The sequence below is a fragment of the Deltaproteobacteria bacterium genome, assembly GCA_020848745.1.
Lineage (GTDB): Bacteria > Desulfobacterota > Binatia > UTPRO1 > UTPRO1 > UTPRO1.
Genome location: JADLHM010000098.1, coordinates 1 through 57671, shown reverse-complemented (window position 1 = coordinate 57671; position 57671 = coordinate 1). Strand labels below are relative to the sequence as shown.

Below are 57671 nucleotides of genomic sequence, written 5' to 3'. Positions count from 1 at the left end.
GTTGTGGGCGACGTGCGCGCTCTGCATCAAATAGTTGCCGTTGCCGACGACCGTCGCGCTGCCGGGCCTCGTCCCCCGGTGCACCGTCACGTGCTCGCGGAACACGTTGTCGTCGCCGATCACGAGGAACGACTCCGCCCCGCCGAACGCCAGGTCCTGCGGCTCCCCGCCGAGCACCGCCCCGGGGTGCACGACGTTCCCGGCTCCGAGTCGCGTGCTGCCGCGCAATACGGCGTGGGCCATGAGCCGGCATCCCGGACCGACATGAACCGGGCCGTCGATCACGACGTAGGGACCGATCGACGCGGTCGGGTCGACCTGGGCCGCGGGATCGACGACGGCGGTCGCGTGGATCACGCGATGTCGCTCTCGTCGTCGTCGAGCACGTCGCTCCCGAGCACGGCTCCCGGGATGCGGTATTGCTCGGTCACCCAGCCGCCAAGGTCGGCCAGCTGGCACCGCTCGGAGCAGAAGGGGCGATGGGGATTATCCTCCCACCGCACCCCTGAACGACAGGTCGGACAGCGCGGCGCGTCCTCCATCGTGAGCCTCCCCCTCAGCGGTGCCGCCGCGCCGAACAACGGCGGAAAACGCGATCCCGGCGGAGCCGGGGCACGGTCAATACCCGCCGAGACTTCGCTTGCGCGCGCGCAGCCCGCGCCGACTGCCTTTGCTCTTGTTGGGGCGTCCACCGCCGCCCATGCCGACTTCGCTCGCGAAGGGATCACCGGCGGCAAAGATGTTCTGAGGAGCCGAGAACGCCGGACGCTGCGGCAGCGCGGTAGGGCGATAGCCGCCGGCGCCGCCACCGGCGGGACGCGACGGGCGGTCTTCCGCGCCGTTCACCCGCAACCGTCGTCCCCCGAGGTCGTAGCCGTCGAACTTCCGGATGGCGTCGGCTGCCTCCGTGTCTGATGCGAACTCGGCGAAGGCGAACCCGCGAGAGCGGCCGGTCTCGCGATCGGTTCCGATGTGAACGCGGGACACCTTGCCCGCTTGGGACAACAACGCCGAGAGCTCTTCCTGGGTGGTATCGAAGCTCAAATTGCCGACGAAAATTTTGTTCGAAATGTTCGACTCCTTCTGGTTGGGCGGTGATGGAACGCGGGAACCTCGGGGCTCGTATACCGGATGGGTCTTTCCTATGCCAAGCGGCTTTAGGAATCGCGGGACGGCTCGGCGGGCGCGGTCACGGCGGCCGTCGGCGTCCCTTCCGGACCGTCACCCGCGCGGCCCTCGTGCATCGTGCGGCGGCGACCACTCCCCCCGCGTCGCCGACGGCGCCTCGACCCGGTCCGCTGGACGTCGGCCGCGGGCCCCTCCGACCCGCCGGTGCTCGTGCCTCCCTCGTCGGTCGGCGCCAGTGCGGCGCCGGCCGGCGGCGGGTCGCCCGCATCACTGCCACGCTCGGGCGCACCGCCCGGACCCGGGCGTCGACCACGTCCCCCGCGGCGGCCGCCCCGCCGGCGCCGGCGCCTGTTCGGATCCGCCACGTCGGCGCCCGGTGCGACCGCCTCGGCCGGCATGAACGGCGGGATGGCCTCGATCCAGCTGCCGTTCGCCGCGGCCAGGATCTCCCCGGTCCGATCGACCGGGGACGGCGGCGGCGCGATGCCCTCCGGCTCGGCCGTGAGCGATGCCACGGTCGCTTCGGCAGCCACCGCCGCTTCCGACGTTGCGGGCGCCGATTCGCCCGCGCGCGTCGCGCTCCCGGCCGATTCCGGGGCGTGCTCGGAGAGCGGCGCGCCCGTGCTCGGCGCCGCGGTAACGGTCGGCGCCTCGGCCGCCGGCCGGACCGCTTCGGCGTCCTCGCCGCGCCGACTTCGACCGCCCCGACGCCGACGTCGCTGCGACGCCTCGTCCTCGCCCTCACGCAGCGGGAGCGCGGGGCCGCGGCCGTATCCCACGCCCGCCGCCGTGGGTCTGCGACCGCCCCCGCGCGCGCTCGCGGCGAGCCCATTCGGGGTGCGGTCCGCGGATGCCACTTCGCCCGGACGCAACACGGCGACCGGCGCGGTGACCTCGCGGATGCGGGTCTCGATCTCGCTCTGGTGCGGCATCAGTTTGTCGCTGATGACGATGTTGATGCGCGCCGAGTACCGCCGCTCGAGCGTCGCCAGGTCGTCGCGCTTCTGGTTGAGGAGGTACATGGCGACGTCGCGCGGAAGCGTGACGTTCATCTGGGCGACGTCGCCTTCGGCGACGCGGTGGTGGATCTTGCGCAGCGTCCCGAGCGCGGCGGATTCCGGCGTGCGGATCGAGCCGTGTCCCTCGCACATCGGACACGCGGTGTACGAACTCGCGACCGCCGCCGGGCGCAGGCGCTGGCGCGAGATCTCGAGCAGTCCGAGCTTGGAAATGCGGCCAACGTCGTGCCGCGCCTTCTCGGGCCGCATCGCCTCGCGGAGGGCCCGCTCGACGTCGACGATGTGGCTCTGCACCCGCATGTCGATGAAGTCGACGACGATGATGCCGCCGAGGTCGCGCAAGCGCAGCTGCCTCGCCACCTCGCGGGCCGCCTCCAGGTTGGTCTTGTGCGCGGTCTCTTCCTGAGTGGTCCCGCGCATGGAGCCGCCGGAGTTGACGTCGATGGCGGTCAGCGCCTCGGTACCGTCGATGACGATGGATCCGCCCGACTTGAGGGCGACCCGCCGCTTGTAGATCGACTCGATCTGCGCCTCGAGGCCGAAGCGCGAGAAAATGGGTTGATCGCCCTGGTAGAGGTGCAGCAAGTGCTCCTTCCCGGGCATGATGTTGTGCAGGAAGTCCTTTGCGCGTTCGTGGACGTCCTCGTTGTCGATGAAGACCTCGTCGATGTCCGGCGTGAAGTAGTCGCGGATGTTCCGCAGCACGAGGTCGTGCTCCCGGTAGATCAAGGCGGGGCCGCGCTTGGTCTCGGCGTTCTGCTTGATGCTCTCCCAGAGCCGCGCGAGGTAGGCGAGGTCGCGCTCGAGCTCCCGGTGCTCGTCGTCGAACCCGGCGGCGGTCCGGACGATGATGCCGCAGCCCGCCGGTGGGTGCAGGCTCTCGATCATTTCGCGGACGCGAACCCGTTCTTCCCCCTCGATCTTCCTCGAGATGCCGGCGTCCTCCGAGCCGGGCAACAGGACCAGGTACCGCCCGGGAAGCGAGTAGAACGTCGAAAGCGTCGGCGGCTTGTTGGTGAACTGCTCCTTGACGATCTGCACCAGGATCTCGTCCCCCGACTTGAGGACTTCCTTGATCCGGCGGCGGCCCTTCTCGCCCCGCTCCTGGCTCGCGCCCCCGTTCCGGCCGCCCGGCAGGTTGCGGAAGCAGATCTCGTCGAGGGGCAGAAATGCGTCGCGATCGGCGCCGATATCGACGAAGGCGGCCTCGATCGCCGGATGGATGCGCCGGACGACTCCCTTGTAGATGTTTCCCTTCAGGTGCTCCCGGCTGAAGGATTCGATCTCGAAGGATTCGAGCTGGCCGTCGTCAACGATCCCCACGCGGCTCTCTTCCGCGTGGGTGACGTTGATGAGCATGATCTTGGACATACTGGGCTGGAACCCCCTCCCCCCAACCGCTACCCGCGCGGTCCTATCACGCGCCCGCATCGGGCCGCCAACGAAACCGACGGCTTTCGACGCTCGCACGCATGCACGAAGCTACCCCGACAACGCCTCCTCGACGAAGTGGAGGCGGTCGTTCCCCCAGAACATCTCGTCGCCGACGAAGAACGTCGGGGCGCCGAAGACCCCGCGCCGGATCGCTTCGTCCGTGTTCGCCTTGAGCCCTTCCTTGATGGACGGCTCCTCCGCGCGCGCCACGAGCCGCGCGCCGTCGAGGCCGGCCGCGGTCGCGATCGATGCCAACGTCTCGCCATCTCCGATGTCTTGGTCGTTCGCCCAATATGCCTGCATCACCGCATGATGATACGCGGCGAACGTTCCCTCCTCCAGCGCCGCGACCGCGGTCCGAAGCGCGCGGATCGTGTTCACGGGGAACACGCTCGGCATGTGGAACGGCAGGCCATAGTGCCGGACCCACCGGCGGACGTCGTGGACCATGTACGCGGCCTTGGCGGGCACGGCGGCCGGCATGCTGTTGCCCGTTGCCTTGAAGACGAAGCCGAGGACCATCGGCTTGAAGACGATCTCGGCCTCGCGGCGCGCCGCCAGCGCTTCGATCTCCCGGTGCGCCAGGTAGCTGTACGTGCTGGCATAGTCGTAGAAGAACTCGACGCGGTTCATGGATCCCTCCTAGGTTCCGCGGGTGTCGCCATAGAGATCGACGTGAAGCCGTGGCGTATAGCGATACCCGCGCGCCTTGCACAGATCGGCGATCCACGGTGCCCGGCGCGCGATCGCGGAGCGCTCGACGCCGAGCGGCATGAGCAGCACGGACTCCGGCGCGACGGGCGGCAGGCGAGCCAGCAGATCGTCGATCTCGGCCAGGTCGCCAGGCGCGGCGACGACGAACTTCAGCTGACACGCGTAGCGCTCGAGCAGCCGCGCCAGCACGCCGGGGTCGAGGCGCTTGCGCGCGTGGTCGGCGCGAATCGCCTCGCCGCGGCTCGGACCCGGGTCGGAGTTCGAGAGCTTCGGCGAGATCGACATCAGGTCGCACGGCACCACTTGGTACACGGTGCCGGCGGTCTCGATGGTGACGTGGCGGCCCGCCGCGCGGAGCGCCCCCGTCAGCCGCGGCAGATTGGCCCACAGAAGCGGCTCGCCGCCGGTGACCACGACGTGCCGCGCCGTGGACGGCACCGCGGCCACGAGGTCGTCGATGGTTCGCCAATCCCCTTCGGGCTCCCACGACGTGTAGGGTGTGTCGCACCACTCGCAGCGCAGATTGCAGCCGGTCGTACGGATGAAGAAGGACGGCACGCCGACGAGGCCGCCTTCGCCCTGGATGGAATGGAAGGTCTCGGCGATGCGCAGGCGATCGCCCGACTCGGATGACACCACCGCCACGCTACCAAACGCTCCCTCGTGCCGGAAGGAGCACGGGCCCGCCTTGCATCCGGTATGTTGGTCTCCTAACCAGGCCATCCATGGGAAGACTGATGCCGGCGCAACGCCGCACGATCGAGGCCCCAAGTACGGGCTCGATCCCGAAGCGTGCGTGCGCGTGATGTTCAGCCTCCCGAACTGGGCGGCGATCAACAGCGAGGTCTACATGCACACGGTCGTGCCGAACCTCGTCCGGCTCGGCCTGATCACCGAGCGCACCGAGCCTCGCTACCGCAAGCTCGGCATCCTGTCCGACACGCGCACCGCGCCTCGCAGCGACCTGCCGCTCTCGGCCTGAAGCGCGCGGATGAATCGCGCGTCGCAGCCGGGAACCATCATGTGCAGAGCTTCCCTAGAACTCGACGACCACGTCGGGTGTGCCGTCGAGGCGCACACTATCGACGAAGCGGATCATCCGGTCGCTGAGCGACATGAGGAGCGAGCTCGTGCGCGCCCCGTGACCGAAGAAGCGGACGCCGCGCATGAACGTGCCGTCGGTGACGCCGCAGGCCGCGAAGATGATCTCCGGCCCGGGCGCCAGGTCGCGCTCGGTGAAGATGCGGCGCGGATCCGTGATCCCCATCGCCCGCATGCGCTCCTCCTGGCCTTCCTTCGTGGGCACCAGCCGGCCCTGCATGCCGCCGTTCAGGCACCGGATCGCGGCGGCCGCGAGTACGCCTTCGGGCGCGCCGCCGATGCCCATGACCGCGTGCACGTTCGTGCCGCGGACGGCGGCCGAGATGCCCGCCGAGAGGTCGCCGTCGGAAATGAGCCGGATGCGCGCGCCGGCGCTGCGAATCTCCTCGATGAGCTGTTCGTGGCGCGGTCGGTCGAGCACGATCACGACGAGGTCTTTCACCTGGCGGCCGAGCCGCTTGGCGATGACCTGGAGGTTCTCCTTGGGCGTCGCGTCGAGATGGACGGCGCCCTTGGCCGCCGGCCCCACGATGATCTTCTCCATGTAGCAGTCGGGTGCGTGCAGGAGGCCGCCTTTGTTGGCGGCCGCGAGCACGGCGATCGAGTTCGGCTCACCGGTCGCACAGAGGTTGGTGCCCTCGAGCGGATCGACGGCGATGTCGACCTCCGGCTCGTCCGGCATTTGCCGTCCGACCTTCTCGCCGATGAAGAGCATCGGCGCCTCGTCGCGCTCGCCCTCGCCGATGACGATCGTGCCGCGCATCGGCAGCGTGTCCATCGCCTTGCGCATCGCCTCGACGGCGACCTGGTCCGAGTATCGGCGCTGTCCCTGGCCCATCGTGCGGGCGCTGGCGATCCCCGCCTCTTCCACGACCCGCAGGAACTCGCGGGCCAAATCCTGCTCGATCGTCATGATGCCACCTCCGGATTCGAATGTTCGGGGTATCGCGTACGGCGCGCCGGCGCCAGGCGCGGAGACCGACAGTGTGTCACACGGAACGGCCGGCGCGGAAGCGGCAATGCGCCGCCGGGCTTACCGGCCATGGAAGGTCGGCGCGCGCTTCTCCATGAACGCCGTGACCGCTTCCCGGAGATCCTCGCTCGCCACGAACGCGGCATTCCACGTCGCCACGTAGGTGAGACCGTCCTCGATGCTCTTGTCGGCGCAGTACTCGAGCACGCGCTTGGTCCCGGTCACGGCGAGCGGCGAGTTGGCGGCGATCCGGGCCGCGAGCGCCCGGGCAGCCGCCAGGGCCGACGCCTGGTCCGGATGTACGTGGTTCACGAACCCGAGGGCGAGCGCACGTTCCGCACCGAAGTCGTCGCCGCTCATGGCGAGCTCCGCTACGTGCCCTTTGCCGACGATTCCCGGCAGGCGCTGCAACGTCCCCACGTCGGCGACCATCGCCATCCGCGTCTCGCGGATGCCGAACACGACGTCCGCGGCCGCGATGCGGATATCGCACGCCGTCAGGAGATCGATGCCGCCGCCGAGACACCAGCCGTGCGCCACCGCGATGACCGGCTTCTCGCAACGCGCCACCGTCGTCACCGTGCGTTGGATCCTCAAGATGAAGGCGAGGAGGCGCTTCCGCGCGCCCGCGCCCTGCCCGCCCTCGATGATTCCCCCGCTCATGCTCTTGAGGTCGAGCCCGACCGTGAAGTGCTCGCCGCGCGCCGCGATCACGACCGCGCGCACCGACTCGTCGGCGACGAGCTCGTCCATCACGCGCGGCAGCTCGTCCCAGAACGCCGGGCCCATGGCGTTGCGCTTGCTCGGATTGGACAACCAGAGCGTCGCGACATGCCCGTCGCGCTCGATCTCGAAGACTTCGTAGGTCATGCGGACCTCCGTGGAAGGGCGGTCGTTGATACGCCGCACCTCGGAACAGAGCAAGGCGACGCGACCGGCGGCCGATCCATGGACAGGGACCGGGACGACCGGTAGGGACGGGGCCGATGGTCATCGAGGGCATCGACACGGAGCGCGTCGGGGCCGCCGTCTTCGACCTCGGCGGCGTCTTCCTCGCGGGCGGCGTCGAGTCGGTGAGGGCATTCGGCGACCGGCACGGCCTGGCTCCGGACGCGTGGCGCGCCATCCGCGGCGATCTCTTCCACGACGACGGCGTCTGGTCCGCCGTCGAGCGCGGCCAGGCGACGTTCGCGGAGTTCGTCGCCCGTCTGCGGAAGCTCGCCCGCGAGCACGGACGCGACATCTCGGAGGACGACGCGCGGAACTTCATGGGGAACGCCGCCACGGCCCCGGCGCAGCGGCTGCGCGCCGACATCGTCGAGGCGGCGGCTCGTATCCGCACCCGCATGCCGACCGCGCTCCTCACGAACAACATCCCGGAGTGGCGAAGCGACTGGCGGTCGCTGCTCGACGTGGAGCGCCTGTTCGACGTCGTGGTCGACTCGTGCGAGGTCGGCATGCGCAAGCCCGAACCCGGCATCTACGAGCTCACGCGCGAGCGCCTCGGACTGCCGCACGAGGCGATCTTCTTCATCGACGATCTCGGCGCGAACCTGAAGTCGGCGCGCGCGCTCGGCTGGCAGACGCTCCGCTACGACGACACGCGGCGCGTGCTGACGGTGCTCGACGCGCTCGCTGCCCGCAGATCCGAGCGCCGGTAGCGATCCCCCGGCAAAGCGGGGGGACTTCTTTGCTGGTCTGGCGCCGGGTGCGGTCGAGGGTCGGCGAGCGCCGGCCGCCATCGAAGAACTGATCGCGACCGTTGTTCGGAATCCACCGGCGGCGCGCCTCCTCGAACGCGTGCTCGAAGCCCGTCTCGGCCCGAGCGCGACGTGACCGGACGCGACGCGCCTCCCGACGGCGCTACGCGGCCGCGCGCGCGCCCGCCGACCGCGCCGCCTCGACGAGGTTCCGCCGCAGGACCGCGGACGCGCAGAGCGCGCCGCCGAGGAGCGCGCCGGAGACGCCCGCCGTCGCGATGTCCGCGCCCGTCAGCATGAGGCCGCGGATCGGCGTCGCCGGCCGGAGGTACGGGTTCCGGAAGCGCGCCGGCGTGTGCTCGAGACCGTAGATCTCGCCGTGGCCGTGCGCGGTGAAGTTGCGGCTGCTGAGGGGCGTCGAGAGCTCGACCACCTCGACGGCGCCGCGGGTTTGCGGAACGTGCGTATGGAGCAGGTCCAGGAGTCGTCCGGCGATGCCCTGCTTGAAGGCCTCGTACTCGGCGCCGCGCTTCTGCCAACGCGTCCCCTCCCAGCGCCGGAACGCGTCGTATGGCAAGAACGTCAGGACGTCGATCGTCGACTTCCCCGGACAGCGCCGGTCGAAGTCGGGATCCTTGGCGGACGGGAACGAGACGTAGGCGTAGCGGATCGCGGTCGGGTCGGCGGCGAACGCGGCCGTCCGGTCGTGGTGCTCGTCGGGGTAGATCCAGAGGTTGGCACGCTCGAGGCCGAGCTCCTCCGTCGTGCCCTTCAGGCCGACATAGAGGCACGCGTGCGCGACCGACGGTTCCATGCCCGCGAGCGCCCTCGCGAGCCCGTGCTGCTCCGCGACCGAACGCGGCACGAGGCGACCGAAGGTATTGGGGACGCCGGCGTCGCTGATGACGAGCGGCGCCCGCAGCACAGCGCCGTCCGCCGCCATCCGCACGCCGACGGCGCGGCCGTGCTCGACGGCGATCTCGTCCACCTCGGCGTTCACCAGCAGCTCGCCGCCCGCTCCCCGGATCACCGGAGCGATCGTGGCCGCGATCCGCCCCGCGCCGCCCACCGGAAAGTAGCCGCCCCCGAAGTAGTGCTGGGTGACGAGCGCGTGGATCGCGAAGCTGCTGCGCGACGGCGGCAGGCCGTAGTCGCCGAACTGGCCGGTGAGCACGCCGATGAGCTTCTCGTTCGCCGTCAGCTCGCGCAGCACCTCGCGCGTCGTGCGGTCCGCGAGCCGGAAGAAGCGGCGGCGCGCCATCGGCTTCACGACCGCGCCGATCAGGCGGGGGAAGGCCTTCGTCGCGAAGAAGTCCTGGATCGCCGCGCAGGCCCGGTGCACGAGCGCGAAGTAGCGGTCGATCGCGCCGGTCTCGGACGGGAAGCGGCGCACGAGCTCGGCACGGAGCGCGGCCTCCCCCTTCGGATAGACGTAGGTCTCGTCGCCGATCCGCATGCGCTCGACGATCGGACCCATGTCAGCCCATTCGAGCTCGGCGTTCGTGACGTCGTCGAAGAGCGCGCGCATGAGGCCCCCGGGCGCGGTGTCGCCGATATAGTGGACCCCGACGTCCCACTCGAAGCCCGGACGACGGAAGACGTGGGTGTAGCCGCCGATCGCGTAGTGGCGCTCGAGCACGAGCACACGCCGCCGGCCGTGCTTCGCGAGGAACGCGGCGGTCGCGAGGCCGCCGATGCCGGAGCCGATGACGATGACGTCGTAGTCGCCGCGGAGCTCCGCTCGACGGTAGGGCTCGGCGATCTTGTGCTGGGACATGAGCATTCTCCTTTCCGTCCAGCCCTCCGGCTGGAGTGTACGTCGTATACTCCCAGGTCAAAAAACAGGCGTCACGACATCCGCGCCGGAGATCGTCACCCGCGCGCTTCCGCCCCGCCCGGCCATCCGTATGCGCCGAGGACCGCCCCGACCGACTTCAGATAGATCCGCACGAACTCGGCGCGCGCGAGCGGCAGCTTGCCGGCAAGGAACAGGCTCGCGAGTCCGTGCACGTGGGCCCAGACGGTGAGCGCGACCGCCTCGGGGTCGTCGCACCGGAGGATGCCGGCGGCGGCGCAGTCGCGGATGCGGTCGACGAGAAACCGGAACGTCGCCGCGTCGCCCCAGTGCTTCTCCGCCTTCTCATTCTTGTGTTCCGGCACGTGCTCCATGAACATGACGGCGTAGCTCCGGGGGTGCGCGAGAGCGAAGGCGAGGTACTGTTCCCCCGCCGCGAGTAGCCGCGCCCCGGGCGTCTCGGCGGCGAGCGAACGGTTCAGGTAGCTCAGAAACGTCGCGTGGCCCTCGGCGACGATCGCGTTCAACAGCTCGTCGCGGTTGCCGAAGTGCCGGTAGAGCGCCATCGGCGTGACTTTCATGCGCGCCGCGAGTCCGCGCATGGTGACGCCCTCGACCCCATGGGCGAGGAAGAGATCGCCGGCCTCGGCGAGAATGCGCTCACGGCGGAGCGGCCGCCCCATGTCTACGGCGTATACATACGGCCCGACGGCATGTCAAACGGCCCGCGATCTCCGACGCCGGCGCGTCTTCACTCGCTCGCCGACCCGATCGCAGCGAGGCGGGCGTGGCGCGCGCCCGCCGGAAGGGCGCCCGCGGTCTTCGGACGTGTCACCGCATCTTGGCGACGGCCCGGCCCGCCGCCTCGTACATCGAGACGGTGCGGTCGCAGTACTCGACGCCGTACTTCTTCAGGATCTTGAAGCCGTCGTCCTCCCAGGCGCCCGGAATGCGGAAGATCGCGATCGTGTCGGCGGGTCTCCGACCCGACTCGACGCAGCCCTTGATGACGCCGCGGGCGACGATGTCGACGCGCGTGTTCGAGACCACGTTCATCATGACGGCGATCTTCTTCACGCCAGGCTTCGAGAGGATGAGCTTGGTGAGGCCGCAGGCCTTCTTGACGCTCGGGTTGCCGCCGATCTCGCAATAGTTGGCGGGCTTGCCGCCGTGCTTGCGGATGGCGTCGAAGAGCGTGAGCGAACCGCCGCCGGCGCCGATCACGAGCCCGAGATCGCCGTCGAATTCTTTCACGTTGCCGGCGACGCCGCGGTGATCCGATGCATCGACCTCGGCGCCCGCGATCTCGAAGGGCGTCGGCGGGCGCGCCTCGCGCGTCTCCTCCTTGCCGATGCCGAGCTCGGCGAGGAGCTTCGCGTACTTGTCGCGCGCGTCGCCTTCCATGTCGATATGGCCGTCGAGCACGAGGAACTTGCCGTCCTCGGTCTTTCCGAGCGGGTTGATCTCGGCGAGCGTCAAGTCGTACTTCAGGAAGATCTCGATCAGGGTCGCGACGATCGGGGTCAACTTGTTGAGATCGTCCCCGGTGACGCCGGTCGCGGCGATCGCCTGCTTCGCGATGTAGGGGGAGAATGGCACGAGGGTCGAGAAGTGGGTGCGCGACACGTGCTCGGGGTGTTTCTCGGCGACCTCCTCGATGTCGATGCCGCCCATGTCGCTGAAGATGACGACGGGGAGCTTGCGGCGGCCGTCCCACGTGACGGCGGCGAAGTACTCCTTCTTGACGGGCGCGCACTCCTCGACGAGCACGCCGCGCGCCGACTGGCCGTTGATGACGAGCTCGAGGATCGCCTCGGCGTGCCGCGCGGCCTGCTCGGGGGTGTCGGCGAACTTCACGCCGCCCGCCTTCATGCGGCCGCCGGTCAGCACCTGCGACTTGAGCACGACCTTGCCGCCGATCTCGGCGGCGATGGTCTTGGCCTCAGCCGCGGTCTTGGCGACGCGGCCCTTCAAGAGCGGGGTGTTGTGCTTGGCGAAGAGGGCTTTGGCCTCGTACTCGTAGAAGCGCATCGCGCGGTCGTACAATCGGGGTTCCGGACCGTCAAGGCAGCGGCTGATTGCTCGCCCTCCGCCCTGGCAACGCGACCCTTCAGCTCATAATGACGCGGCGAGGAGGACGCATGGCGAAGTTCCCGACCGACGTCACCGAGTCCGTCGTCGTTCCCGCGTCGCTCGCGGACGCCTACGCATTCTTCTGGGACGTCGTCGGCTCGGCGCGCTGCATCCCCGGCCTCGACCGCTGCGACAAGACCGCCGACGACGTCTACCGGTTCGTCTTCGCGGAGCGCTCGACCGGCCCGGTCAGCATGTGCGTCGCCTACACCGCGCGCTACACCGGAAACGGCACCGACGAGATCCGCTTCGTCGGCACGGGCGCCGCCGGCGACAACACCGACGTCGAAGGCACCCTCCGCTTCGAGCCCGTTGACGCCTCCCACACACGGGTAACGCTCCGCCAACTACTCGCGCCGGACACGCCGGTGCCGCGTCTCCTCCAGGGCCTCATCAAGTCGTTCGTGCAGGGCGAGGCGGCGCAGGCCGTGAGCGCGTACCTCGCGAACGCGACCCGAGCGATCGGAAGCGCCCCGAGGTGATGGCACCGGAACGGCGACGCTTCCATGTGCGAAGATCACCTGGAGGACCTCCCCGATCCTCGCGGGACTTGGCCTGACGGCGTGTCCAAACTCGCGCTCTGCGGCAGATCAAAGCGGGCGCGTGTTCGTAGGATCTCACAGGCTCCGGTAGACGGCGCTCCGGTGCGGGGCGCGGATGACCTCCACGACGCGCGTCGCGCCGTCCACGATGACGGGCCGCTATTTCAGTGGCCAGCGCGCGGCGGCGACATCAGTTGAGCACGTGATCAAACGCTGCGCACTCGGCTCTGGGAGGCGAGCGAACGCCTCTGCCTGCCTCTGCGCGCGATTACCGCAGAGGCAGCCAGCCGCTAGTTTGCGGGAGACCGACGCTCGACCTCGGCACGCAACCCGACGAGCATGGTGGGCAAGGACCGCCTCAAGAGCATCGACTGGATTGCTCCCGGCAGCGGCCGTCCGATGTCGATCCACGCGCGGTAGCTAACGAGGGTTCTTGAATTGGCAGCCAATGGAGTTAGGCGAGGGCTAGGGAACCGCGCTCGCGCTAGGGGCGCCTAGCGCTCCGGCGGACGCCAGGTCACGGGCGGCACCCAGGCCGCGCGGCGCCGCACGAGCTCGGGCAGCACCCCCCGCGCCCAGCGCGAGAGCGCGACGGTCGCGAGCTCGTCGCTCCGGAACCAGCGGCCTTCGAGCACCTCGTCGCCGTCGGGGCGCAGCGTGCCGCCCGTCCGACGACACTCGTACGCCGTGATCACGTAGGCGACGACGTCGCCGTTCGCGTACGTGATGCGGAACTCCGGCCCGCCGAACGTCCCGAGACAACGCGTCGGCTCGACCAGGAGCCCGAGCTCCTCCCACACCTCGCGGACGACCGCGTCCTGCGGCGGCTCGTCGGGATCGACCGCGCCGCCCGGCGTCCCCCACACGTCGCCGTTCGCGTGCCGCGCGAGGAGCACGCGTCCGGCCTCGTCGAAGACGACCGCCGTGACCGACGGCATCAACACGAGCGCGCTGCCGATCCGCAACCGCAGGTTCTTCAGGTAATCCGAGATGGGCATCAGCCGGCAGCGTCGCCGTGGCGCGCGCCGGCCAGGAAGAGCCGCATCGGGAGGAGCTCACGAGTTACAGGATTCAGCATCAGGGTGAGGCCCTCGAGCGTCAGGGCGCCCAGCAGCGGGGTGACACCCTCCGGAGCGAACACGACCTTCGAGGTCGCCTCATTGTCGCCCACCGAGAAGGTCACCTCTCCGACGTCGTACGAAACATGCGTACCATCGGCCAGCGTGAAATCACGGCGAGACTGGCGCACGACACCGAGTTCGTCCAACACGCTCGCGGGAACGACGCTGAAACCGGCGCCGCTGTCGACCAAGAGCTCGATCTTTCGTTCGGCGAGATCCGGTCGCCGCGGATTGCTCACTCGCGCCTTCGTGAAGGTGATTCCCACCGCCGGCAGGGTACGCGGTCTCGTCTCGGCCATCGAGGGTACGAGTAGCGGGTCCGGCGTCGTTTCGCGATAGGCGCGGAGCCTTCACTCGCCGAAGAGGGCGCGCACCCGCCCGACGGCGCGCGCGGTCTCGTCGAGCGGCGGCGGCGGGGGCGCCGCGAAGGATCGGCCGAGCGGCAGCGCGCGATTCACGGCCACCAGCGCTGCGTGGAGCTTCCGCAGGTCGCGCGGGTAGCGCACCCAGCCGCGGGCGGGGAGCCGGGCCGCGAGCCGCGCGAGCGATCCTCCGAGCAGCTCCGGATGCTGCGTCGGAGCGAGCACGATCCGCCGGAAGAGATTCTTGACGTGCGACCTCGGCGAGCGACGCTGCGGGAGGTCGACGTACCACACGCGCTTTCCCGTGCTGCACGCCTCCGTCAACATCGACGCGCTGTCGCCGGTGACGACGAAGCCGTCGGCGAGCGCCAGGTACGCGAGATACGGATTCGGCCCGCCCGCGGCGCTCCACTGGTGGAGGTACGCCGGCACCGCGAGCGCGTCGACGAGCGTGCGCGCGGCGTCCTGCGGCGTCCGCCGGCTCGTGCTGACGAGCAACGAGCCGCCCTCGGCGCGCGCGAGCGCGTTCGCCTGCTCCGCGAGCCGCCGCGCCGCCGCGGCGTCGAACACGAACGGCTTCGCGCTCCCGCCGATCAGGAGCGCGAACCAGGGCCGCGGCAGGCGCGCGAAGCGCGGCGCCCATTCGGCGCCGGCGCGCGCCCACGCGTCGGGGTCGGGACGATGGAGCGGCAACGCGAGATGCAGCACGTTCGACCGCGCCGGTAAGCGATACTGCGGCGTGGTGATGACGAGGTCGAAGGCGTCGAGATCGGCGCGCGGCCGTCCGAGCTGTACGAGCCGCGTCGCGGACCCGGCCTGCCGACGGATGTCCCAGGTCACCCCGACGCTGCGCCGGCCGCAGCCGATCACGAGATCGGGCCACGGCGGCGCGAGCGGGCTCGAGTGTTCGCGGTCGAGCGGGAAGCGGTCGACGCGCGCCCCCGCGACGCGTTCCGCGAGCGACCGCCTCGCGATCCGCAGGTAGCGCAGCCGCTTCACCTCGGTCGGCCAGCCGAGCGCCGCGGCGAGCGAGAGCGCTTGCGCGTTGTCGCCCGGCTTGTCGCCGGTCAGCACCCAGATGCGGCGCTCGGCCGGCGCGATGCGCGGCTGGCTCACCACGACACGGCGGCGCGCTTGCGGCAGACGACGAGACAGGGCTGCAGCCAGATCTCGCCCGGGAGGTCGTCCGTCACCAGCGTCGGCTCGAGACCATGGCGCGGCAGCTCGTCGATGCGGCCGCGAAAGTGATCGCGCGCGAGGAGATAGTCGCGCCGCAGGCCGCGGTCGTTGCAGTCCCAGAACGGCTCCAGCATGAGCGTGTGACGTCCGGCCACCCTGGACATCTCGCCGAGCGCCCGGTCGCGGATCTCCTCCATCTGCTCGAGGGCGAGCGACGAATAGACGAGGTCGAAGGCGGCATCGGCGAACGGCAGCTCGGCGGCGCTGCCGCGCCGGAAGTCGACGCGCCGGTGCGCACTCGGGTCGGCGAGCGGCTCCGGCGCGAAGCGCCGCAGCACCGCGGGCAGTTCCGCCTCCTCCTGCACGGCGCGCGCGGTCGCGAAGCCGCCGTCGGTGAGCTCGACGCCCGCGAAGCGCGTCGCCGGGAAGCGGCAGGCCAGCGTGAGGAGGTTCAGGCCGTTGCCGCAGCCGACCTCGAGGACGCTCGCGGGCCGGAGCAGCGCCACCGCCCGCATCAGGACCAGCAGGCGGGCGCGGGCACCGGCGGCGCTCGTCGCGAACATGGCCGCGTCGCCGTATTGCCACGCGGCGCCCGCCCGGGGTCGCGGCTCCATCTCGTAGGGGGCGAGGCGCTTGCGGGCCCAGGCCTGGTCGTATTCGGACTCGATGCGGTCCTGGCCGCGGCGCTTGCCCCGTCCGAGCCACCCGAGCCAGCGGCGCCGCCGCAGCCGTCGCCGCGCCTTCGCGTGCTTGCGGACCACCTCCGCCGTCCAGCGCGGGTCGGTCGGCGCGAGGCGGCAGGCGATGAACGGATCCATCGCGGCGAGCAGCGCGGCGCGATCGAGGCCGAGGCCGGCGGCCTCGATCGCTGTGAAGTTCGGCGGCACGGCGCGGCGATGATGGCGAAGCTCCGGCACGGCCGCAACCGGGTCGTTCACGCTTGCGGACTCGCGGACGAGCCGTTAACGAGGCCGCATGTTCACCCCGCTGCGCATCGCCGCATCCTCGAGCGTCGACATCCTGAAGGCGCTCGCGCACCTGCCCGGCGCGGGCAAGAAGGGCAAGAAGCGGGTGAAGAACGCCTTCAACAGCGTCTACGCGCGCTGCGAGGAGGCGGGGCTCATCGCGCGCGTTCCGGACTATCTCGAGGACTACGGCCGCGAATATCCGGAGCTGCTCGCGCTCGAGGCGGCCTATCCCGACATCCGCGGCGAGTGCGAGCGCCTGCTCGCGTTCCGCTCGCGCATCACCGACATGTCGAAGCTCGGTGGCCAGTACACCGAACGCGGCATCCACACGATCCGGTGGAAGGCGTTCATGCTGAAGTCGGGCAGCTTCATCGAGGAGAACTGCGCCCTCGCGCCGAGGACGGCGGCGGTGCTTCGCCCGCTCGCCGACGTCTACAACGCGTTCTTCTCGATCCTCGAGCCGCGCCAGTACGTGACCCCGCACTGGGGGTACTACAAGGGCTTCGTCCGCTATCACCTCGGCGTGGTGATCCCGGGCGACAATGCCGGCCGCGAGTGCTGGCTGCGCGTCAACGTCGACCCGGCGGACAACGCGCTCCGCGACAAGTCGCTGATCGCGCGCACGCGGAAGTTCCACTGGCGGAACGGCCGCGGCGTGATCTTCGACGACACCAACCTCCACGACGCCGCGAACGAGAGCAACGAGGTGCGGGTCGTGCTCTGGCTCGACGTCGCGCGCAAGCTGCCACGCACCCTCGACCTCTACAACCGCGCGCTCCTGAAGGCGGTGTACTACGAACCGTCGGTGCGGAAGTTCCGCGAGAACGCGGTCGTACAACTGCCGGACGCGGCGCGCGCGTAACCGTAGGGCGCTGCGGCGGGCGCGTCGGCGGCTGCGGCGATCACGCGGCGGTGCGCATGGACGCGACGCCGGCGCGTCTCAGCCGCGCGCGACGTCGCGCCGCTCGGCGAGCGCGCCGCGCGCGAGCGCGATGCGTCCGTCGTCGACGTGATAGACGAGGTCCGCGACGTCGATCAGGTGGCCGTGGTGGCAGATCGCGACCAGGGTCACTGCACCGCGGAGCGCGCGCAGCGTCGCGCAGATCTCGCGCTCGGTCGCCGGATCGAGCGCGGTCGTCGCCTCGTCGAGCACGAGAAGGGCCGGCTTCCTCACGAGCGCCCGGGCGAGCGCGAGCCGCTGCCGCTGACCGCCCGAGAGCCGGAGCCCGCGCTCGCCGACGATCGTGTCGACGCCTTCGGGCAGCGCCGCGACGAACTCGCTCGCTCCCGCCGCGCGGAGCGCCTCGTGCACGTCGGCGAGCGGCACCGACGGATCGCCGAGCGTCACGTTCTGCGCGACGCTCTGGTGCAGCATGAGCGTCTCCTGCGGGACGTAGCCGATCTGCGTGCGCCAATCGCGCGCCGCGATCTCGCGCAAGGGCACACCGTCGACCCGCACCTCGCCCGCCTGCGGCTGCAGCAGTCCGACGATCAGATCGACGAGCGTCGTCTTGCCGGATCCCGACGGGCCGGTGATGACGGTGAGCGACCCCGCGGGGATCACCATGGCGGCGTCGCTGAGGACCGGCGCCACGTCGTGCGCGAACGACACGTGGTCGACGCGGATCTCGCGCGTAAAGCGTACCGGCTGCGTTCCCGTCCCCACCTCGACCGCGCCGCGCGCCTCGCGGATCAGATCGTCGAGCGCCCAGTACGCGCTCTCCTTCACGGCGAGGCGCTGCATGCTCTTCTGCACCTTGGCGAGATCGGCGATGATGCGGGCGCAGAGGAACACCAGGATCACCACGTCGGCGAACGGCATCGAGAGCGTCCCGAGCCCGACGTAGAGCGCGACCGCCAGGAAGAGCATCATGAGCGGATCCTGAAACGCTTCGAGGTAGGCGCGCGCCATCACCTCCCGCTCGAGCGCCTGGTTGAGCCGCCGCGTCTCCCCCTCCAGCACCGGAGCGATCAGCGGCTCGCGCGCCATCGCCTTCAGCGGCTTCACGGCCTGCAGCGTATCGGTGAGGCGAGCAAGGAGCTGGCGGATGCGCATGGTCTGCCGCCGTCCGGATTTCCGCGACGCCCGCACGAGGCGGTTCAGGAGCACCGTGATGACGGATCCGACGACGAGCGCGCCGAGCGTCGCCCGCCACGACACGAGGCAGGAGATGGCGGCGAAGACGAAGCACTGCGCGAGCAGCGCCCAGACGGTCGTGGCGTGCAGATACGCGTCGGCCGCCGCTTGCGCCTCCATCGCGACCGAGTTGGCGATCGCGCCGACCGGCTTGTGGACGAAGTAGGCCCAGCGCGTCCGCAGGAGGGCCTCGATGAGCTGCAGGCGCAGCGTGGTCGCGACGTGCGCGACCGCGTAGCCGACCTGCCGGTTCGCGAGCAGCACGAGCCCGGCCTTGAGCGCGATGCCGGCGAACACGATCGTGAAGAGCGTCGTCGTGGTCGGCGCGAGCCCGACGAAACCGAGCGCGGTGTCGAGCCCGCGCTCGAGCGCCGTATTGCTCGCGGCGGCGCTCGCCTGGTCGCGGGTCGCGACGCGGATCACGGGCAGCAGGCTCGAGATCCCGATGCCTTCGGCGAGCCCCGCGCAGACCAGGCAGCCGAGCGCGAGAAGCGTCCGCTGCGGATACCGGCGAACGATCAGCAGCAGCAGCTTCATCCGGAGGCGCTTGTATCAAGGGTCGGGCCGGAGTGGTAACCGCGTTTTGCGCTCTTGCTTGACCCTTGGCGGGGCGTGCCGTATGCCGCTCGTCGCGTGAAGCACGGTACGAGGGTGGCGGGACCGGTCCCGGAGGCGCTCGAGGCGCGGGAGCGCGAGCAACGGTCGTCGGCGCCCGTCGAGGTCCGGCCGGTTCGCTCGCGCCGGGACCTCCGCGATTTCGTGGAGCTGCCCTACGCCATCTACGCGGCCGACCCGGCATGGGTGCCGCCGCTCCGCACCGAGCAGCGCCACAATTTCTCGCCGAAGAGCGCCTTCTTCCAGCACGCGCAGGTGCAGCTCTTCGTCGCGTACCGCGGCGGCCGGCCGGTCGGCCGGATCACGGCGCAGGTCGATGCGCTCCGGATCGAACGCTACGACGACGCGACCGGCCACTTCGGCGCGCTCGAGGCGATCGACGATCACGCGGTGTTCGAGGCGCTCCTCGGCGCCGCCGAGGAGTGGCTGCGCGCGCAGGGCATGCGGCGCGTCCTCGGCCCCTTCAATCTCTCGATCAACGGCGACATCGGGACCCTGATCGACGGCTTCGAGCACCCGCCGGTCTTCCTGACCGGCCATGGACGTCCCTACTACGACGCGCGCGTACAGCGGCTCGGCTACCACAAGGCCAAGGACGTGGTGGCCTACACGCTCGACACCAACGGCACGCCGCCGCGCACGATGGTCGAGGCCGCGCGTCGCGCGCGCGAGGACGCCCGGGTGACGATCCGCCCGGTCGACAAGTCGCGCCTGCGCGCCGAGGCGGCCGTGATCAGCGAGATCTTCTGCGACGCGTGGGCGCACAACTGGAGCTTCGTGCCGTTCACGGAGGCCGAGTTCGCCGAGCTCGCGAGCGCGCTCAAGTACCTCGTGCCGCGCGACTTCGTGCAGTTCGCCGAGGTCGACGGGGAGATGGCGGCGATGCTCGTCATCGTGCCGAACCTGAACGAGCTGATCGGCGATCTCGACGGACGCCTCCTGCCCTTCGGTTGGGCGAAGCTCCTCTGGCGCATACGCACGCGGCCGACGTGCTCGGCGCGCGTGGCGCTCATGGGCGTCCGCCAGAAGTTCCAGTCGAGCTCGCTCGCGATGGCGCTCGTCTTCGGGCTGATCGAAGCCGTGCGGGTGTCGCCAGCCGTACGGGACATGCGGCACATCGAGATGGGCTGGGTCCTGGAGGACAACTTCCCCCTGCTCCGCGTGATGCGTCTCCTCGGCGGCCACCAGTACAAGACCTACCGCGTCTACGAGAAGCCGCTCCCCTGAACGCGTCCCCGACCCTCTTCACCGCCCTCGTGATGGCGGGTAGCCGCGGCGGCGCCGACCCGATCGCGAGCGCGACCGGGGTCGCGCACAAGGCGCTGGCGCCGGTGGCGGGAATCGCGATGCTCGACCGCGTGCTCGCGACGCTGCGCGCGAGCCGCTGGATCGGGCGCGTCGTGGTGTGCGGGCTCGATCCGGCGCTCGCCGGGCACGGCGGCGGAGCGGCCGTCGAGACCGTCCGCGGCGATCGCACCCCGAGCGCCAGCGCGGCCCTCGCCATCGAGCAGCTCGGCCTCACGCCGCCCGTACTGATCACGACGGCCGACCACCCCCTCCTCTCCGCGGCAACCCTCGACGCCTTCTGCGAACGCGCGACCGCGATCAATGCCGACGCCACCTTCGGGCTCGTGCCCGTCAGTCTCGTGCACGCGGCGTTCCCCGGCATCCGCCGTACGGCGTTCCGCTTCCACGACGGCGGATTCTGCGGGTGCAACCTCTACGCGCTCCTCACGACGAAAGGCTACGCGGCGCTCCGCGAGTGGACCCGGGTCGAGGCCGAGCGCAAGCGTCCGTGGCGCATGCTGCGCATCCTCGGCTGGGGCACGCTCGCCCGCTTCGCGCTGGGGAGGCTCTCCCTGGCCGACCTGACGGGGGTGGTGTTCGCGCGGACCGGGCTTTCCGTGCGGCCGGTCCTCCTGACCGACCCCGCGGCCGGCTTCGACATCGACACCCCCGCGCAACGCGTCGCCGCCGAAGCGTTCCTGCGATCCAAGGCGGGCTGACACGCGGGCGGCGCGTCCGGCGCTACACCGCCGCGGGCAGATCCCCGAGGAGGACGTCCTCCTCGGAGGGCGGCGCCGCGGCGCGACCGCGGTCGCGCGTGATGCGGGCGAAGAGATCGAGCTCCGGGTCGAAGATCCACCGCAGCAGAACGCGCGTCAGCGACCGGTGCGCGTGCAGCGGCTCGTAGAACTCGGGCGCGAGCGCCTTCAGCTTCGGCAGATGCACCCACGGCACGCGCATCAGGTCGTGGTGCTCGTTGTGGTAGCCGATGTTGAAGGACACCCGGTTCAGGATCCCGTAGTAGGAGTACGTCTCCTGGCCCGGCACGAAGGTATAGTGCTCCTGGATCCAGCGGGCGCCGAGCGGGTGGAGCCCGATGCCGGCGAACGTCGAGAGCAGCACGTACGCGAGCCCCGCGAAGCCGCACCACCGCCAGACCAGGTAGTCGGTCGCGGCGATCAGCACGACGTTCGCGAAGAGCCACGGATCGGCGAACCGGCCGCGGATGCGCAGCGGCCGGATGACCTCGACCCCGGCAAAGACGAGGAGCCAGAGCGCCTTCCGCAGCGGCGAGGTTCCGACGAGGCGCGCCTCCCAGCGGTAGGCGAGATCGGCGTCGTAGTCGTACTCGTCGAGACGCCAGTGGTGGAGCAGATGGTAGGTCCGGAACGACATCGCGCTCGGGAACCCCTGTCCGACGTTGCAGAGCAGGCCGATCAGCCGATTCGCCAGGGTGCCATGTAAGGTCAGGTTGTGGCTCGCGTCATGGATGAGCACGAAGAGCGCATGACTCGCGAAGGCACCCACCAGATACGCCGCCACGACGATCACGAGCCAATGGGCGTCGCGGAGCGCGTAGGCCATCAGCAGCTGACCGGCGACGACCGCCGCGGCGCAGAGCGCCGAGAGCGGGTACGGTCCGACGAGCTTCCGGACGTCGGGGTGGCGCTTGAGGATCTCCTTGGCGCGCTCGATGTGCGGGTTGGGGCCCGCGCTCACCGGGTAGTCGGCGCGCACCCGCTTCTACCGATCGCCGTCCGCGGCGAGCGCCTCGCGCGCCACCGCCGCCTCTTCCCGCACGACGGCGCCGGCATCCGCTCGCGTCCAGCGCGCGGCGGCGAGCGGCGTCTCGCCGAACGCGCTCACGAGCGCGCGGGCGCGCGGTACGTCCTGCAGATAGTCGATCTCCGCGAAGCGGGCGTCGCCGATGCCGACCGCCTGGACCTGGCCCCGCCCGGCGAGAAGATCGACGGCGGAAAGATACCAGCGCCGCGAGCCCTCCGGCTCGCTCAGGATCTCGTCGAGCGCCCGCGTGAAGAGCTCTGGACCGCGTCCCCGGTACAACGAGAACCCGATCGCCTCGCCGTGGCTCGCGTCCGCCGTGAGGTCTTTGCCGACGCGCGTGACCCGATTGCCGGCGCGCGAGACCTTCATGTCGTCGGCATCGTAGGTCGGTTTTTCCGCGATCGCCATGGCGACCGGAGTCTCGGTGCTCGCGAGCAGCCGTTCGACCACGGTTGCCTCGGCGAGGGTGTCGCCGTTCAGGAGCAGGAAATCCTCGCTCATTTCCGGGCTCGCGACGGCGCAGCTCACCAGATTGTCGGCCCGGTCGTAGAGCTCGTTGAAAAGCGTCCGGGCGTGCATGCCGGGCGGCGTGATCTGCGACAGCCGGCGCTCGACCTCGGCCGCGCCGAAGCCGGTGACCACGACCACATGGTGGATGCCGGCGCCGGCCAGCATCCGAAGCTGCCACTCCAGCACCGTGCGTCCGCCGATACGGATCAGACACTTGGGAAGATTCGTCGTCAGCGGCAGCAATCGCCGGCCCTGACCCGCGCTGAGAATGATCCCCTTCAATCCCCGTCCTTGAATCGACCCGTTGACCCGCCAGCGCCGAAGTCACCGCGCGGTGAGCGCAGTGCTACGGTCGTGTGACAGACAAACGCCCGAGCGTCAAACGAAGCGAACGGGTGCCTTTTCGATGACCGTCGGGCTCCGTCAGCGGAAAGCGCCGGCCCGATAGAGGCGCCAGGCTTCGGCGCCGAGCGCGAGCAGCGGGTGGCGCCGCTGCCGCCAATCGGAGGTGACGGCGACACCCGCATGGCGCTGGATCTTCCAGAGGACGTAGTCCACGCCCCCCTCGAAGATCATCGCGTTTCGCAGGATCCGCAGGAGAAACGCGGCTTTCGCGCGTAAGCGGCGGACCCGCCAGGCCCGGAGCGCGCGCCGCCGCTCGCGGGGCGGGAGCGCGACCGTGAACGCGCCGGCCTCCGCCGCGACCGGCCAGGGAACGCTCGGGAGCGCGAGCGCCGTCGCGGCCACGAAGCGCGCCGCGTTCGCCGCCCAGAGCACCTCGGCGGCCCCCGGCCGCTCGGGCCGGATCTCGGCGCCGTAGGTCGCCCGCCAGGCGCGCGTCCAGAGCGCGCGGGCGTCGAACCGCTCGTCCGCGAAGGGCACGGCGAACCGGACGAACGTCCGGATCGCGCCCGCGAACGCCGCGACGACGAGCGCGCGCGCCTCGACGTCGGCGGCCCAGACGAGCGCGCAGGGCTGCGCGAAGCGCGCCCAGAAATACGGCTCGGCGGTGTGGCGCGAGGTCAGCCGCGGCAGGTCGTCGAGGGCGAGGACCGCGTACTTGCAGCGCACCGGATGCCGCTCGCCCTGCACCTCCATATAGAAGACGTTCGGCGGCAGCAGGCGGTTGATCATCGCGAGCCCGGGCCGCTGCGGATAGGCGCTCGGATAGCTCGACACCAGCGCGTAGAGATCGAGCACCCCCTCATCGTCGTCGCCCCGCCGGAGGTTCGACCCGTACATGACCACCGCGCGGAGCGCGGCCCCGAAGCGCAGCCGCAGCCTCTCGGCGAGGCGATGGGCGCCCTCCGGAACCGTCGCATCGAGCTCGCGCTCGACCATGGCCTCGAGCGTCGGCCCCGTCACGGCGTCGCTCGCAGGAAGTACGCCGAGCGCCGCGCCGTCAGCACGACGTGCCGCTCGCGTCCGCTCGGCGCGAAGAGCTCACCGTCGAGCGTGAACCCGCCGTCGAACCGGAGGTCGACCTCGTCGACGTTGTGGCTGTAATAGCCGAGCTCCGGCCGGAGCCACGGGCTCGGGCGTCCACGGAGGGCCGGAAAGATGGCGCGCGCGAGGTGTTGCGGCCCCTCGCGCATCGCGCTGAAGCGCAGCGGTCCCGGACCCACACCCCAGTACGGCCTCACGCCGAGGAACTGCCGATCGATCGTCGAGGTGAGCATGCCGAAGTAGCGCGTCGGCGGGAGCACCCGCCCGTCGAGGCGGACCTCGGCCGCGAGCGGCGGGAACATCGTGCCGGCGCGGCCGGTGAGGACGCGGGCGAGAAAGGTCGCGAGGGCGACGCCGCCGCCGAGCTGACCGCGGACGCCGTGGCTCTCGAGCTGATTGCGCGCGAAGACGATGCCGTCATAGACGGCGCCGGCGCCGAACATCATCGCGAACTGCGGGCCGTCGGGAAGGTCCGCGCACACGACCGGCCGACGCTCGACGCGGCCGGCGAGCACGCCGCGCGCCGACTCGCGAAGCAGCCGCGCGAGCGCCGCCAGCGGGTCCGATCCGTAGCCGACGTTGCGCGCGGTCGTGTTGGTCGTGCCGCCCGGCAGCACCGCGAGGAGCGGCAGCCGATCGAGCGGCGCGCACAGCATGGCGGTGAGGACCGTCTGCACCGAACCGTCGCCGCCGTTCACCACCACGATCTCGGTCTCGGCGTCCACCACCGCGCGCGTCGCCTCGGCCAGGCCTTCGAACGTGCGCTCGGTGTAGTGCCGGACGCCCGTATGGCCCGCGAGCAGCCCTTCGATCCTCGCGAGCAGCCCGCGGCGGGCGTTCTGGCCGCTCGTCGGATTGCTGATGATCGCGACCTGCAGCGGATAACGACGCGGCCGCTCACCGTGACCGTCCGACGCCTCGAGGCGGTGCGGCTGCTGATCGACGACGGCCGGGTCGGCCGGAACCTCGAGGGCCTCCTGTGGTCCGCGCGGCGGCAACCCCGTGCTTACTGCACGAGATGGCGCACGGCGGCAAGGTCTGCGACGAACGGCTTCGCCCAGCCCGGCACGACGGCGGCCTCGTTGCCGAGCTCCTCGATCCAGGGCCGGAGGGACCCGGAGCGCCGCCGCACCCGCATGCCCTGCAGACAGCGGACGCCGAGGATCACCGTCGAGAGCACCGTCCAGAGGGCGACGACGATGAGTCCGGTCCGCGGCGCGCCGGCGAGCCACGACACCGTCAAGACGATCAGATTCGGGTTCCGGCGCGCCATGACCAGGCGAAAGTACGAATCGAACGGGCGCCAGGCGAAGAGCGAGCCGCCGCCGACCGCGTGCTTGAAGAAGCTCTCGAAGAAGCGGCCGCCGACGTAGAAGGCGACGATCACGACCAGCAGGGGGAGCACCGTGAGGACGTGCGTCGGCCCGGTCACGCCGAGCGCCCACGCGATGTACCAGACGGGCGGGTGCACGGAGTCGATCGTGTGGTCGAAGTAGTGCCCGAACGGCGTCGACGTGACCGTGACGCGCGCGAGCTTGCCGTCGACGGTGTCGAGAAACGTCATGATCCAGGCGAGCGCGAGTCCGACGCCGAACCAGCCGGACGCGAAGAGCACGGTCGCGCCCACGACGAGGAGGAAGCTCACCGAGGTGACCGCGTTCGGCGGGATGCCGTGGCGCGCGCAGACGCGCACGACCGCGCGCGCCGGCGCCGGCCACAGCCACTTGGTCACGAGGTCGGTGACGCCCTTGTAGGAGCCGTCGAAGAGATGGCGCTCGAGCGCGGCGGCGCGCTCGGGACGCACCCGCAGCACGACCGGCGGCGCCGCCTTGTGGAGCTTTCGCACGAACGCCGTCGAGAAAGCCTCCGGGCTGTGCACGACGACGTTCGACAGCGACGTCGGGTCGGCCTCGCCCTCGACGACGGCGCGCGCCGCGGCGGCCTCCGGCGCGCTCACGTGCGCCGCGACCGCGCGCGCGCGCGCGCCGGAGGCGGTCAGCGCGACCCCCGGCTGGCGCAGGAGGTCGGCGAGCGTGCGGTCCTCGAAGAGATAGTCGCCGCGCAGCCACAGTACGGAGGCCGCGGACGCCGGCGGACTCGTGTCGCGCGCCACCTGCGTCACGCCCGCCGCGCGCAGCTGGCGCGCGAGCCGTTCGGCGCCGTCGATGCCCCACAGGCGCACGTCGCGGCCGCCGACGATCGCGACGGCAGGCGCGCCGCCGGCCGTCATGCCAATCCCGCGCGGCGGAAAAGCGCCACGACGGCGACGCCCGCGACGAGCGCGGGCAGGAGCGCGATCGCGAGCGGCGACACACCGGCGACGAGCCCGAAGTTGGTGAACATCTCCCGCGCCATCTGGAACCCGATCCCGACGAGCGCCGCCACGAGCGCGCGCTCGCCGACGCGCACCGCGCGTCCGCTCACCATCACCATGGGAACCGCAAGGAGCACCATCACCCCCATGTACACCGGGGCGCTCGCCCGCCGCCAGAAGGCGACCTCGTGCGCGATGGGATTCTGCCGCTGCGCCCGCAGCGTCACGATGGTGCGCACGAGCTCCGCGAGCGAGAGATCGCGCGGCTCGAGCCAGAGGGTCTGGAGCCGTTTCGGGGCGACGTCGACGCGCCACGGCTCGAGCGCGGCGCTGCGGGTGGTCGCGACGTCGTCGTGGAAGGTGCTTTCGCGGAGATCACGAAGCCGCCATCCGTCCGCCGTCGGCAAGGCCACGCGCGCGTAGGTGAAGCGCGCGAGCGCGCGGCCGCCCGCGAAATCGAACTCGTAGACCTCGCCGAGGGAGCCGTCGGCGTTGAGCGCGCCGATGTTGACGAAGCCCGACCCGGCGCGCACCCAGAGCCCCGACGCGGTCGAGAGCGCGCGGCCGCCGGAAAGCACGAGCGCGCGCTGCGCGTGCGCCCGCTGGCTGAGCGGCACCGCCACGAGCTCGCCCACGGCCGCGCCGCCGAGCGCCAGCACGAGCGCCGCCCCGAAGACGGCGCGCGCGACGCGCAGCGGCGAGTACCCCGCGGCCTGCATGGCGACGAGCTCGCGGTCGTTCGCGAGCCGCCCGAGACCCAGGACCGCTCCGAGCAGCGCGGCCGCCGGAAAGAGCTCGTAGGCCTCGCTCGGAAGCGTGAGGACGACGAAGCCGAGCGCGCGACCGACCGTCCATCCGCCGCCGACCGCGCGCAGCTCCTCGGTGACGCGCAGGACCGTGAACACGGCGAGGAGCCCCCCGAGCGCCTCGCCGAAGCTCCGCACGACCGAGAGACCGACGTGGCGGTCGAGGAGCCTCATCCCGCGGCCCGGCGCTGCCGCCAGGCGAGCGCGAGCACCACGCCGAAACAGGCGCCATGGACCATCCACAGCCCGGCCGCTGCCGGCAGGATCCCGTTCGCGACCCAGCTCTTCGCGGTCCCGAGCAGCGCCCGATACACCATGTAGGCCAGCGCCGCCGTGAAGAGCCGCGCCGTCCGGCCCGAGCGCGGGTCGAAGCGGCCGAGCGGAATCGCGAGCAGGCAGAGGAGGACGGTCGCGATCGGCATGGCGGCACGCCACTGGAGCTCCGCGACGGACTCCGGATCGGCGGCGGCGAAGAGCTCGCGCCACGTGAGGCTCTTCTCGGCGTCGCCCTCGCGCGGAGGCAGCGGCACCTGCATCGCGAGGCGCTCGAACCGCGTCACGGTCTGCTTGTCGCTCTCGACGGTGAGATCGTACTGGTAGCCGTCCTCGAGGACGAGGTTGCGGATGCCATGCGCCGGGTCGCGCGTCTCGATCGCCCGCGCCGCGGAGAAGACCGCGAGCCCGTTCGCGTCACGCCGCTGCACGAACACGTCCTCGAGGTAGGCCGGGTCGGTCGCCGACCGCGCGCCGGCGAACACCACCTCGCGCGCCGTCGAACGGAGCTCGTAGAAGACCCCCGGCGTGATGTCGTCGAGGCCCGACCGGGCGATGGCGAGGTCACGGACCTCGGCGTACCGCGCCGCCGCCCACGGCCGTCCCGCGAAGGAGAGCACGGCGACCACGAGCGCGGCGCAGAGACCGCAGCCGAGGACCGCGCGCTCGAGTCGTCCGGGCCCGATCCCCGTCGCCGCCATCGCGATCAGCTCGCGGTCGCGCGAGAGGCGATTCATCGCGAGCAGCACGCCGAGATACGCGACCGCCGGCAGCAACGAGGGCAGCGCCATCACCGTGCGGAGCCCGAGGAGCACCGCCAGTACGCCGCCGGGCAAGCCCCCCACGGCCGCGTCGGACAGCAGGACGCTCCCCCGCGTGACGAGGAATACCCCGAGCACGACCGCGAAGCCGCCGAACGCGTGCGACGTCACCTCGCGCGCCACGTATCGATCGAGCAGCGGCGGAAAGCCGGTGGCGACGGCGGTGCGCAAGCCGGTTCGCATCGCACGCACCCCACGGAGCGTCAAGGCGACGGGACGCCGCGCGATGGGATACGATCGCCGGCACGATGCGCGTGTTCGTGACCGGCGCGACCGGCTTCGTCGGAGTCCACGTGGTCGCCGCGCTGCGCGCGCGCGGTCACGAGGTCGCCTGCCTCGTGCGCGACGCGCGGAAGGCCGGCGCGCTGTTCGGCGACGCGCCGCCGACGATCGTCGCGGGCGGCCTCGGCGACCGCGCCGCACTCGAGCGCGGCGCCGCCGGGGCCGACGGTGTCGTCCATCTCGCGGGGCTCGTCGCGGCGCGGAGCCGCGCCGAGCTCTTCGCCGTGAACGCCGGCGGCACGCGCGCGCTCGTGGACGCGGTGCGCGCGCGGCCGGGCATCCGCAGCTTCGTACACGTCAGCAGCCTCACGGCGGCCGGCCCCACGATCTTCGGCCGCGCGCCGACGGGCGACGAGCCGCCGCATCCCGTGAGCGACTACGGCAGGAGCAAGCTCGCCGGCGAAGCGCCCGTACGCGCGCTCGCGATCCCGTGGACGATCCTCCGACCGCCGGCCGTCTACGGTCCGCACGACCGCGAGTTCCTCCGCCTCTTCCGCATTGCCCGGCGGGGCGTCGCGCCGATGTTCGGCGACGGCGGACAGCGCCTGTCCCTCGTCTACGCGCCGGATCTCGCCGCCGCGATCGCCGAGTGCGTGGAGCGTCCGCCGGCGGGCGTGTACTACCCCGCCCACCCGACGCCGACGACGGCGCGGGCGCTCGTCGAGGCGATCGCCGCGGCGCTCGACGCCCGCGTCCGCGTGGTGCCCCTGCCCCGCGCGATCGTCCGGCCGCTCTTCTTCGTGACGGGGGCGAGCGCGCGGCTCGCGCGCCGCGCGACGCTCCTCTCGCGCGACAAGGCCAACGAGATTCTCGCCGACGCGTGGCTCTGCTCGCCGGCCGCGCTGGAGTCGGCGACGGGGTGGCGCGCGGCGACCGATCTCGCGACCGGGCTCGCGCGCACGGCCGCGTGGTATCGCCGGAGCGGCTGGCTCTGACGCGCGCCTGCGCGCGGAGCCGGCTCCGCGCGCGCGGCTACGCCGACTTCGCCTGGTCAGGCAGGAACCACGACCAGTCCTCGTGGTCCGCCGTCGGCAGATTGTCGAGATCGAACTCGGGAATGGCGTAGCGTTGGCGTACCTGCGCGAAGGCATCGAGCGCGCGATCGAGGTGGGCGCGCGTGTGGGTCGGCATCACGCTCGTGCGGATGAGCGACTGTCCGTACGGCACCACCGGATACGGCACCGGAATCGCGAAGACGCCGAGGTCGAGGAGATCGCGCGCGATCCGGAAGGCCAGGGACTCGGAGCCGATCATCGCGGGCACGATCGGCGTCGTCGATCCCATCGTGCAGTAGCCGATCGCGTCGAGACCGTCGTGCCAGTAGCGGGTATTGGCCCAGACGCGGGCCCGCAACTCCCCCGCTTCGTCCCGCATCACGCCCAGGGCCGCGAGCGCGGCAGCGACCGATGCCGGCGGCAAGCCAGCCGTGAAGATGAGCGAGCGCGTCTTGTGTCGGAGCCAGTCGATCACGCGTTTCTCGCCGCACACGAAGCCGCCGAGGCTCGCGAGCGACTTGCTGAACGTGCCGAACAGCAGGTCGACGTCGTCACGCACGCCCTGATCGAACACCGCACCGCGCCCATCGGGGCCGAGCACGCCGATGCCGTGCGCGTCGTCGACGTAGAGCTTGAACTTGTACTTGCGCTTGAGCTCGGCAAGCCGGCGGAGATCCATCACCCGCCCGGTCATCGAGAAGACGGCGTCGCAGACGACCAGCGCATGCGACCAGTCGGTCCCCCCCACCGCGAGTTGGCGATCGAGGTCGGCGAGGTCCTTGAAGAGCCGCACCTCGCCGCGCGCGAGGCGCGTTCCGTCGATCAGGCTCGCGTGGTTCTCGCGCTCGGAGAAGATCACCGTGCCCGGGATCGAGCCGAGGGCCGCGAGCACGCCGACGTTCGCGAGGAAGCCCGATGCGAACACGAGCGCCTCTTCGTAGCCGAAGAGCGCCGCAAGCTCGCGTTCGAGCTGGTCGTGCAGGTCCAGGTTGCCGTTCAGGAAGCGCGAGCCGGTGCAGCCCGTGCCGTACTGATCGATTGCCTGCTTGGCGGCCGCCCGGACCCTCGGATGGTGGGTCAGGCCGAGGTAGTTGTTGGACCCCATCATCACCACCTCTTTGTCCTGGTAGGTGACGACCGGCCCTTCCGAGCCCTCCAGCGGCAAGAAGAAAGGATACACGCCGGCCGACCGCACGAAGCCCGGTTCTTGGTAGTCGTAGCAGGTCTGAAAAAGATCCATTGCGTCCCCCGCCTCCCGCCGGATGACCCGGTGCCTCTCCTGTAGGGAGGATGCGGCCGAGAATCAAACGATGGGATCGACGGGGCCGGGGCGCAGCACGGCGGCGCCGTTCACGCGACCCTCGCGAAGATCCGCGAGCGCGCGGTTCGCGTCGGCAAGCGGATACTCGACGATCGACGTCGCGAGCGCCAGCGTCGCCGCGAGGGCCAGGAACTCCTCGCCGTCCCGGCGCGTCAGATTGGCGACCGAGCGCACGGAGCGCTCACGCCAGAGGAGCGCGTAGGGAAACGACGGAATGTCGCTCATGTGGATGCCGGCGCAGACGACGGCGCCGCCCGGCGCCACGGAGCGGAGCGCCTGCGGCACGAGGGCGCCGACCGGCGCGTAGATGATCGCCGCGTCGAGCGCCGCGGGCGGCTGTGCGTCGGCGTCGCCCGCCCACGTGACCCCGAGGCGCTCCGCGAAGCTGCGCGCCGCCGCGTCGCCGGGCCGCACGAACGCGTAAACGCGCCGTCCCTGGTGCAACGCGACCTGCGCCACGATGTGCGCCGCCGCGCCGAACCCGTAGAGTCCGAGGTGCTCGGCGTCGCCCGCGAGGCGGAGCGAGCGATAGCCGATGAGGCCCGCGCAGAGGAGCGGCGCCGCGTGGGCATCGTCCGGGCCGTCGCCGAGCGCGAAGCAGTAGCGCTCGTCGACGCGCACCTCTTCCGCGTACCCGCCGTCCAGGGTGTAGCCGGTGAAGCGGGCGCGCTCGCAGAGGTTCTCGCGTCCGTTCACGCACGCGCGGCAGGCGCCACACGTCCAGCCGAGCCAGGGCACGCCGACGCGCGCCCCCACCACGAAGCGCGTCGCGGCGGCGCCGCGCCGCAGGACCCGCCCGACCACCTCGTGACCGGGCACGACGGGCAACCGCGCCTCGGGCAGCTCGCCGTCGACGACGTGCAGGTCGGTCCGGCAGACGCCGCACGCCGCCACCGCGATCACGATCTCGCCGGGCTCCGGCTCGAGCGGAGCGAGGTCCACCGCCACGAGCGGCGTGCCGGTTCTCACGAGACGCATCGCGCGCACGGCCGTCCGCTAGCCCACATTTCTCACCAGGTCCACGTCGCGAGAGCGCCAAGCGTGCGGCAGATCGGGCCGCACGGAGCGCCGAGCGACGCAGGCGGACTGGACAGTCCGTTGAGGAGCGCGGCGCGAGTACGGCCCGAGGTGGCGTGCGATTGACGCTCGCAGCAGGGACCTGGTGAGAAATGCGGTCAGCATCGCGGCGCCCGACCCGGAAGCCCGACGCGGCTCAGCGCGCGGTAGGGACGCGGGCGCGGCAGGTGGCCACGAAGATCGCGCCGAGCGCGATCGCGCCCGCGACGTTGCCGAGCGCGATGCAGAGGAAGACGGCGTGCTCGTCGAACCCGAGGCGGACGGAGACGATCGCCGCGATCAGCACGGCGGCGATGCGCGCGATCGACACCACGAGCGGAAGCGCCGCCCGGCCGAGGCCCTGGAACGCGAACGCGACCACCATGCTGACGCCGACGAAGGGATAGGTCGGCGCAATCATCCGGAAGTACGAGCTCCCGACCGCGAGCACGCCGGGGTCGTCGCTGAACATGGCGAGCCAGAGCGCCGGCCGCCACCAGACGACGAGACCCGGCACGGCGAGGAGCAGGACGACGATCACGACGCCGTGACCCACGAACTCCTGGATGCGGTCCTCGCGGGTCGCGCCCGCCGCGAGGCCGACCAGGGTGAGCACCGCCGCGCCGACGCCGTAGGCGAGCGACATGAGCACGAAGTCGAGCCGCGTCCCGAGGCCGTACGCCGCGAGGTCGGGCGCGCCGAGGCGCGCGACGACCCCTGTCAGCACCATCAGGCCGACGTTGTTCACGGAGGTCGAAAGCGCCGCCGGAACGCCGACCCGCACGATCTCGCGCACCGGGTCGAGCCCCGCGTGCGCGGACCGGAGCGCGGGACGCACCGCGCCGCGCCCTCCGAACACCCAGAAGAGCCGCGGCACGATCGCGCTTGCCTGACACGCGAGCATCGCGAGCGCGCCGCCGATCAAGCCCCAGCCGAAGCGGAACATGAAGAGCGGGGTGACGGCCATCTGCGCCACGAGCGACGTGGTCGCCCACGTCGCGGGCGTCCGCACGTTGCCCTCGGCGCGCATGACGCCGTCGAGCATCATGCCGAAGAACGTGATGGCGACGCCGCCGAAGAGCACGCGGGCAAAGGCCGTCGCGCCTTCGTGCACCGCGCCGGACGCGCCCATGAGGCCGAAGAGCGTTCCCACGCCGAGCCAGGCGGCGACGCCGAACCCGAGACCGAGCGCCACCGCGAGGACGAGCGCCTGCCCGGCGAGCGCCGCGGCCTCATGGCGCTCGCCGGCGCCGAGCGCGCGCGCGATGGCGGACGTCGCACCAGCGCCGATGCCGCCGCCCATCGCGGTGACGGCGAGGAGCGAGACGGGGAACACGAGCGACACGGCGCCGATCGCGTCCACACCGAGGCGGCTCACGAAGTACGTGTAGACGACGTTCGAGACCGCGGAGACCGCCATCACGACCGTCGTCGGCGCGGCGAGGCGCGCCACCGCCGCGAGCGGCGCGACGTCGAGGAGCCGGGTCGGGTGCGCGCGCTCGCTCACGCCGAGGGCATGCCCGGAGCGCCGGCGTTTTGCACGTCCCGGAAACACGGCCGCCAGCCCTTCCCAACCCTGCGAAGGACGCGCGGCGCGGGCACCGCCCGCTCGGGGGCTTGCAGCCGGCGCCCGGGTTGGCACGTCACGTGGAAACCCACCCGCATGCGAATCCTACCCATCACCATGGTGGCGGCGCTGGCGCTGACCCTGGGCGCGAGCACGGCCGGAGCGTTCGATCTGACCGGAACCTGGAGCGGCAAGGCGACGTGCAAGGGGCTCGGCGACGGCGCGAAGTTCACGGGCAAGACCCCGATCCTCGCCGACGTCTCGCAGAGCGGACGCGACGTCTACGTCATGTTCCAGGGCTTCTCGTTCCTCACCCATGCGGTCGGCATCACGGTCGCGAACGCGCAGAAGCCCGACAAGGGCGAGGCCGGATTCGTCGCATGCGGCAACGAACCCGATCCCGTTTTCGGCGTCACCGTGCGCGCCAAGGTGTCCACGACGCCGAGCAAGGGCAAGGGCACGATCAAGTTGATCGCGGTGGTGGCGGGCAAGAACTTGAGCGGCGTCGGCGTGACCGACGCCACCTTCACCTGCACCGGGAGCCTGAAGCGGACCGCGACCGCCGACCCGATGATTGGCGGCTGTCCGCTGGTGATGAGCGCCGTTCGCTAGTCTGGGCCGCGAAGCTGGGCTTCCCGCTCCCGTTGACGCTGCCGCGGCGTCTGGCGTAGCTCGGCCGTCGGGCGCCTTTTCGACGGATACGCCCGGGGACAGCGAGATGAGCGAGCGACTGCGGCCGATGGCGGAACGCTATCGCCGTCCGGATTGGGTACGGCGCCTGAACGCGATAGCCGATTCGGTCGGCGGCGACGCGCGGCGCATCGTGCCGCTCGACGGTTCGATGCTCCTCGCCGAGGCGGAACGCTCGCTCGACGGCGCGGCGCCACGCGGCGACTTCGGCGACCCCGCCTGGCGCGAGCGCTTCACGAAGCTCGCGGACGCGCTCGACGCCGCCCCGATGCACGTCGTCGGCCGACTGATGATGCGGCAGGAGCTGTTGCGCGCTCTCCGCACGCGGCTCCTCCTGATCGGCGAGGTCGACGCGCAGCCCGCGATCGCCCACGCGCCCGTCGTCGCGCCGGTGATCGTCACCGGTCCGGCGCGCTCCGGCACGACGATCCTCTTCGAGCTCCTGGCGCTCGACCCGGAGCTGCGCGTCCCGACGGCAGCTTCGAGATCGTGCTCGCCCACCGCGACCCCGGGCACCCGAACTGGCTCGATACCGAGGGGCGCGCCTTCGGGCTCGTGTTCTGGCGCTTCTTCCTCGTCGAGGGCGGGGTCGAGAAGCCGCGCGCCGAGGTGGTGCCGTTCACGGCGGTCGCGAAGTCGCGGTGAGCCCGATCCCGATCAGGGCCGGGCGCGAGGCGGGCCGGGCATCGCTCGTGAACGACCGGCGGGACGGCCTCCATCCTACGCGTCAGCGCATGACGCTCGGGGCAGCTCCACGGGGCTTTTCGCAAGGGCGCGTTGACAGTATGCCAACTGTCGGACGTTCGGATCTCTACTGCCATTTGCCACGGCGCCGGCGGCATCGTCGGCGCGGTCATTCGAAAGCGAGGAGATGAAGCCCATGGCCCCCTGCATCGTCATCTGTCATTTCACCGTTCCGGTGCCCGACGGAGAAGCGTTCATCGCGATCGCCAAAGGTTCCGCACCGAAGTTCCGCAAGATGGGTGAGCGCGGCCTGATCAGCAAAGACTACGTGCGCGGCAAAGACGGCGCGGGCGGTATCTACGTCTGGGAAAGCCGCGCCGCCGCCGAAGCCTGGTTCACCGAGAGCAAGCTGCAGGAGTACACGCAGACCTTCGGGGTGCGGCCCACGCTGACCTGGTACGACGCGCACCTGACGGTGGACAACAAGGCCGGCCAGACGCGGGTCGACGGCCAACCGATCGCCGAGAGCTGACCGCGCCGGCCCCGGGCCGACCGCCGACGCGCGCCGACCTCGCGTCGGCGGTCGCGTGCCCACGCATGAGATGCGCCGATTTGGCGCTATGTTTCGTCGTACGTCGCGCGCATTTTCGTTGACCTCCGGAGGTTCACCGTGGGACCTCACACGGTGATTGGTCCGTCACCCACCATCCCTACCAGGAGGTTTACCGATGCGTGCTTCATCCTCGTGCCCGAGCCCGAGCGTATCGCTCACGAACCTGCCCGTCCGCGTCGCGCGCACGACCGCGATCGCGGCGGCCTTGATGCTGGTGCTCGCGACCGGCGCGGCGAATGCCGACACTCGCAGCATCGACTTCGAGAATCCGCCGTACACGACCGGCAGCATCGACGGTCAGGACGGCTGGGGCGGGCAGAATCCTCCCGGGATTCCCATCAACGCCTCGATCGACCAGGAGGTCTCGAGCGCGCAAGCGCTGTCGGGGAGCCAGAGCTACCGCGAGTCCAGCGTCTACACGATCGGATCCTTCGGCGACCAGACCTTCTCGCCCTCGCTGATCGATCGCGCCGGAGAAGTGAGCTCCGCCGCTGACGGCTTTGCGGGCGGCACGCTGCAGCAGCGCATCACCGGCACGGTATGGTTCACGTCGGCGACCGCCGTGGCGCAGAACTCGCACGTCGTCCTCAGCCCCGACCGCGGCGACGGCGCGCGCATGAGCTGGGTCCAGGTGAGCGACAACGTCGTCGATCCCGGTGACGGCCGCCAGGGATTGTCGGTGAGCTTCTACGACTACCGTAATCCTCCCGACAACTTCCAGTTCGCCGTCGTCGCGACCAATCTGAGCCGCACGCAATGGCACCGCATCGACTTCGAGATGGAGTTCTACGAGGGCGCGCAGAACGACGTCGTGCGGGTGAGTGTCGACGGCAACCCGGCCTTCCGCGGCACGTCGTGGGAGGACTACTTCCGTAACCAGGAAGGCAACCCGACCCGCCCGGTCGACTCGCTGCTCTTCCGCGTCTCCGGCGCGGCGGAGGGGGTCGCGGGTCAGGGCTTCCACTTCGACGACATCTCGTACACGAGCGGCCCGTGCTTCGCGGCGACCCGCTACGTGTCGACGACGGGCGACGACACCTACAACGACTGCCGTGAGGCGGGCGCGCCGTGCGCGACCATCCAGAAGGCGGTCGACGTCGCGTGCGACGGCGACACCATCGAGGTCGATCCCGGCACCTACGACGAGCAGGTGCACATCACGAAGAACGGCATCACGGTCAACGGCAATGGCGCCTTGATCCAGCCGAGCTCGGTCGTCACCGACAACACCCAGGGGAGTCCGTGCAGTAACGGTCTCGGCACCGCAATCGTGCTCGTCTCGGGCGTGACCGGCGTCACGTTGAACGACGTCAACGTGAGCGGCGCCCTCATCAACCCGATGCCGGCGCGCTTCATCGGCGTCTACTATCGAAACGCGTCCGGCGCGATCAACGGAGGGTCGGTGGATCACATCCGCAACGACCCGCTCGACGGCATGCAGAACGGACTCGGCGTGTACATCCAGTCGAGCACGGGCAACGCGATCGACGTCGACGTGACCGGGATGACCATCAGCGGCTACCAGAAGAACGGGCTCACGTTCAACGGTTGCGGCTGCGCCGACACCCCCGCCGGCACGACGACCGGCTCGGCCGTCGGCAACTCGCTGATCGGCGCCGGTCCGACCTCGCAGATCGCGCAGAACGGCATCCAGGTCGGCTTCGGCGGGGGTCCGATCACCATCACGGGCAACTCCGTCAACGGCCACCGCTACACCGGCTTGCCGGCGAACGGCACCGCGACCGGCATCCTGATCTTCTCTTCGAAGAACAACGTCATCACGGGGAACCAGATCGGCTCCAACAACAACGGCATCGTCTTCGAGGGTGGGTCGTTCGGCTTGTGCATCCCGGAGGACAGCACCGGCAACTCGGCGACCTGCAACGTGGTCACCGACGACAACGCCTTCGCGTACGAGGTCGGTGTGTCGACCGATGCCGCCGCCAACGTCGTGAACGACAACCTCATCGACGGCAACGCGACCGGCGTCGACGGCAGCGCCATCAGCGCCGGCCTGCTGAACGCCGAGAACAACTACTGGGGCGCGGCGGACGGTCCGAGCGGCGTCGGTCCCGGCTCGGGCGACCCGGTGACGGCGAACGTCGATTTCTCGCCCTTCAGCGCAACGATCCCGTCGTGCGTCGGCGACATCGTCACCCCGTGCGTGATGGGCAACTGGGAACTCGTGAACTACGACCAGACGCTCGGCGCCGACATCGGCGACGCGACCACGGCGGGCGGCACCGATGCCGACTTCGTCGCCGGTCCGCCGACTCCGCCGCTCGGCAGCGGCAGCTTGCACCAGTTCGTCGGCACGGCGGGCAACCCGCCGAGCGGCGACGACGCCACCCGCATCCGGACGAGCGACTGCAACGGGACGCTGCTCTCCGACATCATCGATGAGCCGTTCACGTACTGGACGTACGTGACGAGCTTCGGCAGCGGCGGCCAGGCGACGTACATCCAGCTGCGCGTCGACCTGGACGGCAACGGATCGACCGACGACCGCCTCTTCTTCGAGCCGGTCTATCAGAACGGCACCTACGGCCTCCTGCCGTACAGCGGCATCGTGCCGAACCAGTGCGGCGGCAACCCGAGCTGCGTCTCGCTCGGGGTCTGGCAGCAGTGGGACGCGGCCGCCGGCGGCTGGTGGTCGGACAACGACAGCGCGGGCGGTCCGCCGCTCACCACGCTCGCGGGGTATGCGGCGCAGTACCCGGGCGCGCGGGTCGCGACCGACAACAACTCGCTCCGGGTGCAGACCGGGGGCGGCGGCGCGGCGTGGGCCGGTTTCGACGGCAACGTCGATGCCCTCTCGGCTTGCGGGGCGACCTATGACCTCGAGCCGCAGGTCTGCCCGACGCCGACCATGACGCCGGTCGTCACGGCGACGCCGACCGTCACGGCGACGCCGACCGCCACCGTGACGTCGACCGTCACGGGGACACCGACCGTGACGGCGACACCGACCGTCACGGCGACCGCCACGGCCACGCTGACGCCGACGCCGACGCCGACGTCCACGCCGTTCTGCGGCAACGGCGTCGTCGACCCGGGTGAGTCGTGCGACGACGGCAACCAGTTCGAGTGCGACCCGATCCACCCGCAGAAGCCGTTCAACGGCGACACCTGCAACAACATGTGTCAGGGCCTCATCTGCAAGGATCCGTCGAACATCCGCTTCAAGACGAACAGGCTGGATCAGTTCAAGGCGCACGGTGTCCTGGTGCCGATGGCCGGGCAGTCTCTCGACTTCAGCCAGGCGGTCACGCTCTCGCTCACGACGCCGGTCGTGGCGCCCGAGCGGAGCGTCGACACCGTCATCTTCACGACCAGCCTGCCGGCGGGCTCGATGACGGCGCGGCCGAACGGCGGCTTCAAGTACAAGAACAAGCTCGCCAAGGTGGACGGCGGCATCTACACCCTGAGCGCCGCGCGGACCAGCGATGGGACATTCAAGGTGACGATCGTGGCCTACGGAAACCTCCGCGAGGCCGCGGCCGAGATGATCACCCGCATCGGGGTCGGCGACGTGGAGTGGACGGTGCACGCGATGTGGCGACAGACCAGTCACGGCTGGTTGTTCGACCACGCGCTGTGACGCGAACGCGCGAGCGTTAGGCTCGACGGGGGGCACGGGCGCCGGCCCGTGCCCCCCGCTTCATTTGGCTGCCCAGGTCAGCGCCCCTCGTGCAACTTCCCGGTGCCGACGGTAGCGCTGCGGACGAGTTCTGGCGCGCATCACGCCATAGCAGGCGCCGCACCGCGCTTTTCTCGTTGACTGCGCGCGACGAGGCGGGGCACAAGACGGACACACCCCGTGCGCATCGCGATCGCCCTCCTGCTCCTCCTGGCCGCGGCGACGGACGCGTCGGCCGCGCTCACCGCGACCGTCTCCGGCGGGACGCTCACCGTCACGCTCAGCGCCGCCGACGACGCGGCCGTCACCTGCAGCGGCGGCCAGGCCAAGGTGAACGGTGCGGATCCGACGCCCTCGACCGCCTGCACGGCCGTGACGAGCGTCCTCGTGACGGCGAGCGGCGGCTTTCCGAATCTGGTCGATCTCTCGGGCTTCACGCGCGCCGCCGGCTTCAGCAACGCGCGCCTTGGTTCGAGCACCCTCGTATCGGGCCCGGCGGCCGCGGCAAGCGGCGGCTACGGCATCGGCGTCGATCTCGGACCCGGCGACGACACCTACGTCGGGAGCGACGACGGTCTCATCGACGAGGTCGTCGGCGGCGGCGCGGGAAGCGACACGCTCGCGAGCGGTCTCGGGATCCTGGACTTCCCGATGCAGCCGGCAAGCGGCGAGGTCGACACGCTGCTCGTGACCGGCGTCGGGACGTATCTGGACTTCCGCATCAGCGACGCCGTCACCGTCGACTTGAACGGCGGCGTCGGCGGCGACCCCGACGCGATCGCGTCCCACGCGGGCCGCGTCCTGAAGCTCGACCCCGCGAGCACGTTCAAACCGGCCGGCATCGTCGGCGGCACCGGCGACGACACGCTCGTCGGGTCCGATCAAGGCACGGTCTTCTACGTCTTCGCGGGCACGGATGCGTTCACGGGCGGAACCGAGAAGGACATCTACCTGTTCGGCTACATTACGCCGATCCAGAGCACGACCGCGACGATCACCGACACGGCGGGCGACAACTCGATGGACTTCCTCAGGCTGCCGGCCAACGACCCGATGACGATGGATCTGACGAACGGGCTCGGCGGCGGCGTCCTCGGGCACACCGCGAGCAACCAGACCGTGATCAACGGCTCCCTCGCGACGGGGGGATCGTTCGTCCGCATCTTCGGCACCGAGGGATCGGACACGATCACCGGCAACGCCAAGGACAACATCTTCAACGACTGCCTCGGGAACGACGTCTACGTCGGCGGCGACGGCGCCGACACCTTCAACGAGATGACCGGCTTCCTCCGCCTCCCCGGCGCCAGCGAGTTCGTCGACTGCGGCAACGACCGCTACGAGGGCGGCGACGGCGACGACACATATCAATTCGGGTGCCGGCAGAGTGCGAGCCTCGAGACCAAGACCGTCGTCGAGCTCCCGAACGAAGGCAGCGACACGATCTCCCATACGCGCACGACCTGCGTCGCCGGCTCGACGTCGACCTTCGACCTGCGGAGCGACGCCGAGCTCGTGCGGGTCGGCCCGGGCGGCGGGCCGGCGCGGCAGATCGTGCAGAGCGGCGCCGCCGGGCAATTCGCGAACTTCGAGAACGTTCTCGCGGGCTCGAACGCCGACACGGTGACCGGCAACGACGGCGACAACACGCTGAGTGCGAGCAACACCGCGACGCTCGTCGCGGGCGGTACCGGCAACGACACGTTCTCGGGCGGCACCCTCACCTACGCCGCGGCACCCGGTCCGGTGCACGTGAACCTCGCGACCGGCGTCGCGACCGGCGAGGGCACCGACGACGTGAAGAAGGTGACGCGCGTGATCGGCTCGCCCTTCGACGACACGATGATCGGCAAGAGCGGGAGCGGCATCGTGCTCTCGGGCGGCGCCGGCGCCGACACGATGTACGGCGACTTCTCGAACGTCGTGAACGGCGACGCCGGCAACGACACGATCACGCTCGCCGGCGGCGCGACCGCGAACGGCGGCGCCGACGACGACACGCTCATCGCCCTCCTCTTCGTCGACACGCTGAACGGCGACGCCGGGAACGACACGTTCGTCCTGAACGGCGGGCTCCACACCGTGCACGGAGGCGCCGGCATGGACGAGATCGACATGCGGAACGAGCGCGACGACACCCTCGACTGCGGCGCCGACGCCGACGTCGTGCATGCCGATCAGGGCGACACGGTGAACGCCGACTGCGAGAGCGTGAACCCCGGCGGCACGGGCGGCGCGCCCGACACGACGGCGCTCGCCCTCGTGTCGTGCGGGCTCGGCAACGTGACCTTCCTCGCCGCGTCGGCCGACGGCAGCCGCGTCTTCGTCTCGACCAAGGAGGCCCTCGTCCCGACCGACGGCGACACCGCGCTCGACGTCTATGAGCTCACGGTCGACGGCGTGCGCCTCGTCTCCGGCGGCACCGCCAACGTCGACGTCGCGTTCGACAAGATCAGCGCCGACGGCGCGCACGTCTTCTTCGAGACCACCGAGGCGCTACCCGGCACCGGCGACGCCGATACCGCCTACGACGTCTACGAGCGCGCGAACGGCACGCTCCGACTGATCTCCGGCGGCAGCACCAATCGCGACTCGTACTTCGGCGGAGCCACGGCCGACGGCAGCCGCGTCTGGTTCACGTCGTCGGACGGGCTCGTGCCCGCCGACACCGACGACGTCCGCGACCTCTACGAGCGCCACGGCGCCACGCTCACGTTGATCTCGGCGCCGGTCGCGACGGCGCTCCCCTATGTCGGCTTCGGCGGCGCGACGGCCGACGGCACCATCGTCTGGTTCACCACCAACAAGGCCCTCCTCTCCGGCGATAGCGACGGCGTCGCCGACGTCTACCAGCGGGCCGGCGGAACGCTCACGCGCATCACCCCCAACGGACTCGGCTTCTCGACGGGATTCGCCGGCGCGTCGGCAGACGGCTCGCACGTCTATTACATAAGCGACAAAGCCCCCATGGCGATCGGCGTAGGAGGCGGTACCGCGACCGGCGGCCCGCGTGCGGTCGGCGAGACGAGCTTCACGCTCTACGACTGGAGCGCCGGCACCAGTACCCCCGTCGGCGCGAACGCGAGCTTCGTCGGCGCCTCGACCGACGGCGGCCGCGTCGTCTTCGCCACCAAGCAAGCGCTCTTGCCCGCCGACACCGACGGCGCCGTCGACCTCTATCGCCGCGAGGGCGTGACGCTCACGTTGCTCTCCGGTAGCGGCGGCGACGTCGCCGTCACGTTCGCCGCGATCTCGGCCGACGCGCTCCGCGTCGTGTTCGCCACGACGGAGGTGCTCCTCCCGGCCGACACCGATCTGACGACTGACGTCTACGTGAACGACGGCGGCACGCTCGCCTTGCTGACGCCTGGCACGGCCGACGTCCACGCCGTTTTCAAAGGCGCCGCCGCCGACACGGAACGCGTCTTCTTCCGCACGGCCGAACCACTCGTGGCCGAGGACACCGACACCGGCATCGACGTCTACGAGCGCGGCGCCGGCGGCGTGGCACTCGTCGCCGGCGGCACCGGGAACGTCACGACCTTCTTCGGCGGCACCGCTCAGAACGGCGACGTCGTCTTTTTCCTCTCCGACGAGCAGCTCTTGCCGGCGGATACGGACGCCGAGCGCGATCTCTACGCCGTCGGCCCGTCGGGCTTCCCGCCGGCGCCGGTTTGCACGCCGATCCTGCCGGACGAGGTCTGCGACAACTGCCTCGACGACGACGGCGACGCGGCGGTCGACCGCGCCGACCCCGATTGTCCGGAGCCGGCCGACGGCGCGGGGGCCGGCCTCGGCGCGCCGAAGACGCTCGGCAAGGCGGCGATCAAGTGCCAGAAGGCGCTCGCCAAGAGCGGCGCGAAGCTCTCCGCCGCGAAGCTGAAGCGGCTCCAGGCCTGCGCGCAGAGCGGCTTCGCGTGCGTGCAGCAGAAGCCCGGCGACGCGGCCTGCACCGTGAAGGCGGCCGCGAAGTGCGGGAAGGCGCTCGCCGGCCTCGCGGCCGACCGCGCGAAGCTCGCGGCCGCGCTCGGCAAAGCGTGCGGTCCGCCGGTGCTCGAGGCGGCCGATCTCCTCGGCGACGCCGGCCTCGGATTCGACGCCGAAGCGGAGCCGTGCGCCGATCGCGGCGTCGCGACGCTCACGTCGGTGAGCGACGTCGCCGCGTGCGTCCGGGCGACCGCGGAATGCCGCGCCGACGCGATCTTCGCCGCCGAGTCGCCGCGCGGCGGCGAGCTTCTCGCCGCCCTCGGACGCGACGCCGCGGCCGATACGCCGTGTCTCGGCGACACGACGAACGGCGCCGGTCAGGGCCTCGCGGGCAGCGCGGCGAAAGCCGCGGTCAAGTGCCAGAAGGGCCTCGCGAAGGCGGGCGCGGGATTTGCGGGGAAGGAGCAGAAGCTCCTGCAGAAGTGCGTCGCCGCCGTCGCGGCATGCGTACAGCTCAAAGCGGGCGACCCGGCGTGCCTCGCAAAGGCCCGGACGACGTGCGGCAAGCTCGCGCTCAAGATCGCCGCCGCGGAGACCAAGGTCGGCACGACCGTCGCCAAGAGCTGCGGCGCCGTCGCGGCGGCGGGCGTGCTCGCGGCCGACGGCCTCGGCTTCGCGATCCACACCTCGACCTGCGCCGGCATGGGCGTCCCGGCGCTCGCGACGCTCGACGACGTCGCCGCGTGCACGACGCGGCTCCACGAATGCCGCGCGCTCCAGCTCCTCGAGAATCAAACGCCGCGGCTCGGCGAGCTGCTCGACGCCGGCGGCGTGACGCCTTAAGAAGCGACATCGCGGGGCCCACGAACCCCGGTTTCCATCCTCGCGCACCCAACCCCGAGCGGCCCTTCATCGAGAACGCTGATCTTTTCGCGATAGGCTCCGCCCGCTCGTGCACCCAGCCGCCCCGCGAAACTCCGCGAAACTCCTTGACCAGGACCCCACGCTCAGACTATGGCCACGCATCCCGCCGCTTTTGTAGAGAGGTGTGCCGTGACTCGTCCGTTGTCCCTACTCGCGCTCTTGACGCTCGTCCTCGGATCTTCCGTCCCGGTCCATGCGCTGACGCCCGCCGACGCGGGATGTCGGAAAGCGCTCGCCGCCGCCGCGACCAAGCTCGCGGCGACCGTCCTCAAGGAGCAGCAGCGTTGTCACAAGGTCCGGATGAGCAACACCGATCCGGTGAACTATCCGCCGACCGTCGACTGCAACGACATCGGCGCCTTGAGCTCGAAGGCGCAGGACAAGATCACCAAGGCGCAGACGAAGCTCGCCGGCGCCGCGCAGAAGAAGTGCGAGGGCCGCGCGAGCCTACCCTCCGCCCTCGGGTTCGTTACCTGTGGACCGCCGTGTGAGTCGGTACCGATCACCAGCTCCTACGCGAGCGTGGCGGCGTGTCTGTCGTGCCAGGTTCGTGGGCTCGTCTCGGAGCTCGACCTCGGACTCTACGGAACGCCGCCGGATCCTGCCGTGCAGAGCGAGCCGAACGACACGGTCGTTTGCCAGAGCGCGATCGGAAGCGTGTCCAGGAAGCTCACGTTCACGATCCTGAAGATCCAACAGAAGTGCCAGTACCAAGAGGATCGCGGATCGCTCTCCGCGGACTGCATGACCTACGACCCGAAGGGGAAGGTCGCGAAGGTCGCGGCGAGCATCCTGGGGCTCCTGAACGGAAAGTGCACGGCGAGCGATCTCACCACGCTCGGCAGCTGCGGCACCACCCACCCGACCGAGGCCGCGTGCATCGACGCCGCCGGCTCCGCCGCGGCGGACGAGCTCTTCGTCGACGTCTACGAGCCCCCGATGGCGGCGACGCCGACTCCGGGTCCAACCGCGACGGCGACGCCCACACCGGCGGCGACGCCGACGGAGACTCCAACGGGGACGCCGACCGAGACGGTGACGCCCACCGCCACGGAGACGCCCACCCCGACGGGGACCCCGACCGAGACGGCGACGCCCACCGCCACGGAGACGCCCACCCCGACGGAGACCGAGACGGCGACGCCGACCGTTACGCCGACGCCGGACACGACGGGGCCGACGGTCGTCTTCAATCCGCTTCCGGGGGCGATCCGGAACGGTCAGAGCCTCACCGCTACCGGCACGACCGATCCGTCGGGCGTCGCGTCCGTCGAGTACCTCTACTGTCCGGGCGCTTCGTGCACGCCCGCGACCTCGATCGGCTCGAGCACGTCGGGACCGAGCTATCTGGTCGTGTGGTCGGGCCAGCCGGCCGACGGCACCTACCAGGTGGCAGCGACCGCGCTCGACGTACACGCGAACCCGGCGACGTCGGCGAAGCAGACGATCCTGATCGACAACACGTCGCCCACGGGTGCCCCCACCGTGCCGGCGGCATCCGACCTCTACTCGAGCAGCGGTACGACCTACGCCGCCACCGGCAACTACCCCGGCGAGACCGCGTGGCCCGGTAGCATCAGCGGAACCGCCGCGGACGCGACCTCGGGCGTGGCGCTCGTGGAAGTGAGCATCCGGCAGGAGAGCACCGGCAGCTACTGGAACGGCTCCGGCTTCGGGAGCGGCGCCGAGCTCTTCTTCACCGCGACCGGTACGACCTCGTGGTCGCTCGCGTTCGCCGGCGCGAGCTTCCCCGCGGGCGGCGCCTACTCCGTGCGTGTCCAGGTGACCGACGTCGCCGGCAACGCGCACACCGGCAGCAGCGTCGCGTTCAACGTCGACTACGATCCGGCGAAGACCGTCTTCGTGGACGCCGGCTCGGGCAGCGACGCCAACAGCGGCCTGACGCCTGCGACCGCGAAGGCGACCGTGGGCGCCGGCGTGGCGATCGCAACCGATACGCGGCCGCTGGTCGCGGTGGCGCTCGGAACCTACACCGCCACCGTCACGATCAGCAGCGGCGCCGCCGACCCCACCATCGTGCGCGGCGGCTATGATCCGGCCTTCAAGCGCGCCGCCGTCGGCTCGAACGTGGTCACCATCAACGGCAGTGGCGGATCGCAGTCGACCGGCGTGCTGGTCTCGACCTTCGGCGCGCAGCTCCAGCAGCTCATCATCACCAGCGGCGCGCCGAGCGGCGACGGCAGCAGCGCGTACGGTGTGCGCGCGATCAGCGGCGCGGCCGTCGAGGCGACGAACTGCACGATCAACGCGTCGGCCGGCGTCGCGGGCGCCAACAACACGGCAACCACTCCGGCTGCGAGCGCCGGCTGCACCGGCGGCAACGGCGGCAACGCGAGCGGTCCGTCGTCGCCGGGAGGCGGCGCTGGATCGTGCGGCGGCACCGGCGTCGCGGCGAGCGGCGGCGGCGGCACCGGCGGCAACTACTCGGGTGCGGGCGCCAGCGGCAGCGCGGGCGGCGGCGGTGCCGCCGGCGGCAACGGGGGCTGTGGCAGCCTCTTCGGTTGCGGCACCAACGCCGGTGGCGGCAATGCGGGCGCGGGCGGCGGCGCGGGCGCGGCCGGCGCGGGCGGCACCAACTCGACGGCTTCCGCGGCGGCGATCTGGATCGGACAGAACGGCAGCGCCGGCGGGAACGGCGGCGCGGGCGGCGGCGGTGGTGGCGGTGGCGGCGGCAAGTCCGCGAGCGCGTCCGGCGGCGGCGGCGGCGCGGGCGGCGGCGGCGGCGCCGGCGGTGGCGGTGCGACCGGCGGCGGCAGCCACGGCGGCGGCTCGTTCGGCGTCTATGCCTTCAATGCAACCGTCATCCTCACGAGCGTGGATGCGACCGCGACGAGCGGCGGCGCGGGCGGCGGCGGCGCGAGCGGCGGCAACGCCGGCGCCGGTGGCGTCGGCGGCAACGGCGGTACGCGGTCCTGCTGCTCGGCCGGTGGTGGTGGCGGCGGCGGTGCGGGGGGCGGCGCGGGCGGCGGCGGGGGTGCCGGCGGTGGAGCCGGCGGCCCGTCCATCGGCGCATTCCATGCCGGCACCGGCGCGCTCAGCGTTTCCGGCGGCAGCCTCACCCGTGCCGGCAGCGCGGCCGCGGGCGGCGGTGGCGGCTCGGGCGGCAACGCGGGCGTCGGGAACATCGGCGGCAGCGGCACCCAGGGCGCCAGCGGCGGCGGCACCTCGTCGGGAGGCACCGCCGGCGCGTCCGGCGCGTCCGGCGCGTCGGGCCTTCTGTGCAGCAAGTACGAAAGCTCGACCTGCACGCCGTAAGCACGCGAGCCTCTCGACGGAGTCCTCACGAACCCCCGCCGAAGCAACGAATGCCGGCCCGGCGCGCGCTAGCCGCGCGACGCCGGGCCGGCCTGGATCACACCGGTCCCTGCAGCGGTAGACAGCGCGGATCGAGCGGCACGTTCGGCAGGCCCTCGGATTCGTCGAACACCACGAGGTACTCGACGCCGAGGTATCCGAGGAGCTCGAGCAGCCGGGGCGCCGCCTGCCACACCTGCAATTGCGCGGTCTCCACCGTCGCCGTGCAGAACTCGGCCGCGAACTCCGCGAGCCCGGTCGCCGGGCTCGTGAAGTCCCCGAACGCCGCCTGGAAGCGCAGCGCGTCGTACGCGTCGGCGATGGCGGCGTCGGCCGGTGCACACGCCTTCAGAACCGCATCGACGAGCTTCGTCGTCGCGGCGCCCACCTTGGCGTAGTTCTTGGCGCACTTGCCGCGTAGCTTCACGAGGCCGGCGTCGAACTCCTCCTGGGTCGTGAGGCCGTTCTCGAATGCCAAGCGTGCGGCGAGCACGCCGTCGACGCAGGCTCCGAGCGACGCGACCGTCGTCTTCACGAGCGCGCGCTGCGCCTTCTTCACTCCCTTCTGGCACTTCGCGATCGCGCCGACCTCGGCCTTGCCGAGCGGCACGGGCGGCGTCGGCGCGGGGAACATGAGGCAACCCGGCGCGCCGAGTAGCAAGGCCGCGCCGAGAGCGAGACGGAACATGGATGTGCGAGCCATGAATCGATCCTCCTGATCGAGTATCGGACGGTCAGTAGCCCGCCGCGACGAGCGCCGCCTCGAGCTGTGCCTCCGTCGAGCCGTAGTGCTGCTCGAGCGTCTTCGCGCGCTTGAAATAGAAGTGCAAGTCGAGCTCCCACGTGAAGCCGATGCCGCCGTGCATCTGGATCGCCTCGCCGCAGACGTGGCGCGCCGAGTCGCCGGCGTAGGCCTTCGCGGCGGCGCACGCGAGCGGCGCCTCCGGCGCGTCGGTGTCGAAGCTCCACGCGGCGCGATAGACCGCCGAGCGCGTCGACTCGACCTTCAACAGCATGTCGGCCATGCGGTGCTGCAGCGCCTGGAAGGCGCCGATCGGCCGCTCGAACGCTTGCCGCGTCCGCACGTACTCGAGCGTCGTCTCGAGGCACCGGCTCATGAGCCCGAGCAGCATCGCGCTCGCGCCGACCGCCCCCAACCGATCGACGCGCACGAGGTCCGCCGAGGCGCCGAGCGGCTTCGCCGCGTGATCGAGGACGATGTCGCCGAAGCGCTGCGCGAGGTCGAGCGTCTGGAGCGGCGTCGCCTCGAACGGTCCGTCGACCAGGACGAGCCCGTCCACCGTCGTCGCCACGAGAGCGTCGGCGCTCGCCGCGAACGGCACGAAATACTTGACGCCGCGCACGCGTCCGCCGTTCGCGCGCACGGTCGTCGCGGCGGGTCCCGCGAACGGCGCGTCGTGACGCGCGATCGCGACGAGCTTCTCGCCGGCCACGACGTCGCGCACGAGCGCGTCGTCGACACCGCCATCCGCCACCAGCGACGCGGCGAGCACGACGTCGAGGAACGGGCCCGGCACGCAGACGCGGCCCATCTCCTCGAGGACGATGGCGAGCTCGACGGCGCCGAGCCCCTGCCCGCCGACGCGCGCCGGCAGCACGAGGCCGACGTAGCCCATCTCGGCGAGCCGCCGCCACTCCGCCGGGTCGTAGCCCGCCTTGGAATGCTCCATGACCGCGCGGCTCTTCTCGATGGGGAGCTCGCTACCGAGGAAGTCGCGCGTCGAGCTGCGCAACAGGGCCTGGTCGTCGGAAAGCGCGAATCTCATCGTGCGTCCTGCGGCAGGTTCAGCACCCGCTTGGCGATGATGTTGCGTTGGATCTCCGAGGAGCCGGAGTAGATCGTCCCCGCGCGAGACCAGAGGAACTCGCGCGCCCAGTCGACGTCGGGCCGCGCGTCGGGGCTCGTGCGCAGCAGCTGTCCGCCCGGGCCCAGGATATCGAGCGCGGCGTCGCGGAAGCGCTTGTCGAACTCGCTCCAGTAGATCTTCTCGATCGACGACTCGGGCCCCGGCGTCTTGCCCTCGGCGAAGGACGCGAGCGTGCGGATGCCGTTCGCGCGCATCACCTCGTTCTCGACGAGGAGCCGCGCGAGCTTCTCACGCACCGCGGCGTCGGTGCGGCCGTACTCCTTGCAGGCCGCCGCGAGACAATCGAGGTCGCGGCCGTAGCGCACCGACGCCGCCAGCGACATGGCGCCGCGCTCGTACGCGAGCACCGTCATGGCGATCCGCCACCCCTCGCCGATCTGCCCGACGAGCTGTGCGCGCGGCACGCGCGCATCCTCGAAGAAGACCTCGCCGAACTCGCTCTCGCCGGTGATCTGCCGCAGCGGCCGCACCGTCACACCCGGCGTGTCGAGCTTGCAGAGGATGAACGAGATGCCGCCGTAGCGGTCCTTCGAGTCGGTACGGGCGAGCACGAAGATCCAGTCGGCCCACGGACCGAAGGTCGTCCAGATCTTCTGGCCGTTCAGGACGAAGTGGTCCCCGTCGAGCCGCGCGCTCGTGCGCAGCGAGGCGAGATCGCTGCCGGATCCGGGCTCGCTGAAGCCCTGACACCAGATCTCGTCGCCGGAGAGCATCGGCGGAATGAAGCGGCGGCGCTGCTCCTCGCTGCCGTGGTGGATGAGCGCCGGACCGAGCAACCCGATCCCGAGCGTATTGAGGATGGGCGGCGCGCCCGCGCGCGCCATCTCCTCCTCGAAGATGGACTTCTCGACCTCGCCGGCGCCGCGCCCTCCCCACTCGCGCGGCCAGTCCATCCCGAGATAGCCGGCTTCGTAGAGCTTCTTCTGCCAGGCGCGCCGGAACTCCATGAGACCATCTTCGGTCGTGGCGGGGTCGCGCAACTCCTCGCGCCAGGGGCGCCGCATGTTGTCGGCGAGCCACGCGCGCAGTTGGTCGCGGAACTCGAGGTGTGTCGGCGCCAGGTGCAGGTCCATGAGCGGCTCCTTGGTCGGGCTTTTCGGGTCGAATGCGGGAACGAGACGGGGCGAGCGGACGCAGGGCGCGGTGTACGCAACGCTCCCAGCCGAATCAATCGCGCGTCGCGGGAAAGCGGATGCTCGAAGGCCTCGATCACGGCTCGCCTCGGGATTGACAGTGATCATTTGCCCCTCTAGTGACGAACCGATGAATTGGGCGTCCGACCTATCGAATGTGGTCGATCGACCGATCATGGTAGCCGGTAGCCGGCCCTACGACGGGTACGGCGGGCTCGACGCGTACCTCCGGCGTAATCTCGACCCGCTGCGTCGGTTTGGCGCCGAACCGCGACGGCGCGATCCATGACCGGAACCAACGAGAAGCCGCCGCGACACCGCCCCGGCACCGCCGTCCTCCCGAAGGGACGCATCCGCATGGAGGCGATCCTCGATGCGGCGACGACCCTCCTGATCGACGACGGCTACGCGCACCTCTCGACCCGCAAGATCGCCGCACGGGCCGGCATCCGTCCCGGGCACCTCCAGTACTACTACCCGACCAAGCAGGACGTCGTGCGCGGGCTCCTCGAGCGCTATCTCGAGCGCGCGAGCCTCGCCTTCGAACGGGAAGCCGCGACGGCGCCGGACGCCGAGGGACGCGTCGATCTCTTCCTCGACGCGGTCCTCCGCGACCAGCGCGAAGGTGACCGGGCGCGCTTCTTCTGGGAGCTCTGGGCCCTCGCGGCGCGCGACGGCGCGATCGCCGACGCGATGCACGCCTTCTACCGAACCTACTGGCGGCGGCTCGTCGACGCGCTCCTCGGCGCCAACCCCGCGCTCGGGCGGCCGCGGGCCGAGCGGCGCGCCGCCCTCTTGATCGCGACGCTCGAAGGCCTCACCCTCTTCCGGAGCCGGGGAGCGAGCCGCGAGCTGCCGCTGCCCTTCCTCGAACGCGAGCTCCGCGAACTCGCGTGCGCCCTCGCCTCCGACGCCGGCTGATGCGGCTTCAGACGGCTGAAGTGCGCCCGAGCTTCGCCAGGAACTCCCGCGTACGCGCGATCGCGTCGTCGTCGCCCTCGACCCGACACGGCGCCCAGAAGAGGTCGGTCGCGCCGGCGGCGGCGAGCCGCGCGAGCTCGGCCCCGACGGCCGACTCGTCTCCGGCGATGACGACGTCGCCGGGGCCCTGCGCGCCTTCGCGATCGAGCATCGCGCGGTACGAAGGGAGGGTTCCGTAGATCGCGAATTGCCGCGCGGCCGCCCGCCGTGCCGCGGCCGGATCCTTGGTGATCGCGACGGGGAGCCCGACCACGACGCGCGGCTTCGGTCGGCCGACCGCCGCGGCCGCCTCGTCGAGCCGCGGCACCGTATGATCGCGGATCGTCTTCGGACCCGTCATCCAGGTGATCGTGCCGTCCGCCACGGTGCCGGTGAGGGCCAGCATCTTCGGCGCCAGCGCCGCCACCAGGATCTGGCAGGGCTGGCCGCCCGGGACGTTCAAGCTCGCCGCCACCCGATACTCGCCGCCCTGGTGCATCGCGGTCCCGGTCCGCATGAGGGGGACGAGGACCTCGAGGTACTCCTTCATGTGGCTGTAGGGCTTCGCGAAGGAGAGGCCGAGCATCGTCTCGATCAAGACCTGATGCGAAAGGCCGATGCCGAGCGTGAAGCGGCCGCGGGCGATCGCCTGCGCCGTCATCGCCTGTTGCGCCATGGCGGTCGGATGGCGCGGGAAGGTTGGTACGACCGCGGTCCCGATCTCGATGCGGCTCGTCTCGCGGGCGCAGAGCGCGCTCATCATGATCGCGTCGAAGCCGAAGATGTGCGCGAGCCACGCGCTCGCGAAGCCGTCGGCCTCGGCCCGCCTGGCCTGCGCGATCATGCCGTCCACGTCGGCGGGGGCGCCGCCGAGCTCACCGATGCCGATGCCGATCTTCATGGTCGCCTCCTCGCGCGGGTCCGGGGGTGCCTGCTATCTCTCCTCGCGCGCCCATGGAAGGGGCGAACCCGCGAGGTCTCGGCGCGCCAACGGTTGACGAGCGCGGTTGACCTTTCGCGCGGAGCGAGACGATAGTGCTCGCGAACCAATGCCGATGGAGCACGCGCTGCTGGGAGTGGTCGCCGGGGTGGTCGTGGGCGCCGTCGCGGGGTGGCTCGGGGCCCGACTGCGCGCCGCCCGCGAGCTGCGTGCCGAGGTCGCCCGCGGCACCGGGCTCGACGCGGTGCTCGCGGAGCGTTCCGCCCGCGTCGAACGGCTCGAGTCCCAGCTGACGCGCAGCGCAGAGGATCTCACCGCCGCGCACGCCCGGGAAGCGCGGCTCGCCGCCGACCTCGCCAACGAGCGCACGGCGAGCGCCGGGAAGGTCGCGCTTCTCGCCCAGGCGGAGGCGAGCCTCCGCGAGGCGTTCCAGTCGCTCTCGGCCGAGGCGCTCCGGCACAACAACGAATCGTTCGTGACGCTCGCGCGCGCGACGCTCGGCGAGCTGCAGCAGGCGGCGACCGGCGAGCTCGAGAGCCGGCGCATCGCCGTCGACGAGCTCGTGCGCCCGATCCGGGAATCGCTGCACCAGGTCGATCAGCAGCTGAAGGCCGTCGAGAAGGAGCGCCAGGGCGCCTACCACACGCTCACCGAGCAGGTGCGTTCGCTCGGCGACACCCAACGCCAGCTGCACGGCGAGACGCTGAACCTCGTGAAGGCGCTGCGCGCCCCGACCACCCGCGGCCGCTGGGGCGAGCTGCAACTACGCCGCGTCGTCGAGCTCTCCGGGATGCTCCCGCACTGCGACTTCCAGGAACAGGCCACGCTCGTCTCCGAGGACGGCCGGGCGCGTCCCGACCTGATCGTGCACCTGCCGGGCGGCCGCCACGTCGTCGTCGATGCGAAGGCTCCGCTCGACGCCTACCTCGATGCCGTCGAAGCCACCGACGATGCCCGGCGCGACGCCCGCCTGAAGGACCACGCGCGGCAGGTGCGCGACCACGTCACCAAGCTCGGCGCCAAGGCCTACTGGTCGCAGCTCGCGACCGCGCCCGATTTCGTCGTCATGTTCCTGCCCGGCGAGCCGTTCTTCAACGCGGCCGTAGAGCACGACCCGTCGCTCTTCGAGCACGCGGCCGCCCGACGGGTCGTCTTGGCGAGCCCGACGAACCTGATCGCGCTCCTGTACGCCGTCGCTCATGGCTGGCAGCAGCAGCGCATCGCCGACGGAGCCCTGCAGATCTGGGAGCTCGGCCAGACCCTCTACGACCGCCTGCGGGTGTTCGCCGGCCACTTCGAAAGCCTGCGCCGGGCCCTCGACGGCGCGACCGACGCCTACAACGCCGCCGTCGGCTCCCTCGAGACCCGCGTCCTTCCGCCGGCACGCCGGTTCCGCGAGCTCGGCACCTCGACGTGCGGCGAGCTTCCCGACCTGGAGCCGGTCGGCCGGCGGACGCGCCGGCTGCAGGCGCCGGACGCCGCGACCGACCTCGCGACCGAGACGTTCGCGGTCGCCGAGCCCACGGTGTCGTCGCCGAAGCACTGAGGCTCCGCGATGCGGGAGATCCTCGGACTCGCCTCGCTGGCGCTCACCGCCGTCGCCGTCACGGCCGCCGTCGCGCGCGTTCGGCGCGACGACGACGCCCCGTTGCGATCGGCGCTCCTCGAGGCGTCGATCCTGCTCGGCGTGCTGCTCGTGGTCGGCGTCGAGCTCACGAGCGCCGCGACGCGGCTCGCGACCGCTCCCGTCGCCGCGTTCTGGGCCGGCGTCGCGCTGAGCGCGACGATCGTCGCCGCGCGCGCGCCCGGCAGGACGGTCCGCCCGGACGCGGCGCGCTGGCCGGCCGCCGCGGCGCGCGACTACGCGGCCGCGACGCAGCGTCGTGTCCTGCTCGCGCTCGTCGCCGTGTTCGTCGCCCTCACCGCCGTGACCGCCATGGCGACCCCGCCGAACAACTGGGACGCGATGACGTACCACATGCCGCGCGTCGCCCACTGGCTCGCGAACGGCTCGCTCCACCACTACCCGACCGCACGCACCCAACAGCTCTTCATGCCGCCGCTGAACGCCTACGCGATCGCGACGCTGCAGGTGCTGGCCGCAAGCGATGCGTGGGCGAACCTCGTCCAGTGGGTCGCCTACGTCGGGGGCGCGGCGATCGCTTCCCTGGTGGTCCGCCGCCTCCACGGCGGCCCGACCGCGGAGCTCGCCGCCGCCCTCGCGTTCCTGACGCTGCCGATGGCGATCGCGCAGGCGGCCACGGCGCAGGCCGACCTGCTGACCGCGTACTGGCTGCTCGCGCTGCTGGCGTTGATCGTCGGCCCCGAGACCCGCCGCACGCCCCTCTGGGCGGGGGCCACCGTGGGACTCGGCCTGCTCACGAAGCCGAGCTTCGCGCTCTATGCGATCCCCTTCGTCCTCGCGCTCCTCGCCCGCCACGTCCGCGCCCGCGCCGCCGGCTCGCGGCTGCGGTCCGCCGCCGCGGCCGCGATCGCGCTCGTCGCGATCCCGCTCGCCCTCCAGGCGCCGCACGCGTTCCGCAACGAGGAGACCTTCGGCGCGCCGTGGGGCGGCGGGAACGAGGTGGCGCGGATGCAGAACGAGTTCCTCGGACCCCGCTCGTGGCTCTCGAACCTGGCGCGGGCGACCGCGGTCCACGTGCCGTTGCCGGGATACGCCGAGGGGCTGATCCACGTCCACCGCTGGCTCGGCATCGACCCCGACGACCCGCGCACGACGCATCTCCACGACCTCTCCTTCACGCAGGTCGCGGCGCAGTGGTTCCGGCCCCTCATCCCGAGCGAAAACTCGGTCGGCAACCCGGCGCACTTCCTGACCGCGATCGTGCTGCTGCTCGCGGCCTTGATACGGCCCGGAGGCTGGAGTCCGCGCGCCGCGACGGCGCTCGCGATCGCCGTGCTCGGCGTCGCCGGCTGGGCGTTGTTCAGCCTGCCCTTCAAGTGGCAGGCATGGACCTCGCGCTTCGACCTCCCGCTGTTCGCCGCGCTCTGCGTTCCCTTCGGGCTGGCCATGGGACGGACCACCACGCGCGCCGCGAGCCTGGTGATCGCGAGCTGGGTGCTCGGCGCGCTGCCGGCGCTCACGCTCGCCGTCCATCGGCCGCTCATCGGCATGGACGCGGTCGCGCGCATGCCGGCGGCGCAGACCGCGCTCGCCGCGCTCGGCGGCGAGCGCGCGCAGGAGGCCGTCGAGCGCCACACGGCGCACGCCCGGAGCGTGCTCGGCGCCTCGAACACCGAGGTGTTGTTCCGTAGCAACCGCGGTGTCTCCGCCGCCTATCTCGCCGCCGTCGACGCGGTACGCGCCTCCGGGTGCACGAACGTCGGCCTCGAGCTCGACCGCGACGACTGGGAGTATCCCTTCTGGCGGCTGCTCGGCGAGACCGCCGGGGCGGGTGCGTATCGGATCCAGAGCGTCGGCGTCACCAACGAGACGGCGCGCCTCGCGCCCGAGGGTCTCGAGCCCTGCATCGTCGTCAGCGCGGTCGAGCCCTCGGCGTTTCGCGACCGCGGCGAGTGGGAAGCGACCCGCCTCTCCAACGGCCGCCTGTTCACGATCTACCGCAAGCGCGGCGCCTCGTGACGGACCCGCGCGCGCGTGCTCGCCCCGGTCGGCGCGCGCGCCCCGCCCGCCGCGGTCAGACGACGCCGTCCGCCGCCAGGCGCTCGAGGTCGGCCGCATCGAGGCCGACCTCGGCGAAGACCTCCCGATTGTGCTCACCGAGCGCCGGCGCGAGCGCGCGCGCCCGCGGCGCCGCCCCGGAGAACCGCAACGGATTGCCGTGCAGCACGATCTCGCCGAGCGCGGAATGCGGATGACGCTCGATCATGCCGCGTGCGTGGAGTTGCGGGTCGTCGATGAGCTCGTCGGGGCGCGCGACCTTGGCGCACGGCACGTCGGCGCCGTCGGGTCCGAGCGCCCGCAGCACCTCGTCGCAGGTCCGCTCGCGTACCCACGCGCCCACGAGCGCGTTCACCTCGCGCCGGTGCCGCGCCCGGGCGCGGTGGTGCTTGTAGCGCTCGTCGCGCGCGAGCTCCGGACGTCCGATCGCGGCGCAGAGCCTCCGGAAGAGCTTGTTGCTCGCCGTGCCGACCGCGATCCAGCCGTCACGCGCTTCGAGCGCGTCGTAGGGCGCGCTGAAGGAGTGTTGGTTGCCGACGCGCTCGGCGCGCATACCGAGCCCGGCGGCGATCGTGGCCCACGAATCGGTGATCGCGAACACGGCATCCTGGTTCGAGAGGTCGAGCGTGCGCCCGCTGCCCGTGCGGTCGCGGTCGCACACGCCCGCGACGACGCCGAGCGCGAGATAGAGCCCGCCCACGAAGTCCGCGAGCGCTCCGCCGCCGCGGACCGGAGGCCCGTCGGGAAAGCCGGTCATGGCCATGAGGCCGCCGCTCGCCTGCGCCACGATGTCGTACGACGCCTGCCCGGCGCGCGGCCCCGTCGCTCCGAAGCCCGAGAGCGCCGCGACCACGAGACGGGGGTTGCGCGCCCGCAGCACGTCGGGACCGAGGCCGTGCGCCGCCATCCACCCGGCGCGGAAGTTGTCGACGACCACGTCCGCCCGCTCGACCAGGCGCAGGAAGACGTCGCGCCCCGCCGGCGTCCCGACGTCGAGCGTGACCGAACGCTTGCCGCGGTTGGTGTTCTCGAAGGCGAGCGACGTGTGCCCCTCCCGAGAAGGGCCGTGACGATAGTCATCGCCGGTCCGCGGGCGTTCGATCTTGATCACGTCCGCACCGAGGTCGGCGAGGATGGCGGTCGCGAACGGCCCCGCGACCACGCGCGTGAGGTCGAGCACCCGGATGCCTTCGAGAACGCGGCCGGCCACGGATGCGCATGCTACCAGCGAGCCCGTCGATTCCAAGCGAAGCATCCCCCGAACCGTTCAACTTGACTGTCGCGGCGCGCGCTGCGCATGGTGACTCGAACGCTGGGGGAGCCGCGATCGGGCCATGCGGCTGAGAGGGTAGCGCGGGGCTGCCGACCCCTCGAACCTGACCCGGTTCGTACCGGCGGAGGGAAGCGCCATGACCACGAAGACACGAACCCAGCTGGAAGCAGCGCGCGCGAACGTCGTCACGCCGGAGATGGAACGCGTGGCGACGCGCGAATGCGTCACCCCCGAGGTCGTGCGCGCCGAGGTCGCGCGCGGGCGGCTCGTCATCCCCGCGAATTTCCGCCACCTCGCCGGCAGCGGCGGACGCGCCCCGATCGCGGCTCCCGCCGGCGCCGCCGCCGCACCGGTCGGCCATCCCGGCGCCGAGCCGCGGGGCGCGTACTGGGTCAACCAGACGGTCGCGCAGCGGCGCGCGCTGATCGACGACCCCGCCGTCCTGCGCGGATCGTACGCGCCCAAGCGCCTCGACCCGACCGGCATCGGCCGCATGATCACCACCAAGATCAACGCCAACATCGGCGCGTCGCCGGTCGCGAGCGGCACCGCCGCCGAGGTCGAGAAGCTGCACTGGGCGCAGCAGTTCGGCGCCGACACGCTGATGGACCTCTCGACCGGCGGCAACCTCGCCGAGTGCCGCCAGGCGATCGTCG

General features: G+C 71.3%; 47 protein-coding genes, 1 pseudogene and 1 riboswitch (1 of these 49 running past the window's edge). Of the genes and pseudogenes, 16 read left to right on the top strand and 32 right to left on the bottom strand.

What is annotated here, in order from left to right; genetic code table 11:
• The 6 genes from lpxA to IT293_14125 all read right to left on the bottom strand — a co-directional run.
• Positions 1–357, bottom strand: the beginning of a protein-coding gene (gene lpxA / locus IT293_14150) for an acyl-ACP--UDP-N-acetylglucosamine O-acyltransferase (protein MCC6765795.1). Its footprint begins 444 nt before the window's first position; the window shows 357 of its 801 coding nt (coding positions 1–357); it begins with the start codon at positions 355–357; its stop codon lies beyond the left edge, outside the window.
• Complete coding sequence (locus IT293_14145; protein ID MCC6765794.1) at positions 354–542, bottom strand: DNA gyrase inhibitor YacG; 189 nt, start codon at positions 540–542, stop codon at positions 354–356. The genes lpxA and IT293_14145 overlap by 4 nt, the downstream gene beginning before the upstream one ends.
• 76 nt (positions 543–618) lie before the next feature.
• On the bottom strand, positions 619–1071 hold the full coding sequence (locus IT293_14140; protein MCC6765793.1) for an RNA-binding protein: 453 nt from the start codon (positions 1069–1071) through the stop codon (positions 619–621).
• 86 nt (positions 1072–1157) lie between these two features.
• Positions 1158–3506: an Rne/Rng family ribonuclease gene (locus IT293_14135; GenBank protein ID MCC6765792.1), complete on the bottom strand. Its 2349-nt coding sequence runs from the start codon at positions 3504–3506 to the stop codon at positions 1158–1160.
• Between the two features lie 123 nt (positions 3507–3629).
• Positions 3630–4214, bottom strand: a complete 585-nt coding sequence (locus tag IT293_14130) for a 2-hydroxychromene-2-carboxylate isomerase (protein MCC6765791.1) — start codon at positions 4212–4214, stop codon at positions 3630–3632.
• A gap of 9 nt (positions 4215–4223) precedes the next feature.
• Complete coding sequence (locus IT293_14125; protein MCC6765790.1) at positions 4224–4907, bottom strand: 7-carboxy-7-deazaguanine synthase QueE; 684 nt, start codon at positions 4905–4907, stop codon at positions 4224–4226.
• Between the two features lie 190 nt (positions 4908–5097).
• Here IT293_14125 and IT293_14120 point away from each other — a divergent pair, with 190 nt between their 5' ends.
• Positions 5098–5277 carry a hypothetical protein gene (locus IT293_14120; protein ID MCC6765789.1) on the top strand — a complete coding sequence of 60 codons (180 nt, stop codon included), beginning with the start codon at positions 5098–5100 and terminating at the stop codon, positions 5275–5277.
• Between the two features lie 54 nt (positions 5278–5331).
• Here IT293_14120 and glpX read toward each other — a convergent pair whose 3' ends face one another.
• Positions 5332–6309, bottom strand: a complete 978-nt coding sequence (gene glpX / locus IT293_14115) for a class II fructose-bisphosphatase (protein MCC6765788.1) — start codon at positions 6307–6309, stop codon at positions 5332–5334.
• A 120-nt stretch (positions 6310–6429) separates the two neighbouring features.
• Positions 6430–7239 carry a crotonase/enoyl-CoA hydratase family protein gene (locus IT293_14110; GenBank protein ID MCC6765787.1) on the bottom strand — a complete coding sequence of 270 codons (810 nt, stop codon included), beginning with the start codon at positions 7237–7239 and terminating at the stop codon, positions 6430–6432.
• A gap of 116 nt (positions 7240–7355) precedes the next feature.
• On the opposite strand from IT293_14110, the gene IT293_14105 reads away from it, so the two are divergent.
• On the top strand, positions 7356–8030 hold the full coding sequence (locus IT293_14105; GenBank protein MCC6765786.1) for an HAD family phosphatase: 675 nt from the start codon (positions 7356–7358) through the stop codon (positions 8028–8030).
• Between the two features lie 202 nt (positions 8031–8232).
• Here the strand turns inward: IT293_14105 and IT293_14100 are convergent, their stop codons facing one another.
• The 3 genes from IT293_14100 to IT293_14090 all read right to left on the bottom strand — a co-directional run bounded on the left by IT293_14100 (position 8233) and on the right by IT293_14090 (position 11895).
• Positions 8233–9846 carry an NAD(P)/FAD-dependent oxidoreductase gene (locus IT293_14100; GenBank protein MCC6765785.1) on the bottom strand — a complete coding sequence of 538 codons (1614 nt, stop codon included), beginning with the start codon at positions 9844–9846 and terminating at the stop codon, positions 8233–8235.
• A gap of 95 nt (positions 9847–9941) precedes the next feature.
• A complete protein-coding gene (locus IT293_14095) occupies positions 9942–10547 on the bottom strand; it encodes a TetR/AcrR family transcriptional regulator (GenBank protein MCC6765784.1) in 606 nt (201 codons plus the stop codon).
• A 148-nt stretch (positions 10548–10695) separates the two neighbouring features.
• Entirely contained in the window at positions 10696–11895 is a 1200-nt protein-coding gene (locus IT293_14090; GenBank protein MCC6765783.1) for an acetate--CoA ligase family protein, read from the bottom strand.
• A 110-nt stretch (positions 11896–12005) separates the two neighbouring features.
• Between IT293_14090 and IT293_14085 the strand changes: the two genes are divergently transcribed.
• Positions 12006–12479 (top strand): SRPBCC family protein, encoded by a 474-nt coding sequence (locus IT293_14085; protein MCC6765782.1) that lies wholly within the window; start codon positions 12006–12008, stop codon positions 12477–12479.
• A gap of 554 nt (positions 12480–13033) precedes the next feature.
• Here IT293_14085 and IT293_14080 read toward each other — a convergent pair.
• From IT293_14080 to IT293_14065, 4 genes are all read right to left on the bottom strand, one after another.
• On the bottom strand, positions 13034–13537 hold the full coding sequence (locus IT293_14080; protein MCC6765781.1) for an NUDIX domain-containing protein: 504 nt from the start codon (positions 13535–13537) through the stop codon (positions 13034–13036).
• Positions 13537–13926, bottom strand: a complete 390-nt coding sequence (locus IT293_14075; protein ID MCC6765780.1) for an aspartyl protease family protein — start codon at positions 13924–13926, stop codon at positions 13537–13539. Before IT293_14075 ends, IT293_14080 begins: the two co-directional genes overlap by 1 nt.
• A gap of 84 nt (positions 13927–14010) precedes the next feature.
• On the bottom strand, positions 14011–15138 hold the full coding sequence (locus IT293_14070) for a mitochondrial fission ELM1 family protein (protein MCC6765779.1): 1128 nt from the start codon (positions 15136–15138) through the stop codon (positions 14011–14013).
• Complete coding sequence (locus IT293_14065; protein ID MCC6765778.1) at positions 15135–16139, bottom strand: class I SAM-dependent methyltransferase; 1005 nt, start codon at positions 16137–16139, stop codon at positions 15135–15137. The genes IT293_14070 and IT293_14065 overlap by 4 nt, the downstream gene beginning before the upstream one ends.
• Before the next feature lie 37 nt (positions 16140–16176).
• Between IT293_14065 and IT293_14060 the strand changes: the two genes are divergently transcribed.
• Entirely contained in the window at positions 16177–17031 is an 855-nt protein-coding gene (locus IT293_14060) for an aspartyl/asparaginyl beta-hydroxylase domain-containing protein (GenBank protein MCC6765777.1), read from the top strand.
• Between the two features lie 78 nt (positions 17032–17109).
• Here the strand turns inward: IT293_14060 and IT293_14055 are convergent, their stop codons facing one another.
• Positions 17110–18843: an ABC transporter ATP-binding protein gene (locus IT293_14055; GenBank protein ID MCC6765776.1), complete on the bottom strand. Its 1734-nt coding sequence runs from the start codon at positions 18841–18843 to the stop codon at positions 17110–17112.
• 114 nt (positions 18844–18957) lie between these two features.
• Between IT293_14055 and IT293_14050 the strand changes: the two genes are divergently transcribed.
• Both IT293_14050 and IT293_14045 read left to right on the top strand, forming a co-directional pair.
• Positions 18958–20148 (top strand): N-acetyltransferase, encoded by a 1191-nt coding sequence (locus tag IT293_14050; protein MCC6765775.1) that lies wholly within the window; start codon positions 18958–18960, stop codon positions 20146–20148.
• 32 nt (positions 20149–20180) lie between these two features.
• Positions 20181–20927 (top strand): nucleotidyltransferase family protein, encoded by a 747-nt coding sequence (locus tag IT293_14045; protein ID MCC6765774.1) that lies wholly within the window; start codon positions 20181–20183, stop codon positions 20925–20927.
• A gap of 22 nt (positions 20928–20949) precedes the next feature.
• On the opposite strand, the gene IT293_14040 is transcribed toward IT293_14045, so the two are convergent.
• The 7 genes from IT293_14040 to lptF form a co-directional block, all read right to left on the bottom strand.
• Positions 20950–21945, bottom strand: a complete 996-nt coding sequence (locus IT293_14040; GenBank protein ID MCC6765773.1) for a fatty acid desaturase — start codon at positions 21943–21945, stop codon at positions 20950–20952.
• Positions 21946–21951: 6 nt separating this feature from the next.
• Positions 21952–22785: a phosphocholine cytidylyltransferase family protein gene (locus IT293_14035; GenBank protein ID MCC6765772.1), complete on the bottom strand. Its 834-nt coding sequence runs from the start codon at positions 22783–22785 to the stop codon at positions 21952–21954.
• A 141-nt stretch (positions 22786–22926) separates the two neighbouring features.
• Positions 22927–23868 carry a hypothetical protein gene (locus tag IT293_14030; protein MCC6765771.1) on the bottom strand — a complete coding sequence of 314 codons (942 nt, stop codon included), beginning with the start codon at positions 23866–23868 and terminating at the stop codon, positions 22927–22929.
• Positions 23865–24947: a hypothetical protein gene (locus tag IT293_14025; GenBank protein ID MCC6765770.1), complete on the bottom strand. Its 1083-nt coding sequence runs from the start codon at positions 24945–24947 to the stop codon at positions 23865–23867. The genes IT293_14030 and IT293_14025 overlap by 4 nt, the downstream gene beginning before the upstream one ends.
• 8 nt (positions 24948–24955) lie before the next feature.
• Positions 24956–26179, bottom strand: a complete 1224-nt coding sequence (locus tag IT293_14020; protein MCC6765769.1) for a CDP-alcohol phosphatidyltransferase family protein — start codon at positions 26177–26179, stop codon at positions 24956–24958.
• Positions 26176–27243, bottom strand: coding sequence for an LPS export ABC transporter permease LptG (lptG, locus tag IT293_14015; GenBank protein MCC6765768.1), 1068 nt, complete (start codon positions 27241–27243; stop codon positions 26176–26178). The genes IT293_14020 and lptG overlap by 4 nt, the downstream gene beginning before the upstream one ends.
• Complete coding sequence (gene lptF, locus IT293_14010; GenBank protein MCC6765767.1) at positions 27240–28346, bottom strand: LPS export ABC transporter permease LptF; 1107 nt, start codon at positions 28344–28346, stop codon at positions 27240–27242. Before lptF ends, lptG begins: the two co-directional genes overlap by 4 nt.
• 65 nt (positions 28347–28411) lie before the next feature.
• Between lptF and IT293_14005 the strand changes: the two genes are divergently transcribed.
• Positions 28412–29380: an NAD-dependent epimerase/dehydratase family protein gene (locus IT293_14005; GenBank protein ID MCC6765766.1), complete on the top strand. Its 969-nt coding sequence runs from the start codon at positions 28412–28414 to the stop codon at positions 29378–29380.
• Positions 29381–29417: 37 nt separating this feature from the next.
• Here the strand turns inward: IT293_14005 and IT293_14000 are convergent, their stop codons facing one another.
• The 3 genes from IT293_14000 to IT293_13990 all read right to left on the bottom strand — a co-directional run bounded on the left by IT293_14000 (position 29418) and on the right by IT293_13990 (position 33324).
• Complete coding sequence (locus tag IT293_14000) at positions 29418–30680, bottom strand: pyridoxal phosphate-dependent aminotransferase family protein (GenBank protein ID MCC6765765.1); 1263 nt, start codon at positions 30678–30680, stop codon at positions 29418–29420.
• Between the two features lie 63 nt (positions 30681–30743).
• Positions 30744–31739: a zinc-dependent alcohol dehydrogenase family protein gene (locus IT293_13995; GenBank protein ID MCC6765764.1), complete on the bottom strand. Its 996-nt coding sequence runs from the start codon at positions 31737–31739 to the stop codon at positions 30744–30746.
• 235 nt (positions 31740–31974) lie between these two features.
• Positions 31975–33324, bottom strand: a complete 1350-nt coding sequence (locus IT293_13990; GenBank protein MCC6765763.1) for an MATE family efflux transporter — start codon at positions 33322–33324, stop codon at positions 31975–31977.
• 156 nt (positions 33325–33480) lie between these two features.
• Here IT293_13990 and IT293_13985 point away from each other — a divergent pair, with 156 nt between their 5' ends.
• The 5 genes from IT293_13985 to IT293_13965 all read left to right on the top strand — a co-directional run bounded on the left by IT293_13985 (position 33481) and on the right by IT293_13965 (position 43781).
• Positions 33481–33996 (top strand): hypothetical protein, encoded by a 516-nt coding sequence (locus IT293_13985; GenBank protein MCC6765762.1) that lies wholly within the window; start codon positions 33481–33483, stop codon positions 33994–33996.
• A 567-nt stretch (positions 33997–34563) separates the two neighbouring features.
• Positions 34564–34719 carry a hypothetical protein gene (locus tag IT293_13980; GenBank protein MCC6765761.1) on the top strand — a complete coding sequence of 52 codons (156 nt, stop codon included), beginning with the start codon at positions 34564–34566 and terminating at the stop codon, positions 34717–34719.
• Between the two features lie 235 nt (positions 34720–34954).
• The gene (locus IT293_13975) at positions 34955–35290 is read left to right on the top strand and encodes a hypothetical protein (GenBank protein ID MCC6765760.1); all 336 of its coding nucleotides are present in this window, start codon (positions 34955–34957) and stop codon (positions 35288–35290) included.
• 196 nt (positions 35291–35486) lie between these two features.
• Positions 35487–38972 (top strand): hypothetical protein, encoded by a 3486-nt coding sequence (locus IT293_13970; GenBank protein MCC6765759.1) that lies wholly within the window; start codon positions 35487–35489, stop codon positions 38970–38972.
• 219 nt (positions 38973–39191) lie between these two features.
• Entirely contained in the window at positions 39192–43781 is a 4590-nt protein-coding gene (locus IT293_13965; protein ID MCC6765758.1) for a hypothetical protein, read from the top strand.
• Positions 43782–46498: 2717 nt separating this feature from the next.
• Here the strand turns inward: IT293_13965 and IT293_13960 are convergent.
• From IT293_13960 to IT293_13945, 4 genes and pseudogenes are all read right to left on the bottom strand, one after another.
• Positions 46499–47017 (bottom strand): annotated as a pseudogene (locus tag IT293_13960) (peptidase C14).
• A gap of 218 nt (positions 47018–47235) precedes the next feature.
• A complete protein-coding gene (locus IT293_13955) occupies positions 47236–47880 on the bottom strand; it encodes a hypothetical protein (GenBank protein MCC6765757.1) in 645 nt (214 codons plus the stop codon).
• Positions 47881–47911: 31 nt separating this feature from the next.
• A complete protein-coding gene (locus IT293_13950; GenBank protein MCC6765756.1) occupies positions 47912–48964 on the bottom strand; it encodes an acyl-CoA/acyl-ACP dehydrogenase in 1053 nt (350 codons plus the stop codon).
• Entirely contained in the window at positions 48961–50139 is a 1179-nt protein-coding gene (locus IT293_13945) for an acyl-CoA dehydrogenase family protein (GenBank protein MCC6765755.1), read from the bottom strand. The genes IT293_13950 and IT293_13945 overlap by 4 nt, the downstream gene beginning before the upstream one ends.
• A gap of 345 nt (positions 50140–50484) precedes the next feature.
• Here IT293_13945 and IT293_13940 point away from each other — a divergent pair, with 345 nt between their 5' ends.
• Positions 50485–51120, top strand: coding sequence for a TetR/AcrR family transcriptional regulator (locus tag IT293_13940; GenBank protein MCC6765754.1), 636 nt, complete (start codon positions 50485–50487; stop codon positions 51118–51120).
• 7 nt (positions 51121–51127) lie between these two features.
• On the opposite strand, the gene IT293_13935 is transcribed toward IT293_13940, so the two are convergent.
• Positions 51128–52060 (bottom strand): TIGR03564 family F420-dependent LLM class oxidoreductase, encoded by a 933-nt coding sequence (locus IT293_13935; GenBank protein ID MCC6765753.1) that lies wholly within the window; start codon positions 52058–52060, stop codon positions 51128–51130.
• Between the two features lie 154 nt (positions 52061–52214).
• On the opposite strand from IT293_13935, the gene rmuC reads away from it, so the two are divergent.
• Together rmuC and IT293_13925 are read left to right on the top strand one after the other, a co-directional pair.
• Positions 52215–53645 carry a DNA recombination protein RmuC gene (gene rmuC, locus IT293_13930; protein ID MCC6765752.1) on the top strand — a complete coding sequence of 477 codons (1431 nt, stop codon included), beginning with the start codon at positions 52215–52217 and terminating at the stop codon, positions 53643–53645.
• A gap of 9 nt (positions 53646–53654) precedes the next feature.
• The gene (locus IT293_13925; protein ID MCC6765751.1) at positions 53655–55703 is read left to right on the top strand and encodes a glycosyltransferase family 39 protein; all 2049 of its coding nucleotides are present in this window, start codon (positions 53655–53657) and stop codon (positions 55701–55703) included.
• A 55-nt stretch (positions 55704–55758) separates the two neighbouring features.
• Here the strand turns inward: IT293_13925 and IT293_13920 are convergent, their stop codons facing one another.
• On the bottom strand, positions 55759–56952 hold the full coding sequence (locus IT293_13920) for a CoA transferase (protein MCC6765750.1): 1194 nt from the start codon (positions 56950–56952) through the stop codon (positions 55759–55761).
• 94 nt (positions 56953–57046) lie between these two features.
• A riboswitch (TPP riboswitch) is annotated at positions 57047–57162 on the top strand.
• Between IT293_13920 and IT293_13915 the strand changes: the two genes are divergently transcribed.
• A partial coding sequence (locus IT293_13915; protein MCC6765749.1) for a phosphomethylpyrimidine synthase ThiC occupies positions 57152–57671 on the top strand: 520 nt, incomplete at its 3' end. (Overlaps the previous riboswitch by 11 nt.)

What these genes read in the sequence shown, in the direction of transcription:
- IT293_13945 (MCC6765755.1), bottom strand. Translation starts at nt 50,139, where the DNA reads ATGGACCTGCACCTGGCGCCGACACACCTCGAGTTCCGCGACCAACTG.
- IT293_14055 (MCC6765776.1), bottom strand. Translation starts at nt 18,843, where the DNA reads ATGAAGCTGCTGCTGCTGATCGTTCGCCGGTATCCGCAGCGGACGCTT.
- lptF (MCC6765767.1), bottom strand. Translation starts at nt 28,346, where the DNA reads ATGCGAACCGGCTTGCGCACCGCCGTCGCCACCGGCTTTCCGCCGCTG.
- IT293_13995 (MCC6765764.1), bottom strand. Translation starts at nt 31,739, where the DNA reads ATGCGTCTCGTGAGAACCGGCACGCCGCTCGTGGCGGTGGACCTCGCT.
- IT293_14080 (MCC6765781.1), bottom strand. Translation starts at nt 13,537, where the DNA reads ATGCCCATCTCGGATTACCTGAAGAACCTGCGGTTGCGGATCGGCAGC.
- IT293_14045 (MCC6765774.1), top strand. Translation starts at nt 20,181, where the DNA reads ATGGCGGGTAGCCGCGGCGGCGCCGACCCGATCGCGAGCGCGACCGGG.
- IT293_13985 (MCC6765762.1), top strand. Translation starts at nt 33,481, where the DNA reads ATGCGAATCCTACCCATCACCATGGTGGCGGCGCTGGCGCTGACCCTG.
- IT293_14095 (MCC6765784.1), bottom strand. Translation starts at nt 10,547, where the DNA reads ATGGGGCGGCCGCTCCGCCGTGAGCGCATTCTCGCCGAGGCCGGCGAT.
- IT293_14110 (MCC6765787.1), bottom strand. Translation starts at nt 7,239, where the DNA reads ATGACCTACGAAGTCTTCGAGATCGAGCGCGACGGGCATGTCGCGACG.
- IT293_13940 (MCC6765754.1), top strand. Translation starts at nt 50,485, where the DNA reads ATGACCGGAACCAACGAGAAGCCGCCGCGACACCGCCCCGGCACCGCC.
- IT293_14145 (MCC6765794.1), bottom strand. Translation starts at nt 542, where the DNA reads ATGGAGGACGCGCCGCGCTGTCCGACCTGTCGTTCAGGGGTGCGGTGG.
- IT293_13925 (MCC6765751.1), top strand. Translation starts at nt 53,655, where the DNA reads ATGCGGGAGATCCTCGGACTCGCCTCGCTGGCGCTCACCGCCGTCGCC.
- lptG (MCC6765768.1), bottom strand. Translation starts at nt 27,243, where the DNA reads ATGAGGCTCCTCGACCGCCACGTCGGTCTCTCGGTCGTGCGGAGCTTC.
- IT293_14100 (MCC6765785.1), bottom strand. Translation starts at nt 9,846, where the DNA reads ATGTCCCAGCACAAGATCGCCGAGCCCTACCGTCGAGCGGAGCTCCGC.
- IT293_14005 (MCC6765766.1), top strand. Translation starts at nt 28,412, where the DNA reads ATGCGCGTGTTCGTGACCGGCGCGACCGGCTTCGTCGGAGTCCACGTG.
- rmuC (MCC6765752.1), top strand. Translation starts at nt 52,215, where the DNA reads ATGGAGCACGCGCTGCTGGGAGTGGTCGCCGGGGTGGTCGTGGGCGCC.
- IT293_14135 (MCC6765792.1), bottom strand. Translation starts at nt 3,506, where the DNA reads ATGCTCATCAACGTCACCCACGCGGAAGAGAGCCGCGTGGGGATCGTT.
- IT293_13970 (MCC6765759.1), top strand. Translation starts at nt 35,487, where the DNA reads ATGCGTGCTTCATCCTCGTGCCCGAGCCCGAGCGTATCGCTCACGAAC.
- IT293_13950 (MCC6765756.1), bottom strand. Translation starts at nt 48,964, where the DNA reads ATGAGATTCGCGCTTTCCGACGACCAGGCCCTGTTGCGCAGCTCGACG.
- IT293_14130 (MCC6765791.1), bottom strand. Translation starts at nt 4,214, where the DNA reads ATGAACCGCGTCGAGTTCTTCTACGACTATGCCAGCACGTACAGCTAC.
- glpX (MCC6765788.1), bottom strand. Translation starts at nt 6,309, where the DNA reads ATGACGATCGAGCAGGATTTGGCCCGCGAGTTCCTGCGGGTCGTGGAA.
- IT293_14105 (MCC6765786.1), top strand. Translation starts at nt 7,356, where the DNA reads ATGGTCATCGAGGGCATCGACACGGAGCGCGTCGGGGCCGCCGTCTTC.
- IT293_14060 (MCC6765777.1), top strand. Translation starts at nt 16,177, where the DNA reads ATGTTCACCCCGCTGCGCATCGCCGCATCCTCGAGCGTCGACATCCTG.
- IT293_13955 (MCC6765757.1), bottom strand. Translation starts at nt 47,880, where the DNA reads ATGGCTCGCACATCCATGTTCCGTCTCGCTCTCGGCGCGGCCTTGCTA.
- IT293_13935 (MCC6765753.1), bottom strand. Translation starts at nt 52,060, where the DNA reads ATGAAGATCGGCATCGGCATCGGTGAGCTCGGCGGCGCCCCCGCCGAC.
- IT293_14020 (MCC6765769.1), bottom strand. Translation starts at nt 26,179, where the DNA reads ATGACGGCCGGCGGCGCGCCTGCCGTCGCGATCGTCGGCGGCCGCGAC.
- IT293_14090 (MCC6765783.1), bottom strand. Translation starts at nt 11,895, where the DNA reads ATGCGCTTCTACGAGTACGAGGCCAAAGCCCTCTTCGCCAAGCACAAC.
- IT293_14000 (MCC6765765.1), bottom strand. Translation starts at nt 30,680, where the DNA reads ATGGATCTTTTTCAGACCTGCTACGACTACCAAGAACCGGGCTTCGTG.
- IT293_14085 (MCC6765782.1), top strand. Translation starts at nt 12,006, where the DNA reads ATGGCGAAGTTCCCGACCGACGTCACCGAGTCCGTCGTCGTTCCCGCG.
- IT293_13975 (MCC6765760.1), top strand. Translation starts at nt 34,955, where the DNA reads ATGGCCCCCTGCATCGTCATCTGTCATTTCACCGTTCCGGTGCCCGAC.